This window comes from Candidatus Polarisedimenticolia bacterium (assembly GCA_036001465.1).
In the GTDB taxonomy this organism is placed as follows: Bacteria; Acidobacteriota; Polarisedimenticolia; order Gp22-AA2; family Gp22-AA2; genus Gp22-AA3.
Genome location: DASYUH010000078.1, coordinates 1 through 57,671, shown reverse-complemented (window position 1 = coordinate 57,671; position 57,671 = coordinate 1). Strand labels below are relative to the sequence as shown.

Here is a 57,671-nt window from a genome sequence, read left to right as displayed (position 1 = left end):
AAGTGATCTCCGGATGCGATTCTAGTCGGGAGTCAGGACCATCTCGAGCTGGATCTGCAGCGACGGGACAGGGAGCGACGACGGGAATGGCGGAATCATCGCTTCGTTGACCGCCGCGAGGACCGATCGGTCCATCGCCTCGTAGCCGCTCGGGGTCAGGACTTTCACGTCCGATACCCGCCCGCTACTGGTCAGCGTCAGGCGGATCTGCGTGGTGAACACCCGCCGGCCGCTCTCGGTCGGCGGGTAGATCGGCTTCTTCCAGGCGTTCTCGATGTTTCGGCTCACGAGTGAATAGTAAAACGTCCTCGCGTCGTCGACGGCCGCGCCGGTGCCGCCGAAGCCGCCCGCCACGGCCCCGGTGCCGCCGGGGACACCGGTTTCCCGGGCGGTCGCCGCGGGCTTGTCCGTCGCGGGCGCCTGCGCCGGCGACGAGGCGGTGCCGGTCTCCGCTGCGGCGGACGAATCGGCCGGTTTCGGCTGGGGCGTCTTCTTCGGCGCCGGGGTTTTCTTCGGCTCCGGAGTCTTCTTCGGCTCCGGCTTGGGCTTGCGCGGCTCCGGGAGGGTGATCGCCTTCTCGTCCTTCTTGGGCGCGGACGGGGCCGCGGCCTTCGGGGGCGCCGCGGCCGGCGGCGGAGGGGAGTCGGTTGCCGGCCCGCCCGGCAGCGCGACCAGGTCGACGACATAGACCGGCTTGAGCGCCGGCCGCGGCAGGAGTCGCGGGAGCCCCACGGCCAAGCCGAAGCCAAGGAGGTGCAGCGCCATGGACAGCGTCAGGGTCGTTCTCCAGGGCAGCGAAGGGGGACCGACGTCGGCGGCGTCCAGCCGGGGCCTCATTTCGCCGCCCCCTTCTTCTGGGGCGGCCGGGCCGGCTGGGTCACCATGCCGACCCGATCGGCCCCCGATTTCTTGATCTGGTCCATCACCAGCATCACCCTGCCGTACGGGACGTCCTGATCGGCGCGCAGGAAGACGAAATCGACGCCGGTCCGCTTCATCTCGGTCTTCAGGCGATCGTCGAGCAGGTTCAGGTTCACCGGCCGGTCGTTGAGATACACGGTGTTCTCGCGGTCGACGCTCACGATCAGGCGCTGCTCGGTCGCGTCGGCGCCCGACTCGGTCTTCGGGAGCTTCACGTCGATGCCGCGCGTCATCATCGGCGCCGTGACCATGAAGATGATCAGGAGCACCAGGATGACGTCCACCAGGGGCGTCACGTTGATGTCCGACAGCGCCGGCCCGAAGCGCCCGCGGCCCCGCGCCGGCAGGTTCATGCCCATGGAATGGCTCCGGCTCCGATCAGAGTCGGACCTTGGCCGCCTCGGCGGTGGCCGCGGCGGTTCTCCCGGCTTCGATCTGCGTTTCGGCGATCGAGGCGAAGTGGAGGACGAATCGATCGATGCGACCGCCCAGGCGGCGCGCCCGGGCGAGGAGGACGTTGTAGCCGATCACCGCCGGGATGGCCGCGAACAGCCCCGCCGCGGTCGTCACCAGCGCCTCGGAGATTCCGGGCGCGACCGCCGCCAGGCTGGCTGATCCGGTGATGCCGATCCCCTGGAAGGCGTTCATGATTCCCCACACGGTGCCGAACAGGCCGACGAACGGCGTCACCGTGCCGGTGGTCGCCAGGATGCCGAGATGACTGTCGAGATGATCCGCCTCGGCCGCGGCGGCTTCCTCGAGGCGCCTCCGGACGCGCTCCAGGATCCTGTCGCGGGCCTCGTCCGGCATGCCGGCGCTGCCGCGGAACCGGCTGACATTTTCGGCGATGCCGGAGGTCAGCTCCCTGAAGCCGGCGAGGAAGATCGGCACCAGCGGACTGCGAGCGAAGCGCGTGCTGTGGTCCTTGAGATCGGCCAGGCGGCGACCTTCATCCAGGGCTTGCAGGAACCGGGCCGAGTGCTCCTCGGCGCGCTTGAGGCCACGGTAGCGCTCGAAGATGACCGCCCATGACAGGACGGAGAAACCGAGGAGGATGAGCAGGACGAACTTGACGAGGGCACCCGAATCGGCAATCAGGCGCAGGACATCCCCCCCGTATCCCGCGGACGCGGCCGCCAGGACGGGGGTGGTCAAAATCAGCATCCGGGATCTCCTGATAGGGCTGCGCGATCGCGCAACAGGTTCGAGCGTCGTAAGTTAGCACACGGACCCTTCCTTGACAACCCTGGATCCCTCTGATAGCATGCGTGTCCGATCGAACCCGCGCGCTCTGGCACCCACCACAAGACGAGTTCGATGCTCCGTTGCCTGCACATCACCCACCTCGCGATCGTTCGCGAGCTGACCCTCGACCTCGGGCCGGGACTCAACCTTCTCACGGGGGAGACCGGCGCCGGAAAATCGATTCTGGTGGACGCCCTGTCGCTGGTCCTGGGAGGCCGATCGGGGGCCGAGATGATCCGGTCCGGCGCCGAGCGCGCCTCCGTCGAGGCGGAGTTCGACGTCTCCTCCAACCGCGCCGCGCGCCAGTGTCTCGAGGAGCGCGGCTACCGGGTGGACGACGGCACGGTCGTGGTGCGGCGGGAGGTCCTGGCGCAGGGGAAGGGACGGGCCTTCCTGGGCGGGAGCCTGGCGTCGGTCGCGGATCTCAGGGCCCTGGGCTCGATCCTGGTCGATCTGCACGGCCAGCACCAGCAGCAATCACTCCTGACGCCGGCGAATCACCGCGATCTCCTCGATCGTCACGCCGGGCTGGACCGGGACCTGGACGACATGGCGGCGGTGTCGCGCCGCCTGGAAGCGGCCACCGAGCGGCTGGCAGCGCTCCGCGAGGGAGCGGACCGCCGGGCCGCCCGCGTCGACCTGCTCCGATCCCTGGCCGAGGAGATCGATCGGGCCGCCGTCCAGCCGGGCGAGCGCTCCCGGCTGCGCGCCGAGCGCGACCTCCTGCGCAACGCCGAGGCGATCCTGCGCCACGCGCGCCAGTCGTACGACGCCCTCTACGAGGGGGAGGGGGCGGCGCTGTCGCGGCTGGCGGAGGCGATCCGGGACCTCCGCGACCTGGCGCGGTTCGACCCGGCCCTGCAGGATCACCTGACGCGGGCCGAGTCGGCGCGGGCCGACCTGCAGGACATCGCGATCATGCTGCGCGACTATCCCGCGCGCCTGCAGTTCGAGCCGCACCGACTGCAGGCGATCGACGACCGCATCCAGGCGCTGGAGACGCTGCTGCGCCGCCATGCGCCGGGAGGCGACGAGGACGATTTACTGCGTCTGGCCGGGGAGGCGAAGGCGGAGCTCGGCGAGCTGACGGGCGGCGGGGAGACTCCGGAACAGCTCGAGAGGATCGTGCAGGACCTGCGCGCCGAGGCCCTGCGCCACGCGGCGTCCCTGTCACGGGCCCGCAGCGCCGCGGCGCGCGTCCTCGAGCGCGAGGTCGAGAAAGAGCTCGCGGGACTGGCCATGGCCAGGTCGCGTTTTGCGATCGAGATCGGGCGCCGCCTCGCGCCAGGTTCCCGCCGGCCGGAGGGCGACGAGCAGGTCGCCGTTGACGCGACGGGATACGACGTGGTCGAATTCCGCCTGTCGGCGAACCCCGGCGAGCCACCGGGGCCGCTGTCGGAGGTCGCCTCGGGCGGCGAACTGTCGCGTGTCATGCTGGCCCTCGAAGTGGTCCTGCGTCGCGAGGCCGAGCCGCGGTCCCTGGTCTTCGACGAGGTCGACGCGGGGATCGGCGGGGCGGTGGCGGAGGCGGTCGGGCGGAGGCTCAAGTCCCTGTCGCGACAGCACCAAGTGATCTGCGTCACGCACCTGCCGCAGATTGCCTCGTACGCCGACCGGCACGTGAAGGTCGGCAAGCGCCAGGCGCGGGGCCGCACGGAGGTCGAGGTGGACGTGCTCGACGATCAGGGCAGGGTCGAGGAGCTGGCGCGCATGCTGGCCGGCGAGAAGGTGACTCCGGCGGCGCTGCGGCACGCCGCGGAGATGCGCGCCCGGGGGCACAAGCCGGCCGGGCCGGAGGCGGGGGGATGAAGCTGACGGCGGTGTTCCCGGGCACGTTCGACCCGATCACGAACGGCCATCTCGACATCATTTCGCGCGGCCGCGATCTGTTCGACCGGATCGTCATCGCCATCCTGCGCAATCCGGACAAGGATCCCCTCTTCCCGCTCGAGGAGCGCGTGGACATCCTGCGCTCGGTGGTCGGCCGCTGGTCGAACGTGGAGGTGGTCTCGTTCGACGGCCTGCTGGTCGATTTCGCCCGCTCCCAGGGGGCGCAGGTGATCGTGCGGGGGCTGCGGGCGCTGTCCGATTTCGAATACGAGTTCCAGATGACCCTGATGAACCAGAGGCTCGAGCCGGGGATCCAGACGGTCTTCATGATGCCGTCCGAGGCCTATTCCTACGTGAGCAGCCGCCTGGTGAAGGAGGTGGCCCGTCTCGGGGGGGACGTGACGGGCCTTGTCCCTCCCGAGGTCATTGCCCGGCTCAAGAGGCGTTTCGCGGCCCCCGGGCGGGCGACCGCGCGGAAAGCGAGAGGCTGATGTCCGACTCCACGCGACTGGCGGGACGGCTGGAGGTGGTGAGCGTCTCGCCGACGCTCGCCGTGATGATGGAGGCCCGGGCGCTGAAGGAGCGCGGCGTCGACGTCATCGACTTCGGCCCCGGCGAGCCGGACTTCGATACGCCCGAGAACATCAAGCAGGCGGCGGTCAAGGCGCTCGCGAACAACCAGACGCATTACACCGACACCGCCGGTGTCCTCGAACTGCGCCGGGCCATCGCCGCCCGCTACGGCGACGCCCCGGGCGGCGCCTGGGGACCGGAGGAGGTGATCACGGGCTGCGGCGGCAAGAACGTCCTGTTCCTGACGGCGATGGCGCTTCTGGATCCGGGCGACCGCGTGGCGATCTTCGCGCCGTACTGGGTGTCGTTCCCCGAGCAGGTGAAGCTGTGCGGCGCCGAACCGGTCATCGTCACGACCCGCGAGGACGACGGATTCGTGCCGCGCGCGCGCGACCTCGATGCGCACCGGGGGATCCGGGCGATCATCGTGAACTCCCCGTGCAATCCGAGCGGCGCCGTCATCCCTCCCGACGAGGTGGAGCGCCTGGCGGCCTACGCCGCGAAGTCCGGCTGCTGGCTGATCTCGGACGAGACCTACGACACCTTTCACTACGGCCCCGGCCGTTTCGCCTCCTTCGCCTCGCAGCGCGCCCGGCTGAAGGACCGCCTGATCCTGGTCAACTCGCTCTCCAAGACCTACGCCATGACCGGCTGGCGGGTGGGCTACGCGCTGGGGCCGCGCCCGCTCATCGACGCGCTGCGCAAGATCCAGTCGCACGACGCCACGCACACCTCCTCGATCTCGCAGGCCGCCGCCGTCGAGGCGCTGCGCGGTCCTCAGGACTCGGTCGCCGCCATGCGCGAGGAGTATCTGAGGCGGCGCGACGAGCTGGTCCGATCGCTCAACCGGATCCGGGGGATTGCCTGTATGCTGCCCCCGGGGAGCTTCTATGTCTTCCCCAACGTCACGGGGGCGATGGGCGCCCTCGGCTGCGCCACATCGATCGACTTCGGACGCCGCCTGATGGCCGAGATCGGTGTGGCGACCGTCCCCGGGGAGGCGTTCGGCATGCCCGGCTTCGTGCGCCTGTCCTACGCCCTGAGCCTCGACCGGATCCGCGCCGGCGTGGAGCGCCTGCGCGGCCTTCTCGGCGCGCGGGACGCGTGATGCGACGGATCACCAGGAGGCCGGCCGGCTCCCTGCTCAGGGTCCTGGCCGTCGTGGCGATCGCCGCCTGCGCCGCCTCGGCCCGGGGCGTCGCGCCGGCGCCGTCCCCGACGGCGGGCGAGGCGCTGGTCCTGACCGTCACCATCGACGACGCCATCCACCCGATCACCGCCCGCTTCCTCAAGGAGGCGATCGCGCGCGCCAACCGCGAGGACGCCGCGCTCCTGATCGTCAAGCTCGACACGCCCGGGGGCTGGCTCAACTCGACCGAGGAGATGATCCGGGACATCACCTCGTCGCGGGTGCCGGTGGTGGTGTTCGTCAACGGCAGCAAGGCGGCCTCCGCCGGCTTCTTCATCACCATCGCCGCGGACGTGGCGGTGATGGCGCCCGGGACCCGCATCGGCGCCGCCCATCCGGTGGCGGCCATGGGGGAGATCCCGAAGGACTCGCCGATGATGGCGAAGATCGAGAACGACGCCGCCGCCTACGCGCGGAGCCTCGCGAGCAACCGCGGCCGCAACGAGAAGGTTGCGGAGGAGATTGTGCGCAAAAGCAGCGCCTTCACGGAGCGCGAGGCGCTCAAGCTGCGGCTGATCGACTACGTCTGCCGCGACGAAGGAGAGATTCTCGCGGTGCTCGACGGCAAGACGATCCGGCGGTTCGATGGCCGCACCGAGACCCTGCGGCTCGGCCGCGTGCGGGTGGTGTCGCTGGACATGTCGACGCGGGAGCGCCTGCTCAGCGTCCTGGCGAACCCGACCGTGGCGCTCTTCCTGCTCTTCGCCGGCGTGGTCGGGCTGTACATCGAGTTCACCCATCCCGGGATGATCGCCCCGGGAGTGGTGGGCGGCGTCTGCCTTCTCCTGTTCGCCCTGTCCTCGCAAATCCTGCCGATGAGCTGGGTCGGCGTGGCGCTCGTGGTCCTGGCGATCGCGATGTTCCTGCTGGAGCTGAAGGTGCCCAGCTACGGGACGCTGACCATCGGCGGCATCGTCTGCCTGGTCCTCGGCGCCATGCTGCTGTTCAAGGGGGCACCGTCGGCGCCGGGCATCGGCGTGGCGCGCTGGGCCATCCTGTCGATCGCGGGGACCGCCGGCGTCATCATGGCCATCCTGACGACCCTGGTGGTCCGCGTGTCGCGGCGCAGGCCGACGACCGGGTCCGTGGGCCTGGTGGGGGAGCGTGGAACGGCCCTGACCGACCTCGATCCCGGGGGACGGGTGTTCGTGCACGGGGAGTACTGGAACGCCCGGGCGGCGCGCCCGATCCCGAAGGGGACCGCGGTGCGCGTGACGCGCGTTCAGGACCTGGCGATCGAAGTCGAGGAGATTTCCTGACACCGCGGTAATCCGCGAAGGAGGCCGATGATGGGTGCAGTGGGAGCGGGGTCGGGTGCTCTGTTTTTCGTGTTCGCCTTCGTGTTCTGGATGATTTCGAGCATCAAGATCCTGAACGAGTACGAGCGGGCGGTCATCTTCCGCCTGGGGCGCCTGCTCGGGACCGCCAAGGGGCCCGGGATCGCCTTCGTGTTCTTCCCGATCGACCGGATGGTGCGCATCTCCCTCAGGACCATCGTGCACGACGTGCCGTCGCAGGACGTGATCACGCGCGACAACGTCTCGGTCAAGGTGAACGCGGTGGTCTACTACCGAGTCATCGATCCCAAGAGAGCGGTGGTCGAGGTTGAGCAGTACCATTACGCCACCTCGCAGCTGGCGCAGACGACCCTGCGTTCGGTCCTGGGGCAGTGCGAGCTCGACGACCTGCTGAGCCAGCGCGAGCGATTGAACGCGGAGCTGCAGCAGATCCTCGACCGCCACACCGATCCCTGGGGCATCAAGGTGTCGATGGTAGAAGTGAAGCACGTGGACCTGCCGGTGGAGATGCAGCGCGCCATGGCGAAGCAGGCAGAGGCGGAGCGCGAAAAGCGCGCCAAGATCATCCACGCGGAGGGGGAGTTCCAGGCGTCGGCGCAGCTCGCGAAAGCGGCGGGCGTGATGTCGGAGAACCCGACGACCCTGCAGCTGCGCTACCTCCAGACGCTGACCGAGATCGCCACCGAGAAGAATTCGACCATCATCTTCCCGGTCCCAATCGATCTTTTCGACGCCCTGAAGCGGAAAATCGTCTGATGCGCCCCTCGTGGCGCCGGGCGAAGACCCCGTGAGCACGGACAGGCTTGAAGAGGATCTGAGAATCGCACGCGCCGCCCTGGGGGTGGCCCGCCAGCTCGATCTCACGGTGGTGGCGGACGCCATCGTCCGCGCCGGCATGGAGGCCGTCCAGGCGACAGGGGCCCTGCTCTATCTGTACGACAGCGAGCAGGACACCTTTCATCTGAGGGCGGCACACATTCCGCCCGACGACCCGCGCCGCAAGGGAATCCTGACGCTCGACCTGGCCGACCTTCGCGGCCCCGGCCCGCCGGCCTCGTACATGCCGCGGACGGCGCGCGCCCCCGAGGCCCTGCGCCGCCTCGGCATCGAGCAGGTCCTCTCGATGCCGCTCCCCGGCGGCGGCGCGATACTGGGAATGCTCCTCCTGTCCCGCGAGACGGAGGGCCTGTCGGCGGCCGACCAGGAGCGCATCGGGCGACTCGTGCCCGAGCTGATCCCGGCCCTCCTGAACGCCCTCCTGGTCGAGCGCTACAAGGAGCTGATCATCAAGGACGATCAGACCGAGTCCTACAACCGGCGCTATTTCGATCGCTTCCTGAGCGAGGAGGTGTACCGGGCGCATCGCTACTCGACCCCGCTGTCGCTCATCTTCCTCGACATGGACAATCTCAAGGAGATCAACAACCGCTTCGGCCACTCCATGGGGAGCAAGGCACTCCGGGAGGTGTCGCGGCGGCTGGTCGGCGAGATCCGCGGCAGCGACAAGGTGTTCCGCTACGGCGGCGACGAATTCTGCATCGTGCTTCCGGAGACCGACCTGCAGGGGGCCTGCGAGCTCGCGGAGCGGCTTCGCACATCGCTGCAGGGACGGACCTTCCTGGTCGACGACACGCCCGGAATGACCCTGACCGCCTCGTTCGGCATCGCCGCCTACCCGGACCACGCGCGCACCAGCCTCGGGCTGATCAAATGCGCCGACAAGGCGATGCAGAAGATCAAGCAGGCGGGCAAGAACTCGATCGGGGTCTCCGAGGCCGACGAAGATTCCCCGCAGGCGGCGGGAGGGAAACGTTGACGCGACCGCCCTCCGTCAAGAGGCTCCTGGTCCAGGTGGTGATCGTCGCGGGGCTCATGGTGGGGCTGGCCCGCTGGGCCGGGCGCGGAGCGGGGACGGGCGGAGCGGGTGGGACGCCGCCGGGCGATCCGGCGGTGTCGACCCGGGGCGCCGGGCCAGACAGCATGTCCCTCCCCGGCGACCTGAGCTTCTACAAGACTCTGGGCAGCGGCAAGCCGGCGCCCCCTCCGACCGGTGGGCTCCCCTCCGACAGCCGTAGTAATAATGATGACCAGGGAGGGGCCGCCTCCCGGCAGGGCCGCACCGGGCAGGGGGGGTACGTCGTCCAGGCGCTCGCCACGCGCGACCTGGGCGCGGCTCGGCGGCTCAAGGCCCGTCTCGCGTCGCGCGGGTTCCCGGCGATCGTTCAGGAGGACCGGACGGAGACCGCAGTCGTCTATCGGGTGCGCGCCGCCCGTTACCGTACGCGCGCCGAGGCGGAGGCGGCGGTGCAGATCCTCCGACGGGACTTGCACCTGACGGCGTGGATCCTGGAGGGGGCGGACTGACATGAGCGACAGGCGCCCGCCGGTCGAGGATCGCAGGCTCCTGGGCGACCTCCTGATCGAGGCCGGCATCGCGACCCGGCATGCGATCGCGAGCGGGCTGGAGGAGCAGCGGGTCCGAGGCGGCCGGCTCGGCTACAACCTTTTGAAAATGGGGCTGGCGACGCCGGCCTCCCTGCACCTGTTCCTCGAGGACCATTTCGAGGTCCTCCAGCCCGGGCTCGCCGGCGAGCTTCTCACCCGCCCGCCGGTCGATCGGATTCCCGGAAGGCTCGCGCACTACTACGGCATGGTGCCGGTCGGGGTCGAGGACGGGGTCCTGGCCCTCGGCCTGTCGTCCGCCGACGTCCCCGCGCTGGTCCCTGCCGTGGAGGAGCTCACCGGTCTCCGTGTCGATCCCCTGATCTGCCCCCCGTCGATCATCTCGGAAGTGCTGCGCCGTTTCTATCCCGCGGAGGTCGAGACCGGAGTCTTCTACTATCCGGGCGCCGAGAATCACCTCGTGCTGGCGGATCGCGGCCGGGGCATCCTCCCGGTCCTGCCGGAAGTGTTGCGCGCGAACGCGGTGCCATCCGACAGGCTGCGCGCGATCGCCGCCGAGGCGGTCCGCCGCGGCGCGCGGTCGATCCGGGTCGAGCCGCAGCCGAGGGCCGTCCGCATCGTCTTCAGCGGCCCGCACGTCGACGACGAGGTGGCCGTGCAGGAGCGCGGGAGCTACCCGGGCCTGGCCCGCCTCATCGAGGGGCTGTCTGGAATGGCGGCGCGCGGCCGCGTGATCCCCAAGGTGGGGCGATTCACGCTGCGGATCGAATCCCGGCGCGTGGCGATCTCGGTCTCGGCGCTCCCCGGGCTCGAGGGGGACACCTACACCCTCGATCTGCGGGATGAGCGGATCGCGACCCTGAAGGGGCCGGAGATCCAGGACGATCTTCCGGGACTGGTCCCCCTTCTCGATCGGCTTGACGAAGACGGACGAGGCCTTCTCGTGATGGCGGCCGCGGATTCATTCGGCGCGGGGGCGGCGATCCGCTGCGTGCTCGACATGCTGGGCGGTCGCCGCCCGCGCCGCGTCGGCCTCGGCGACACCGGTGCGATGGCCGGGCTTGAGGCCTTCCCGCTGGCGCGCGCCGGAGAGGAGGTCGCCTTCGCGGACAGTCTCGATCGGGCCCTGCAGGTCTCGCCGGACATCGTGCTGATTCCAGACCTCCTCGAGCCAGGCCGTGCCGCGGCCGCCGCCGAGCAGGCGGTACAGCGCATCGTCCTGGCCACGATCACCCCGGCCAGCGACGCGGCTGCCGCCGTCGAGTCGATTCTCCGCGCGGGGCTCGGCCGGCGGGTGCGCCCGGTGCTCTCAGGGATCCTCGCCATCCGTCTCATGGAGGAGCTCTGCGCGGCGTGCAGGCGTCCCGTGGATCTGGTCGACCTGCTGGCTCCCGCGCCCCCCCACCGCCGACCGCCCCAGGGTCGGTACGGTGCCGCCCAGGGGTGCGCCGCCTGCCGGGGATCGGGACTGCTCCGCCTCCACCCGGTCTTCGAGCTCATGGCGGCGTCCCCGGACGACGGCCTGTTCGAGCGCCAGGCCTCCGCCGCGGCCCTGCGCCGGGAGAGGGTGCGCAGGGGAGCAGAGACGCTCGGTCTGGCCGGCCTGCGAAAGGCGGCGGCCGGTATCGTCGACGTCAGGGAACCGCTCCGTCTTCTGCTTCATGAGAGATAGCCCCGCCGCGATCGGCAAGGCGCCTCACGCCGGTTTTCGTGGCACGCTGTGGGCGTGCGCTTCGGGAGCGGTCCTGGCGCTTGCCTATCCGCTTGCCGACCGGGGCATCCTGGCCCTGGTCGCGCTGATCCCCTTCCTCCTGTCGCTCCAGGCCACGGAAAAGGGAACCGCCCTGCTCCGCGGCTACGCCTGCGGCGGGAGCTTCTTCGCGATTCTGCTGTACTGGATTCCGGCAGTCATGGAGACCTACGGCGGACTGCCGCTTCCGGTAGCCTGGCTCCTGCAGGCGCTCCTGGTCTTCTATCTGGCGACCTTCTTTGCGCTGTTCGCCTGGATCGTCAGCGTCGCCTGGCGGCGATACGGACCCGTGGCCCTGGCCTTCGCGCCCGTGAGCTGGGTGGCGCTGGAAATCGCGCGCGCCCGCCTGCTGACCGGGTTCCCCTGGGGACTCCTGGGCTACACGCAATACCGGAACCCGGCGCTCCTGCAGGCCGCGGTGTGGGGCGGGATCTTTGCGGTCTCGTTCCTGGTCATGGCCGTGAATGCCGGAGGGGCGCTTCTGATCCTCCAGCCGGCCGCGTCCCGGGCGCGGATAGCGGGTGCGATCCTGATCGCCGTGTCGGCCTTGTCCTTCATGGGGGGCAGGCTGGCCCTGGGGCGAGAGGCCGGGCACGAGGCGGACGGAGACGGAGGCGCCATCCCGGTCGCCGCCATCCAGGCCAACGTCGCGCAGGACCACAAATGGGACCCGAAGGCGGCCGCGGGCACTCTGTCCGATCTGGCCCGCCTCAGCCGGCAGGCCGCGTCCTCCGGGGCCCGGCTCATCGTGTGGCCCGAATCGTCGAGCCCGTTCTCCGTGCGCCGCCCGGGTGGCGACCGGGCGTCCGGCCCGGGGGTCGAGACCGACGCCGCCTACGCCGCCTTTCTCGGGGATCTGGCGCGCTCGCTGCACGCCGACCTGATCGTCGGGAGCGTCGACTATCGAGCGGCCGGCGAGACCGTTCGCGCCTACAACAGCGCCCTCGCCGTCGGCGCCGACGGGACCCTGGGCGCGACCTACGACAAGGTCCACCTGGTGCCGTTCGGCGAATACGTGCCGCTCGCCCGGGCGCTCTTCTTCGTCAACCGGATGGTCAGCGGATCGATCGGCGAGTTCGATGCGGGAACGCGTCTGGAGCCCCTGCCGACGTCCGTCGGCCGCGCCGGGACCGTCATCTGCTACGAGGCCATCTTTCCCGAAATCGTCCGGCGGGTGGCCGGCCGCGACGCCGCCTTTCTGGTGAACATCACGAATGACGCCTGGTTCGGCCGCACGGCCGCCCCCTACCAGCATCTGGCCATGGCGGCGGTGCGCGCGGCGGAGAACCGCCGCTACATGGTGCGGGCCGCCAACACCGGGATCAGCGCCCTCATCGATCCGTTCGGGCGCATCCTGGCGAGGACCGGCATCGAGGAGAGCGCGGTGCTTGGCGGGACGATCCGCGCGCGTCACGATCGGACCGTGTACGCTCGCTGCGGCGATCTCTTCGCCTGGGGCTGTGCTATACTGACCGCTCTTCAAGTCGCCGCGCTCCGCGCGGCGTTTCTGCGATCGGGCATCGGCAGCCCCTGAGCGGCCGCAGACCCGGACTGGCTCCTAAGTGGCGAAAGCACCGCGCAGCTTCGAGATCGACGACCTCATCCGCAGGGTGGATGCCCTCAAGGGGCGATTCACGGAACTCAGGGGGCATCTTTGATCTCGACGCCTGCGCCCGCGAGCTCGCGGAGATAGAAAAGAAGGTCGCCGACCCGAAACTCTGGAGCGATCCTTCGGGCGCCCAGGCCGCCCTCAAGTCCCGCACCCGGCTCAACTCCGAAATCGAGGCGTTCCGGCAGCTCGAGAAAAGGCTCGAGGATGCGGAGGTGTGCGCCGAGCTCGCCCGTGAAGGGGAGGACGTCGGCGCGGACCTCAAGCAGGCGGTCGAGGCGCTCCAGGCGGCGCTCGACGAGCGCGAGCTGGAGGTGATGCTGACCGGCGAGCACGATGCGGGGGACGCCATCCTGACGATCCACCCCGGCGCGGGCGGCACGGAGTCGCAGGACTGGGCCGAGATGCTCTACCGGATGTACCTGCGCTGGGCGGAGGGGCGGGGCTACCGCATCGAGGCGCTCGACTACCAGAAGGGGGACGAAGCGGGGATCAAGAGCTCCACTCTGATGATCAGAGGTCGGGATGCCTACGGCTTTCTGCGCGCCGAGAGCGGCGTCCACCGGCTGGTGCGCATTTCTCCTTTCGATTCGTCGGGCAGGCGTCACACCTCGTTCGCCTCGGTCTACGCCTATCCCGATCTCGACGACGAAATCGACGTGGCGATCGAGGAGAAGGACCTGAGGGTCGACACGTACCGTTCCAGCGGAGCGGGAGGCCAGCACGTCAACGTGACCGACTCCGCGGTCCGTGTCACCCACCTGCCGACCGGGATCGTCGTCTCATGCCAGAACGAAAGGTCGCAACACCGGAACCGCGACATGGCCATGAAGGTCCTCAGGGCGCGCCTCTACGACATGGAGCGCCGCAAGCGCGACGAGAAGCGCGCCGTGGAGGAGGGGGCGAAGAAGGACATCGATTTCGGCAGCCAGATCCGCTCCTACGTCCTGCAGCCGTACACCCTGGTCAAGGACCATCGGACCGGGTTTGAGCGCGGCGACGTGCAGCGCGTCCTCGACGGCGACCTGGACCCGTTCATCCGGGCCTTCCTCTTGGGCCGCAGCCGGGGTGCCGGCGCAGCGGCCGGCAGCGCGGCTCGTTGACAGGAGCCCCGGTCGCCGGTATATTTGGCACTCGAGGTCAACGAGTGCTAATGAGCCGACCGAGCGGAAACGCCTGATGGACGTCCGCGCCGAAGAAATCCTCAAGAAGATCATCGTCAACTACATCCTCACCGGGGAGCCGGTGGGATCCAGGACGATCTCCAAGATCATCCAGGAGGGGCTGAGCCCCGCCAGCGTGCGCAACGTCATGTCGGACCTGGAGGAGATGGGGTTTTTGGCCCAGCCGCACACCTCCGCTGGACGGATCCCCACCGACAAGGGGTACCGCTACTACGTGGACACCCTGCTGGAGCCCGCGCGCATCCCGTCCCGCGATCGGGCCCTGATCGACGAGAGCCTGTCCAGAACCGGCGGCGACTTCAGCGAGGCGATGGAGATCATCCCGAAGCTCCTGTCGCGCCTGACCAGCCAGATCGGCTACGTCATCGCCCCCCCGATCAAGGAAGCGGTCCTCAAGCACATCGAGTTCGTGAGGCTGCACGAGCACAAGGTCCTGTGCGTGTTCGTCGATCGTTCGGGGGTGGTCAGCCATCGCCTGATCGAGGTGGAGGAGGACTATCGGCAGGCCGATCTGGAGCGGGCCGGGCATTATCTGGTCGAGGAGTTCGCCGGGCTGACCCTCGGTGACATCCGCACGCGCCTGGTCGGCCTGATGGCCCAGGAGAAGGCCACCTTCGACCAGCTTCTCAAGAACGCCGTCACCCTGGGGACCCGCTACCTCGACGCCGAGCAGGACGACCGCCGGCTGGTCCTGGAGGGGACGACCAACATCATGAAGCACCCGGAGTTCTCGGACATGGAGACCATGCGGCGCCTGTTCGAGACCTTCGAGGAGAAGCACCGCCTCGTCAGCCTCCTGGATCGCTGCATCAGCCAGCCCGGGGTCCGGGTCGTCATCGGCTCGGAGGCGGACGACCCGGCGCTCGGCAACCTGGCCCTGGTCGCCTCCCCCTACAGCCTGGACGAGCGCACCACGGGCCTCCTGGGCGTTCTCGGCCCCACCCGCATGGAATACGAGCGGGCGGTCACCCTGGTGGGCTATATCTCCCGTCTTCTCTCCAGTTTATTGACCAGCCACCCTCACTGACCTATATTCGGGCGGGAGGTTGTATGCCGACGCGCCCGCGCAAGCCGACCAATCTGCCGGAAGCCCGGGGGCCCGGCGGGGACGAGGAGGAGCCCATCGAGATCCTCGAAGTCGTCGGAGTCGATGAGACGACCGGCGCCGTCAAGAAGAACAAGGCGCACCGGCCGGCCGGCTCCGAGCGCAAGGCCATCGAGCCGGACCCGGAGAACGACGCCCAGGCTCGCCTCCTCGACGAGGCCGTCAAGGAGAAGGACCGGCTCTACGATCAGCTGCTGCGCAAGCAGGCCGATTTCGACAACTACCGGAAACGCATGGAGCGCGAGCGCGATGAGAGCGGCGCGGTGGCGGCGCGCGAGGTCCTGAAGCGGCTCCTGCCGGTCCTCGACAACATGGAGCGCGCCCTGAAGACCGCCGAGGCGTCGCGCGACCCGCTGCGCAAGGGGATCGAGCTGGTGCACCAGCAGTTCCTCGACTTGCTCAAGAAGGAGGGCGTGCAGCCGATCGAATCGCTGGGGACAGCGTTCGATCCGCGCCTGCATGAAGCGGTGGAAGTCCTCGACGTGGCGGGATTCGAGCCGGACATGGTCCTGGAGGAGATGCAGAGGGGATACACGCAGAACGACAGGCTGCTGCGACCGGCGCTCGTCAAGGTGTCCTCGGGCAAGGCGCCGAAGGACCACGCGGAGCGCGAGGCGGGGGAGGATTCATGAGCAGGGTGATGGGCATCGACCTGGGCACGACCAACTGCTGCGTCGCGGTCATGGACGGTGGGACGCCCCTGGTGGTCCCCAACAAGGAGGGGGCCCGCACCACCCCGTCGATCGTCGCCTTCACCGAAAAGGGGCAGCGGCTGGTGGGGCAGATCGCCAAGCGTCAGTCGGTCACCAACCCGACCAACACGGTGTACGCGGTCAAGCGCCTGATCGGCCGGAAGTTCAACTCCCCCGAGGTCCAGCAGGCGAAGCGCTTCGCGCCCTACCAGATCGTCGACGCCAAGAACGGCGACGTGCGCATCCGGGTGCGTGACAAGGACTACAGCCCCCCGGAGATCTCCGCCATGATCCTGGAGCGCCTGAAGGAGATGACGGAGGAGCACCTGCAGGCGGAGGTGCACGAGGCCATCATCACCGTGCCGGCCTACTTCGACGACAGCCAGAGGCAGGCGACCAAGGACGCCGGCCGGATCGCGGGCCTGAAGGTGTTGCGCATCATCAACGAGCCGACCGCGGCCTCCCTGGCCTACCGGCTGAACGAGGAGTCCGAGAAGAAGATCGTGGTCTACGACCTGGGAGGCGGGACGTTCGACGTCTCCATCCTGCAGCTCGGCCAGGGCGTGTTCGAGGTGAAGTCGACCTCCGGCGACACCTTCCTGGGCGGGGAGGACTTCGACCAGAGGATCCTCGAGTGGCTCCTCGTCGAGTTCGAGCGGAAGGAGAGCATCTCGCTGCGCGAAGACCGCCTGGCCCTGCAGCGGCTCAAGGAGGCGGCCGAGAAGGCGAAATGCGAGCTCTCGGCCGAGGCGCGCTCGGAGATCAACCTGCCCTTCATCTCCGCCGACGCCAAGGGCCCGAAGCACCTGAACGTGGTCCTGTCGCGCGACAAGTTCAACGAGCTGACCGCGGACCTGGTGGAGCGCACCCGCAAGCCCTGCCTCGAGGCCCTCTCCCTAGCCGGCCTGAAGGCGGCCGACGTGGACGAGGTCCTCCTGGTCGGCGGCATGACCCGCGTCCCCAAGGTCATCGACACGGTCCGCGAGATCTTCGGCAAGGAGCCGTGCCGCGACAAGAACCCCGAGGAGGTCGTCGGCGTAGGGGCCGCCATTCAGGCGGGCATCCTGCAGGGGGAAGTGAAGGACATGGTCCTGCTGGACGTGACGCCTCTGTCCCTGGGGATCGAGACGCGCGGCGGCATGTTCACCAAGCTCATCGAGCGGAACACCACCATCCCGACCCGCAAGACGAAGATCTTCACCACCGTGGCCGACAACCAGTCCAAGGTGGAGGTGAACGTCCTGCAGGGCGAGCGGGAGGTCGCGTCCTTCAACAAGTCGCTCGGCCGCTTCGAGCTGATCGGCTTCCAGCCCGCGCCGAAGGGCGTGCCCCAGATCGAGGTCACGTTCGACATCGACAGCAACGGGATCGTGCACGTCTCGGCGCGCGACATGGCGACGAACAAGGAACAGACCATCGTCGTGACGCCGTCCGGCGGCCTGAGCGAGAAGGAGATCGGCGACATCATCGACGACGCCAAGAAGAACGCCGACGCCGACAGGAAGAAGGCGGAGCTCTTCCGGATCCAGGCTCGGCTGGAGGGACTCCTGGAGTCGAACATGAAGTCGTTCGCCGAGTTCGGCACACTGCTGGACGAGGAGAAGCGCAACACGGTCAAGAAGATCCTCGAAGGGGCGCGCAAGGCGCTCGCCTCCGCCAGCATCTCCGAATGCACCGCCTCGCTCGAGAAGCTCGGGGAGGCCTCCGAGATTCTGACCGAGGTGATCATGTATCATCCTTCCCCCAACGCGCCGGGGGCCGCCGGCGGTTCGGGCGGGCCGGCGCGGACTTCCTGAAGAACCAGGACTGGGCAGGCCGGACGACCATGGGCGGGGCCGGCGGCGCCGCGTCGGGCGTCCGCGGCTGTCTGTTTCGGCGCGCGCCTACGGGTATCGAGACGTGAAGAAAAAACACGACTACTATGACATCCTCGGCATCAAGAAGGACGCCGGCGAGGCGGAGATCAAGAAGGCCTACCGCCAGATGGCGATGAAGCACCATCCCGACCGGAATCCCGGGAACAAGGACGCCGAGGAGAAGTTCAAGGAGGCCGCCGAGGCCTATGCCGTCCTGTCGGATCGCGAGAAGCGCGCCCGGTACGATCGCTTCGGCCACGCGGGGCTCGGTGGCGCCGAGGGATTCAGCGGCTTCAACCCCGAGGTGTTCTCGGACTTCGAGGACATCCTGGGATCGTTCTTCGGCTTCAGCTTCGGAGACCTGTTCGGTGGCGGGCGAGGGCGGGCGCGCGGCGGCGGCCGGCGGCGCGGGGCCGACCTGCGGTTCGACCTGGAGATCGAGTTTCTCGAGGCGGCCGTGGGCGTCGAAAAGGAGGTCCAGGTGCCGCGCCTCGAGCCCTGCGCCGAGTGCCGCGGCAGCGGATCCAAGGGGGGCGAGCGCCTTCCGTGCGGAACCTGCCACGGCCAGGGGCAGATCCTCCATCGCCAGGGGTTCTTCGCGCTGAGCCAGACGTGCGGCGCCTGCGACGGGGCCGGCACCGTGGTGCGCGATCCCTGCCCGGCATGTCGCGGCGAGGGACGGCGCCGGGAAGTGCGCCGCCTCAGCGTCAAGATCCCCGCGGGGGTCGACACCGGCATGCGCCTGCGCGTGACCGGGGAAGGGGAGGGCGGCCTTCAGGGCGGGAGACAGGGGGACCTGTACGTGGTCCTGCAGGTGAAGGAGCACGACGTCTTCCGGCGGGACGGCCCGAACCTCCTGGTGGAGCTGCCCGTCGCCATCCCGCGGGCGGTCCTGGGATGCGAGGCGCAGGTGCCGACTCTCGAGGGCTCCGCGCGCATCACGATTCCCGCCGGCACCCAGCACGGCTCGGTCTTCTGCCTGCGCGGCAAGGGGCTGCCCCGCCCGGACGGCGGCGCGCGCGGCGATCTCTACGCGACCGTCACGTTCAGCATGCCGTCACGGCTCAGCCGCAAGCAGCGCGAGCTGTACGAGAAGCTCCTCGAGGACGAGGAGCCGGCCGACAAGGACATCCTGGGACGCGTCAAGGACATCTTCAGCTGAGACCCGCGATCGGAAAACCGCCCGGCTTCATCCGTGCCCGGCTCGTGGTCGCTCCGGACCACGAGGAGCCGGCGGTCGTCGCCTTCTGGGACAGCGGCTGCCTGGGCGTGCAGGTCCTGGCCGAGGGGCGCGCCCGAAGGCTGACGCTCGACGCCTACTTTTCCGTCGAGGCCGACAAGCGGCGCCTGGACGAAAGGCTCCGGCGCGCCTTCCAACGGGCTGGTCTAGGAGCCGGGACACGCGCACGCCTGAGCCCGGCCCGCGCCCGCCGCTGGGTCGAGAGCTGGCAACGCACCCTCAGGCCGATCACCATCGGTCCCTTTCTCGTGGTGCCCGAGGGCTGCCGGGCGCCGGCGGCCCGGGGCCGGGCGGTCCTGCGCGTGCGCTTCGGGCAGGCGTTTGGCACCGGCGAGCACGCCACCACGCGCCTCTGCCTGCGTCTCCTGAGCGAGCACCTCGTGCGGAACGATCGCGTCGTCGACCTGGGGACCGGGAGCGGAATTCTCGCCATGGCCGCCCTGCGGCTCGGGGCGTCCCGGGTCGTCGCCGCCGACAACGACGACGTGGCCCTCGAGGTGGCCCGGGCCAACCTGGCTGCGAACGGCCTCGCCGGGCAGATCGAGTTGCGCCTCGCCGACGCCTCCCGTGCCTGCCGGCCGGGGCCGTTCGACCTGGCGCTGGTCAACATCGGCGCCTCCACGATCGAGCGCATCCTCCCCCCCCTGGCCCTCGCCCTGGCCCCGGGCGGCCGCGCCATTCTCGCCGGACTCCTGGTGGAGGACGAGAAGCAACTTCTCCAGGCCGCCACCCGCGTCGGCCTGGTCCTCGAGGACAAGCGCCGATCCCGCCCCTGGTCCGCCCTGGTTCTGCGCCGGTGACCATCTTCGGCTCGTCCCGAATGGACGGCGCATCGGAAGAGCCGGAGGCGTAGTTGCATGAGTGAGAGGATGGGCGTATATGGATCACATTCAGTCCCGTACGCGACCCGTTTCCAAGGAGGCGCACCATGCGCAGACTCTTTCCGGCGGCTGTCGCGGTATCTCTCCTGCTGCTTCCGGGCGCCGCGCTGGCGCAGCGAAAGCCTCCCCCGGCGGCTGGTGGAAACCCCTCCCAGGGGGCAACGTACATCTTCTTCGTCGGCGGGGATTTGCTGGGCGGGTTCGATCCGACCTTGGACCCGGTGATCATGGCCGCCGACAACGGGGACCGGCTGGAGATCCGGGGCGAAGGCGACTTCCAGATCTGGCCGAAGGATATCTTTGGCGGCGGGACGTTCGTCCACAAGGACGCCACCGGCAACGAGATCCGTCGAGGGAGCTGGATCGCGGTGGAGTTCCTGAGCTTCAACTCCTACGATGGCCTGGGCGGTCAGCTGCAACTCCGCATCGATCTGATCCCCGCGGGCCAGACAGCCGGGATCCCGGGGAAGATGCAGGTCGATTGCCCCTTGGGGGACCCGCCACCCAGCGCCGTGTTCGAGGCACGGGTCGTGTTCCAGGATTCCGGCCTCAACTTCAACAGGCGCATTCAGGGCGGGACGCTGTTCTTCAAGCTGCATATCGATCCCCCGATATGCGGGGGAATCCGGGGGAACTGCGCGCACTCGCTCTGCAGCGTCGGAGGGCCGCTCTCGCCGACCTGCCAGCCCGAAATTGACCCGACCTGCGTCGCCCGCATCTGCGAGGTCGATCCTTACTGCTGCTCGGCCGGATGGCACCAGGGCTGCGTCGACGCGGTCAAGACCGTGTGCGGCCTGTGCTGCTGCACCAAGGGGATCGCCCCATGCGATTGAGGGCTCCAGGGGGGCCGACCTGGATTCTGCGAATGCTTCACGAACCACGGAGACGAGCTCCGGACATCGATCAAGCCCGCCTCACTCCGCAAGGAGGGTTCATCATGCAGATACGCCTTCGGGCTCTTGCGCTCCTGAGCGCGTTGGCTCTGGGAGCATCCACCGCCTGGGCCACTTGCCCGGACTCCGTTCCCATGTACCACGTCCAGTCTCATTTCTCCTGTGCCGACGCATCCGGCGTGTCGGCGCTGGCCTACCAGATCTCCGACCCGCTGCGTGTGAACACGGGGACGGAGGACATTGCTTGCGAAGCCTTGGGCCCCGCCTGCTTCGGCGACAGCGGCGGCTCCGGGGACGGCAGGGTCACCATCGAGAGCGACTGGGGGAACCCGGGTGTCTCCGGATGTCCCGCTTTTCCTGGTGCGCACAGGGTGGTGATCGTCGTGCAGGCGTCGGATGGTGAGGGGCTCGTCCTGTCGCTGAGCGGAGCCGACCCTTCCCTGGGCTATATCGTCGAGGCGGCCCACCCGTTCGACACCGCGACCAGCGACGTCGCGCCCCTTGTCTGCGGGCGGAACCGCCCCACGTTGATCTCCTCGTCCGGCAATCCGGACGGCACCGTCACGGTCAACCTGCACCTCACGCCCCCGACGGTCTACAGCGACTGCGATCCGGATACGCTCGGCGCCTCTTTGGGCACGACCTGTCCCGATGGCTTCAGGGCGGACCCGTCTGTGGCCAGAATCGTCCTGAACGAGGATTGCGAACTGCCGGTGGACCTGCGCCGGGAGGCGTGGGGCGACGCCGCAGTGCTGCCGGACGCCGGAGGCAACGTGTCCTTGACGTTGCCCCGTGGGCCGGGTTTCCCGTGCGTCTCGATCGGATACACGGCCAACATCGGCGGGGCCGAGAGCGGGGCGGTCGTCGGGTTCCTGCGGCTGGCTGGAGTCGGATGCCCGGATCAGGATCAGGATGGATTCAGCGCCTGCCGGGGTGACTGCAATGACCGGAATCCGGCCATCCATCCCGGCGCCCCGGAGGCGTGCAACGGCATCGACGACAACTGCGACGGGGCGATCGATGAGTCCGCGACCGGTCCCGATGGCGATGGGGACGGGGTACCGGATGGCTGCGACAACTGTCCGAACGTGCCCAACCCCGGTCAGGAGGACGCGGACCTGGACTTCGTCGGCGACGCCTGCGACAACTGCCCGCAGATGCCCAACCAGGATCAGGACGACCTCGACGCGGATGGAGTGGGGACCGTCTGTGACAATTGTCCCACCGACCCCAACCCCGATCAACGGGATACCGATTTCGACGGCGTCGGCGATGTCTGCGACAACTGTCCGCTCTTTCCCAACCCGAATCAGGATCCGTTCGACTGCCACTGCGATCCGTCGGCACCCACGATCAACTTCTCGAGCCCGCTCGGCCGGGGATCGGGGCTGGTGAACTGGGTAACCTGCCCGGAGCTCGACCTGGTGGGGTTCAACCTCGTGATGATCGACCAGCAGGGGAACCGGACCCAGTTGAATCCGGTCCTGATCCCCTGCGAGGAGTGCGTCACCGGGGTCTCGCATGCGTACAGCTCCACCATCCCGAAGCACAAGAGCGGCCGGAACATCTTCCTGGAGATACTGAAGCTGAACGGTGTCGTGGTGGTGGTCGGGCCGGCGGTGAAGGAGTAGACCGGGGGATCCGAGGGCCGGCCCCCGGGCGGGGGCCGGTCGTCCAAGAGGCGAATCCATATCTCTGACCTCTTCGCCGCCATTCTCTGTGCTACTCGCAGGTTCCGACTGAAGCGTGCGCTTAGGCAGGATGGCTTCGAGATCCGTGAGGACCTGGCCCGGTTCCTGCCCTTTCCAGAGTCCGAGACTCTCGGTCGGTGTGGCAGCAACACCCGCGGACCCGCGCGCGCCCCGCTCCCGGGACCGCTGGCGATGGGGCCGCCATTGTCCTTGATATCGTTTCACCCCCTGCCCTATACTGGCGCGGCCCACAAGTGACCGAGTCTCTCTGAGGAGTCCGGGATGGCCTTCACGAAGGCCGAGACGATCTGGATGAACGGCCGTCTGGTCCCATGGGAGCAGGCGACGGTGCACGTCCTGTCACACGTCATCCACTACGGATCCTGCATTTTCGAAGGGATCCGCTGCTACAAGACGCAGCGGGGCCCGGCCGTCTTTCGTCTCCGCGATCACGTCGACCGGCTCTTCGAGGGGTGCGCGATCTACCGGATGGAAGTCCCGTACACGCGCGAGCAGCTGGAGGCGGCGATCCTCGAGACGATTCGCGCCAACCGGCTGGAGGCGTGCTACATCCGCCCGCTGGCCTACCGCGGGTACGAGTCCCTGGGCGTCGATCCGTTCCCGTGCCCCATCGACGTGGCGGTGGCGGCGTACCCGTGGGGCTCCTACCTCGGCAAGGACGCCGCGGAGAAGGGGGTGGACGTCATGGTCTCCTCCTGGCGGCGGCAGGCCCCCGACACGCTCCCCGCCATGGCCAAGGCGAGCGCCAATTACATGAACTCGCAGCTGATCAAGATGGAGGCGCTGGTCAACGGATACGTCGAGGGGATCGCCCTCGACTCCACCGGCTTCGTGAGCGAGGGGAGCGGCGAGAACCTGTTCCTGGTGAAGAAGGGGAGCCTGTACACCCCGCCCCTGACCGCCTCGATCCTGCCCGGCATCACGCGCGCCACCATCCTGCAGCTGGCTCAGGACCTCAAGATCCCGGTGATCGAGCGGAGCATTCCGCGCGAGGCCCTGTACACGGCCGAGGAAGTCTTCTTCGTCGGCACCGCCGCCGAGGTGACGCCGATCCGGTCGGTCGACCGCGTGACGGTCGGGCGCGGCAGGCGGGGGGAGATCACCACGCGCCTGCAGGCGGAATTCAAGGCGATCACCTCCGGCCAGAGCGAAGACCGCCACCGCTGGCTCTCTCCCGTCTCGGATTTCGTTCCCGCGTAACAGCCAGAAAACAAGCCGCTTTCTTGACTTCCGCCCGTCCGGAACCTAGATTCGACCCGTCCGATCGAGGCGGCACTGCGCGCCCGGGGGAGCGGCGGCAAATCGATGCACGTCAATGATCTCCTGAAGATCGCGGCGGAGCGCAAGGCGTCCGACCTGCACCTGAAGGTCGGCAGCCACCCCGTGATCCGTATCAACGGACACCTGACACCCCTCTCCGAGCTGAACCGCCTGTCCCAGGAAGACACCATCGCCATGGCGTTCAGCATCATGAGCGGTCGCCAGAAGCAGAAATTCAAGGATCACTACGAGATCGACCTGGCCTACTCGGTCCCCGGGCTGGGGCGATTCCGCGTCAACGTGTTCCAGCAGCGCGGCACCGTCGGCCTGGTCCTGAGGGTCATCCCGGCGAAGATCCTGAGCATCGAGGACCTGCTCCTGCCCCCCGTCCTGAAGACGATCGCCGACGAGCGCCGCGGGCTCATCCTCGTGACCGGCACCACCGGGTCCGGAAAGTCCACCTGCCTGGCCGCCATGATCGACTACATCAACAACATGCGCACCGAGCACGTCATGACCATCGAGGACCCGATCGAGTTCCTGCACCGGGACAAGAAGAGCCTGGTGAACCAGCGCGAGGTGGAGGTGGACACCAAATCCTTCGCCACCGCGCTGCGCTCGGCCCTGCGGCAGGACCCCGACGTCATCCTGGTCGGCGAGATGCGGGACTACGAGACGATCGAGACCGCCCTGACCGCGGCCGAGACGGGCCACCTGGTGTTCTCGACGCTGCACACCCTCGACGCCACCGAGACGGTGAACCGGGTGATCTCGGTCTTCCCGCCGCACCAGCAGAAACAGATCCGCCTGCAGCTGGCCAGCGTGCTGAAGGCGGTCATCTCGATGCGCCTCCTGCCGCGCGCCGACGGCAACGGCCGCGTGCCGGCGGCGGAAGTCCTGCGCATCACCAACTTCGTGCGGGACTGCATCGAGAACAAGGACAAGACCAAGCTGATCCACGAGGCGATCGCCCAGGGGACCTCGCAGTACGGCATGCAGACCTTCGATCAATCCATCTACGGCCTGTTCAAGAAGGACCTGATCACCATGGAGGAGGCGCTGCGCCGCGCCAGCAACCCGGACGAGTTCAAGCTGAAGCTGCAGGGGATCGAGTCGACCGCCGACGTGGCGCAGCGGGAGATGGAGAGCACCCTGAAGACCGGGTTCGAGAACGCGCAGGGCGGCGCCGCGTCCGGCCCGGGCGCCTCGGTCTTCGATCTGTCACGCGCCCACGGCGCGGGCGGCGCCCGCAAGAAATAGGCCCCCGTGCGGGCCGCCTGCGATCCTCCGCCTGTCTCCGAGTTCGTGGTCTTCCCGCGCTCCCGCCGCGCCGCCGTCCGGCTTGATATAATGACGCGCTTTCGGGGGGGACAGATGACCCGTCCGGACACAGGCGCCGCACGGATTCGCGAGAAGTTCCTGCGCTTCTTCGAGGAGCGCGGGCACCAGCGCGTCCCCTCCTCCTCTCTGATTCCCGCCCAGGACCCGACCCTTCTGTTCACGAACGCCGGGATGAACCAGTTCAAGGACGTGTTCCTCGGGCGCGAGGAGAGACCCTACAGGCGCGCCGCCACGTCGCAGAAATGCATGCGGGTCTCCGGCAAGCACAATGATCTCGATCAGGTCGGCCGCACGCCGCGCCACCACACGTTCTTCGAGATGCTCGGGAATTTCTCCTTCGGGGACTACTTCAAGAAGGAGGCGATCGCGTTCGCCTGGGAGTTGATGGAGGGCGTGTTCGCCCTGCCGAAGGATCGCCTCTGGGTCACTATTTTCAAGGGCGACGACGAATCGTTCGAGGCCTGGCACAAGGGGATCGGCCTGCCGCCCGGGAGAATCGTCCGCCTGGGGGAGAAGGATAACTTCTGGTCGATGGGGGACACGGGGCCGTGCGGTCCGTGCTCCGAGATCCATTACGACCGGGGGGAGACGTTCGGATGCGGCGAGCCCGGCTGCGCTCCGGGCTGCGAGCGCGAGGGCTGCGAGCGCTACATGGAGCTCTGGAACCTGGTCTTCATGCAATACGACAGACAGCCGGGAGGGGAGCTCAAGCCGCTGGCCAAGACGGGGGTCGACACCGGCATGGGGCTCGAGCGTCTCGCCTCGGTCCTGCAGGGCGCGGCGAGCAACTACGAGACCGATCTGTTCGCGCCGATCATGGACGCCGCCGCGCGGCTGGCCGAGCACCGTGGCGCGCACCGGCCCGACCCGGGGAACGAGAACGACCGGGTGGCGCTCCGGGTGATCGCGGACCATGTGCGCGCCATGGTGTTCCTGATGGCGGACGGCGCCGTCCCGGGGAACGACGGCCGGGGATACGTCCTCAGGCGCATCATGCGGCGCGCCATCCGGTTCGGGCGAACCCTGGGGATCGAAACGCCCTTCCTGTGCGACCTGGCGGGCACGGTCATCGAGGTCATGGAGAGCGCCTACCCGGATCTTGTAGCGCACGGCGGGACGATCGCCCGGGCGGCGCGCCGCGAAGAGGAGCGTTTTGGCGAGACGCTCGCCGTCGGCCTGACGAAGGTGGAAGCGCTGGCGAAGACCCTGAAGGCGGACGGGAGGAACCTCATTCCCGGCGCCGAGGCGTTCCGCCTCTACGACACCTTCGGGCTGCCGCTCGACCTGATCAAGGACGTGGCCCACGGCTGGCACCTGGGGGTGGACGAGGCCGGCTTCGAGGAGGCGATGGAGGAGCAGCGCGAGCGCTCGCGCCGGGGCATGAAGGAGACCGTCTCCGCCGTGCCGGAGGTCGTGTCCCGCCTGCCGTCCCGGTCGATCGATTTCGTCGGCCACGAGACGACGGTCCTCGAAGCGTCGCGCGTCCTCGCCCTCGTGCGGGGCGGGCACCTCCAGGACGAGCTGCGCGCGGGGGAGGAGGGCCAGGTCCTGCTCGATCGCACCCCCTTCTATGCGGAGGGGGGCGGGCAGGTGGGGGACACCGGGTTCCTGACGGCGTCGGGCGGGGTGGCGCAGGTGCGCGACACGCAGGCGCCCCTTCCCGGCCTCAACCTGCACGACGTGGTGGTGAAGGAGGGCCGGCTGCGCACAGGGGAGGCGGTGCGCGCCGAGGTCGACCGCGGCCGCCGCGAGGCCGTGATGCGCAGCCACGACTCCACGCACCTGCTGCACGCGGCGCTGCGCGACGTGGTCGGACTGCACGTCAAGCAGGCCGGCTCGCTGGTCAACCCCGACCGCTTCCGTTTCGATTTCAGCCACTACGCGGCGCTCTCGGACGAGATCCTGGCGCAGGTCGAGGACGAGGTGAACGACGTCATCCGGCAGGACCTGCCCATCCGGACCTCCATCATGCCCCTGGACGAGGCCCTGCGGCGCGGGGCGCTGGCGTTCTTCGGGGACAAGTACGGCGCCACGGTGCGCGTCGTCGAAGTCCCCGGGTTCAGCCTCGAGCTGTGCGGCGGCACGCATGCCCAGAGCACCGGATCGATCGGGCTCCTCAAGGTGATCCAGGAGCGCGGCATCGCCGCCGGCGTCCGCCGCATCGAGGCGCTTGCGGGAGAGCAGGCCCTGCGCCAGGCGCGCGAGGACCAGGTCCTCGTGGGGCGCGTGCAGGCGACTCTCAACGTGGAGCGGCAGCGCCTGCACGAGACGCTCCAGCACCTGCTGGAGCAGAACCGCGCGCTGCAGCGGGAAGTGGATCAGATCAAAGTCACCCTGGCCGCCGGCGGCCCCGCGGCGGCCGCGGACGAGACGGCCGACGTCGCCGGCGTGAAGGTGCTGGTGCGCGGCCCGCAGGAGGGGCTCGACAAGGACGCCGTCCGGGCGCTGGTCGACCGCAGCCGCCAGCGGCTTCCTTCGGGGGTCATCGTGCAGTGGGCGGTGCGCGACGACCGGGTGACCGTGACCGCCTCGGTCAGCCGCGACCTGATCCCGCCCCTGCATGCCGGCGAGATCGTGAAGGAGCTTGCCCTCCTGTTCGACGGCCGGGGGGGCGGCAAGCCGGACATGGCGGAGGCCGGCGGCAAGAGCCCCGCCGACCTGAAGGGGACGCGCGGACGGACGCTGGAGGCGGTCGAGCGGGTCATCCGCCGCGTCGGGGCGGCGCGGTGACGCGCGCCGCGTGCTTCGTCATGGCGACCGCGGGGCTCCTGGCGCAGGCCGCCTCCGCGGACGAGATGTACTACCGCAAGGACGCCAGCGGCGCGCTCGTCCTGACCAACGTCCCGAGCAGCACCGACCTGCGCGCCTACCGCGGCCACGGCCCGCTGCGGGTGACCAGCTCGGGTGAGGAGTACCGCGAGCTGATCGCCCGCACGGCGCTGAGCCACGGCATCCATCCCGACCTGGTGTTCGCCGTCGCGGCGGTCGAGTCCAACTTCGACTCGCGGGCGGTCTCGGAGAAAGGGGCGCAGGGGCTCATGCAGCTGATGCCGGACACCGCCGCGCGCTTCGGCGTCGCCGACGCCTTCAATCCCGCCCAGAACGTCCTCGGCGGCGTGCGCTACATGCGCTACCTTCTCGATCTGTTCAAGGGGGACTCGCGGCTGGCCCTGGCCGCGTACAACGCCGGCGAGAACGTCGTCCTGTCGCGGGGCGGCGTGCCGCCCTATCCGGAGACCCGCCGCTACGTCAGCAAGGTACTTCAGCTGTTCGGGGGAAAGAAGCCGATCATCTCGCGGGAGCCGCCGCGTCCGCCGGCGAGCCGTCCCACAGCCGCGCCGATCAAGACCTATACCGACGCCGCCGGAGTCGTCCACATGACCGACTCGGAGCCGCCGAAGAGCACGCCCTCGCCGACGGCGCCGCCCCCCGACGCCACTCCTTGAGTGCCGATCGCGAGGGCGTGGTCGACCTGGTCCGCCGGGTGCCCAAGGCGGAAATCCATCTGCACCTGGAAGGATCGGTCGACCTGGAGACGCTGCTCGAGATCCTGCGCTCGCGCGGCGAGCACGCCGGGCCGGAAACGCGGGCGCGTCTGGCGCCCCTCTATGCTCACCGCGATTTCCCGGGCTTCCTTCAGAACTTCCGCCTGGTCTGCCAGGAAATCCGCCGCCCCGAGGACCTCGGTCTCGTCGCCACGGGCCTGTCACGACGCCTGCAGGGGGAAGGGGTCCGGTACGCGGAGGTCTTCTGCTCTCCCGCCGTCTTCAAGCGGCTGCACGGCCTCCCGGCGCTCGAGGTCATGGACGCGGTGAGCGCCGCGGCGCGCCGGCGGGAGAAGGACGGCGGGCCCCGCCTGCGTTTTCTGCTCGACGGCGTGCGCCAGTTCGGCGTCGAGGGGATGGAGGAGAACGTCGAGTGGGCGATCGCCTGCCGCGCCCATGACGTCATCGGCATTGGCATGGGCGGCGACGAGTCGTCGGCCCCGACGGGGGCGTTCGCCGGGCCGTACCGCGAAGCCCGGCGCCGCGGGCTGCGCACCACTGTGCACGCGGGGGAGTTCGGCGGCCCGCGATCGGTCTGGGAGGCGATCGAGATCCTGGAGGTGGAGCGGATCGGCCACGGAGTGCGCGCCGTCGAGGACCCCGAGCTCCTCCGCGTGCTCGCCCGCCTCGGGGTCCCGCTGGAATGCTGCCCGACGAGCAACGTGCGCACCGGCGTCGCACCGGGATGGGAGCGGCACCCGATCGCCGACCTTGTGCGCGCGGGGGCGTGCGTGACGGTCAGCAGCGACGATCCGGCGATGTTCTCCACCACGCTCGTGGGGGAATGGGAGGCGCTGCAGGCGCGCCTGGGGCTCGAGGCGGAGGAGGTCCTCGCGATCGGGGTGCGCACCGCTCGCTCGACCTTCCTGCCGGAAGCGGAGAAGGAGGTCCTGGCGGCCGCGATGCTCGAGGCCGCGGCCGGCGGCCCGGGGGCGCCGCCGTGACCGCCTCCATGGAGCGGGCCAGCCCGCGCGCACCTCGCTCCGCCCTGGTCGTCGTCGGCCTTCTCGCCGTCTACGTGCTGTCTCTGCAGGCCCTGCTCCGGCCCGGGGGCGGCCTGCGCGGCCGCTACTTCATCCGCGGCGAGGGGGGCGTCGAGATCGCCGTCCACGAGCGCATCGACGCCGATCTGAATTTTCCCGTCCCGCAGCGTCTCGACTCCGCCTACATCTTCCACTGGGACATGCGCAGGCACGGGTTCCCGGCCACGATGCCGCCCTACAGCATTCACTGGACCGGCCTCCTGCTCGTGCCGCAGCCGGGAACGTACGGCTTCTCGGTGGACGTCCAAGGGGAGGCCGCCCTGCAGATCGACGGGTCGCCGCTCGAGCTGCAGCCGGACACCCTGACGGAGAGGTCCCTCTCCGCCGGCTGGCACCCGGTCGCCTTCGACTACGCTCTCGGCCAGGGAGACGCCAGGGTGGTCCTCTCCTGGCGGCCACCGGGGCAATCGGTGCAGCCGATCCCGTCCCGTTTCTTCGCCCCCGATCCCGCGGCGGTCACGGCCGCGTCCACGCGGCGCGGGCTGGGCTGGGGACTGCTGGCGGCGGGCGCGGCGCTGGCGCTCGCCGGCGTGATCCTGGGCCGGCGGGAGCGGGGGGCGGTAGCGGGCCTTCTCGCCTCTCTGCGGAGCGAGCGGGTCACGCTGGCCCTCGGCGCGATCATCGTCCTGGCGGCGCTCCTGCGTTTCCATGACCACGCGCTGGTGCCGTTTCACCACGAGACGGCCGACGAGTACCAGCACGCCTGGGAGGGCTGGTCCCTCCTCCACCAGGGTGTGCCGGCCGCCTGGAGCATGTTCCCGGACCGGTACCCGATGAGCGACACGGTCGATTTCCGCTGGTTCGGCGACCGCTACGTCGTGGTCAGGCCGTATTTCGACCACCCGCCGCTGTTCTCCCTGATCGTCGGCCTCGTGACGTCGCTCAGGCAGAGCGCCACCTACCCCATTCCCTGGGATTTCCTCTCCGGGACGTTGCCACTGATGCGCGTCGTGCCGATCCTCCTGAGCCTCGCCGGGATCGTCCTCCTGTACCGCCTGGCGCGCTCCTACGGGGTGTCGGAGAGGGCCGCGCTCCTCGGGACCCTGGTGTACGCCACCCTGCCGCTCATCGTGCTGGCGCACCGTCTGGTGAAAGCGGAGAGCCTGCTGGCGATCCTCTTCATGGGGGCGATCCTGGCGGCCCACCGCCACCGGCTGAGCGGCCGGATGGGAGACGCCGTCGTCGCGGGCGTCCTGGGGGGATTGTCGATCTGGACCAAGGCGACCGGCGTGGCGGTCGTGGGGGTCGTCCTCGTCCTCCTCCTCTCGGCCCGGCGGTTCCGCGGCGCCCTTCTGGCGCTCGGACTGGCGGCGGGTTTCCTGGCGCTGTATCTCGTGTACGCCTGGACGCAGGACTTCGGCATCTTCCTCAAGGTGATCCAGGCCCAGTCGACGAGCAAGTGGGTCGGCCTGGAGTCGCTCCAGGATCTGCTGACGGGGAAGATCGTCACGAAGTACTTCGGGCGCGGCTGGTACCTGTGGCTGCTTCTGTGCGCGGGGCTGGCCGCCTTCCGCAGGGAGCGCGCCATCCTGATGCCGCTGGCGCTCTACGGCACCCTGATCGCGCTGACCGCCGACCATCGTGTCATCTACGGCTGGTACCGGATCCCGCTCTATCCGTTCCTGTGCGTGGCCGCCGGAACGGCGCTGGAGAGGATGATCAGCCGGGGGGATCTGTACCGGGTGTTTCCGTTCGCCATCACCGCGGTGGCGACCGGGGCGCTGTACGCCTGGTCCGGGGAGCCGCTCCTCATCCAGAGCAAGCCGGCCGTGGCCCTCTTCGCCCTGATCGCCCTGCTGCCGTTCCTCGTCCGGTTGGCCTTCGAGTCGGCCCTCACCGAGAGGATCGCGCGCCTGGCGACCTGGGTCCTCCTGGCGGCGTTCCTCTTGACCAGCTTGATCATCGACGACGGCCTGCTCGAGATCTACTCCGCGACGCGCGGCCTGCGCTGAGCCCGCCGGCCGGGCCGGGGGCGGACGCGATCGCCAGGCGCCTGAGCCCCGCCGCGATGAGGGCGTCGACGAGGGCCTCGCTGCGCGCCTCGCAGTACACGCGCAGGATCGGCTCGGTGCCCGAGGCCCGGAACAGGATCCAGCCGGCTTCCCCCAGCAGGAGCTTGACGCCGTCGAGCGGGTCGACGCGCTCGACCGGAATCCCCGCCAGGCGCGCGGGCGGGTCGTCCCGGATGCCCCGCACCCCCTCCTGCGCCGTCTCCACCCGCAGCGGCAGGTCGACCCGGCGATAGGCGAAGCGGCCGTACTCCTTCTCGACCCGGGCGACGGCCCGCGTCAGGCGGCGCTCCGAGACGGCGAGCATCTCGAGCAGGACCAGGCCGATCAGGATGCCGTCGCGCTCGGGAAGAAAGTTCTTCACGCCGATGCCGCCGCTCTCCTCGCCGCCGATCAGGACATCCTCCTGCCGCATCAGGGCGGCGATGTGCTTGAACCCGACCGGCAGGTCGTAGAACGGCAGGTTGAACCGCCGGGCGATGCGCTCCGCGACCAGGGTGTTGGCGAACGTGCGGGCGATTCCGCCGGTCCATTTCCGGTTCTCGATCAGGTGCAGCGCCACGAGGGAGAAAATCTGGAACGGGGACAGGACGCGGCCGGTCTCGTCGCACACGCCGATGCGGTCGCCGTCGCCATCGGTGGCGATCCCGATGTGGGCGCGCCCCCGCACGACCGCCTGGCGCAGCGGCCCGAGGTTTTCGGGACGCGGCTCGGGCGGCGTGCCGCCGAACAGCGGATCGGGCAGGGCGCGGACCGTCTCGATCCGGGCCCGTCCCCCTTTGAGAAATCCTTCGAGGATGCGGCCGCCGCTCCCGTGCATGCTGTCCACCACGACGCGCAGCGGGGCGCGGCGGATCACGCCGCGATCGACCACGGCCCCGAGGCGCGGCAGGTAGGCGGGCAGGAACGACTGGCGCGACGCGGGAGGCTGTGCGGTGCGCGGCGGGGTCCGCCCCAGAAGCGCCTCGACGCGCGCCGTCAGCTCGGGAGGCGCGCTGCCCCCGAACGCCGCCTTGAGCTTGAAGCCGTTCCAGGCCGCCGGGTTGTGGCTGGCGGTGATGCAGACGCCGAGCGGCGCGCCCGAGGCGACCACCTGGCACGAGACCATCGGCGTGGTGACCGGCCCGTCCGGCAGGAGGGTCGGGACGCCGTTCCCTTCCAGGACCGAGGCGGCGGCCTCGGCGAAGCGCGGGCCCAGGAAGCGCACGTCGTGGCCCACCGGCACCGGCTTCCCCGAGCCGTCCGTCTGCCGGATGACGGCGGCAACGGCCTGCGCCACGGCGCGCACGTTGTCGAACGTGAATTCGTCGGCGATGATGCCGCGCCAGCCGTCGGTCCCGAAGCGAATCACCAGAATCATCCCGTTGACCGTCCCGCTCGGCCTGTGTTAGTTTGCTCAGGTCCGCCTGGATCGACGGCCGGCTCGGGCATCAGCGGGGCGCGGCCTCGCGGCATTCTACACTCGGACTCCCCGGCTACCGACGCGATGATCAACCTTCCGACCTGGATCACGATCATCCGGATCTTCCTGACGCCCGTGCTGGTCGTCGTGCTGATGACGCGCGTCACCGCCTTCGAGCCGATCGGCCTCGACTGGCAGATGATCGGCGTCATCGTCTTCCTCCTGGCGTCGTTCACCGACTATCTCGACGGGTGGCTGGCGCGACGGCGCAACGAGGTGACCACCCTCGGCATCCTGCTCGACCCGATCGCCGACAAGCTGCTCACCTCCGCGGCCTTCATTTCGCTGGTGCAGATCGGCGTGACGCCCGCCTGGATGGTCTGGATCATCATCGGGCGCGAGTTCGCCGTCGACGGTTTGCGCATGATCGCGTCCAGCCAGGGGGTCACCATCGGCGCCACCATCTGGGGAAAATACAAGACCGGGTCCCAGGTCGTGGCGATCGTCCTGCTCATCTTCGGGAACAAGTACCTCGGGAAGTGGGACCTGGCCGGCGACGTGGCGATCTGGGTGGTGGTGGCCCTGGCGACCCTTTCGGCCGCCGACTACTTCATGCAGTTCTCGCGGCGCCTGGGGGTCATCGGAGGCCACGTCTCATCCGGGGGAGGGCACCCTGGCTAGGAAGCGACGCGCCCCCCAAGGGCGTCTCGGCCGCCTCCGCCAGCATTTTCTGACCGGGCTGGTGATCGTCCTGCCCCTGCTCGTCACCATCTGGATGCTGCGCATCCTGTTCAACCTCGTGCACGGTGTCTCGACCCCGTTCATCCTCAGGATCCTGAGCCTGATGCACGCCCCCCTCGTCGACGATCCGGCGTTCTCCGGCTACATCGCCCCCCTGATCGGTGTCGTGGCCACGCTGCTCCTGATCGTCCTGGTCGGCCTCAGCGCCGCCAATTTCCTCGGGCAGCGCATCGTGAGGGAGTTCGATCGGCTGATGCTGCGCATCCCGCTGATCAAGGCGATCTACGGAGCGGCCCGGCAGCTCCTCGACGCCCTCGGCAGCAAGAACAGCAATTTCCAGAGGGTCGTCATGATCGAGTATCCGAGGACGGGCGTGTACACGATCGGCTTTCTCGCCAAGCAGGACACGACGCTCGTCGCCTCGAAGAAGGACGGAGCGATCGAGGGACACTCGCTGGTGTTCCTGCCGACGACGCCGAATCCGACCTCCGGGTGGCTGGCCGCGGTACCCGACAAGGACGTGATCCCCCTGGATATGTCGATTGAAGACGGGATCAAGACGATCGTCAGCGGCGGCCTCGTGGTGCCCCCCGCCTGGGAGCGGCGCTAAGGCGGGCGGCGGGCCGGCGGGAGTCCGATGTTCTACTGGTTCGTGAAGGCCATCTTCTTCCCGTTCGCGCACTTCTACCTCGGCATGACGCGCGACGGCCTCGAGCACCTGCCGCGCCGCGGGCCGGCGATCGTGGTGTCGAACCACGCCTCCTACGTCGACGCGATCCTCCTCGGCACCGCCTCGCCCCGGCCGATTCATTTCCTCGTCCTGCAATGGATGTACGATCTGATCCTGATACGCTGGTTCTACTGGGGCATGGGGACGATTGCGGTGAGCGGCGAGGGCCGGGACTCCAAGGGAATCAAGAGGGCGCTGCGCCTTCTGGCATCGGGGCGCGTCCTGGGAGTGTTCCCCGAGGGATCGCGGAGCTCCGATGGGACGCTGAGCGAGCCGCGCCTCGGGGCGGCCATGATCGCGGCCCTCTCGGGCGCACCGGTGGTGCCGGCCTGGATCGACGGCGCGCGCGACTCGCTGCCGGTGGGCGACTTCTTCCCGAAGCCGGCGCGCATCCACGTGCGTTTCGGCAGGCCGCTCCGTTTCGAGAAGGGGCGCGACGGGGGTGGCCGGGACGCCCTCGGGGTCTTTTCGCGGCAGATGCTCGAAGCCATCCGATGCCTCGAGCCTTCCGCATGAGCGCGCCGGGCGCCGAGCTGATCGCGGTCGGCTCGGAGCTCCTCGAGCCCTGGCGCACCGACACCAACGGCTCCTACCTGGCGCGCGTCCTGGGCGAGCGCGGCATCGCGGTGCGCTTCCGCACCGTGGTGGGCGACACGGTGGACGACCTGGAAGGCGCCTTCCGCGTCGCCCTCGACCGATCCGATCTCATCGTCGCGACGGGAGGATTGGGGCCGACCATCGACGATCTGACGCGCGAGGCGGTCGCGCAGCTCCTCGGCCTGCCACTCGTCCAGGACGAGGCCATCCTCCGGCGGATCGAGGAGCGCTTCCGCCGCCACGGCCTGCCGATGCCGCCTCAGAACCGTCGCCAAGCGATGGTGCCGCAGGGGGCCGAAGTCCTGCCGAACCGGCTGGGGACCGCGCCGGGGTTGTGGATCGCCCGCGGGGCGGCGCGCATCGTTCTCCTGCCGGGAGTGCCCGAAGAGATGCGGCAGATCACGGAGGAGTCGGTCCTGCCGCGCCTGCAGGGATCGGGCGAGCGCTTCGCCCACCGTATCATCAAGATCGCCGGGCTGGCCGAGTCGGAGGTCGATCGCCGCCTGGACGAGGTGGCGCGGGCCGCCGCCCCGGTCGCCTGGACCATCCTGGCGTCGCCGGCGCAGGTCGAGATCCACCTGCGCGAGCGTGTGCCCGCAGGAGGGCGGCCGAAGGGAATCGAACGGATCGATCGCGCCATCGCCGCGGTCCTCGGGGCGCACCTCGCCGCGCGGGACGACGACACGATCGAGGACGTCACCGGACGCCTCCTCGCAAGCCGAGACGCCACCCTCGCAACGGCCGAGTCGCTCACCGGCGGCGGCATCGCCGAGCGGGTGACCCGGATCCCCGGGGCTTCCCGCTATTTTCGCGGCGGAGTCGTCGCCTACGTCGACGAGGCCAAGGGGGCGGTCCTCGGCGTGGATCCGGAGACCCTGCGGGAGCGCGGAGCGGTCAGCCGGGAGACCGCGCTGGAGATGGCGCGCGGGGCGCGGCGACTGTTCGGATCGACCTGGGCGCTGTCGGCCACGGGATACGCGGGTCCGGATGGAGGCGGGCCCGATCGCCCGGTGGGCACCACGATCCTGGGCCTGGTCGGCCCCGGCGTCGAGACGGTCCGCGAGCTGAATTTTCCAGGATCCCGCGACGTCATCCGCGAGCGCTCCTGCCGTTCGGCGCTCGACATGCTGCGTCGCGCCCTTCTGGAGGCGGGGCCGTGAGGCTGTTCGTCGCGGTGGAGCTTCCGCTCTCCCTCCGTCAGCGGCTCGGCGCGGTGCAGGACGCGATGCGGTCGGCGCCTCTGGAGGTGCGCTGGGTGCGTCCGGAGGGGATTCACCTGACCCTGAAATTCCTGGGGGAGACCGAGGACGCTCGCCTGGCGGTGATCGCGGCGGCGCTCGGGGGGGCGGGGCGCGACCTCGCCCCCTTCCGGCTGATGGCCGGAGGGGCCGTCCCGTTCCCGGATCGCGGCACGCCGCGACTGATCTGGACCGAGATCGAAGGCGACCTGGAATCGGTGCGGCGCCTCGCGGCGGCGATCGACCGGGCGATGGCGTCGCTCGGTTTTCCGCCGGAGGGACGCGAGTTCAAGGCGCACCTGACGCTGGGACGCGTGCGCGGCCGATCGCGCGGCGACTGGCGCGCGACCCTCCAGAAGACAGGGGAGCTGGCGCGGGGCGAGTTCGAGGTGCGGGAATACGTGCTGTTCCAGAGCCTGCTGTCGCCGGGCGGGTCGGTCTACACGCCGCTGCAGCGGTTCCCCTTGGAGGCCCGAGCGGCATGATCCTCCTCGTCCTGGTCCTGGCCTTCGCCCTGGGGAGCGTCCCCTTCTCGCACCTGATCGCCAGGCTGCGCGGCGTCGACCTTCGATCGGTCGGCAGCGGCAACATCGGCGCGACGAACCTGGCCCGGGCGCTCGGGTACGGGGCCGGAGCTCTCGGTCTCATCCTGGACGCGGTCAAAGGAGCGGCGGCCGTGATCGTGGCCCGCAGCCTGCTGGGGGACGCAGCGACTCCGGCGATCCAGGCGCTGGCCGCGCTCCTGTCGGTGGCCGGCCACGCGTTCACCCCCTGGCTCGGATTCCGCGGAGGCAAGGGCGTGGCGACCGGAGCGGGGGCGTTCGCAGCCCTCGCCCCCGCGGCGATCCTGTGGGCGCTCCTGGTCTTCGTGGTCGCCGTCTCGGTCGGCCGCATGGTCTCGCTCGCCTCGGTCCTCGCGGCCGTCGCTCTCCCTGTCTCGGCCCACTTCACAGGCGCGCCGCGCCCGGTGACCGCCGCGGCCGGCGCCGTCGCGGCCCTGGTCATCGTGCGGCATCGGGACAATCTGGCGCGGCTCGTCCGGGGGACCGAGAGCCGGCTGGGCATGGGGGGAGGAGCGTGAAGGCCGCCGCCGTCCTGGGAGCGGGCTCGTGGGGAACGGCCTTGGCGCTCCACCTGGCGCGGACCGGTACTTCTACGCGCCTGTGGGCCCGGGACGGGGCCGCCGCGGATCGGCTGCAGAGGGAGCGCCAGAACGGAGAGTACCTGCCAGGGCACCATTTCCCCGAGGGGCTCAGGGTGACCGGCCGTCTCGACGAGGCGCTGGCCGGGGCGGGGCTCGTGATCTTCGTGGTGCCGGCGCAGTGGAGCCGGCCGGTCTACCTGGACGCCGCGCCCCACCTGGAGGCGGCGGCCGACCTGGTGATCGCCTCGAAGGGGATCGAGCAGCAGAGCCTGCTCCTGCTTTCGGACGTGCTGGGCCAGGCGGCCGGCGAGGCGGCGGGCCGGCGGGCCGCGGTCCTTTCCGGGCCGAGCTTCGCCGCGGAGGTCGCGCGCGGCGACCCGACCGCCGTCGTCCTCGCCGGGACGGACCCGCGGGCGGCGGAGCGGGTGCAGGCCGTCCTGTCCCAGGCCAACCTGAGGGTCTACAGGAACGCCGACCGCGTGGGTGTCGAGCTGGCCGGCGCCCTGAAAAACGTGGTCGCCATCGCCACCGGCATCTCCGAAGGCCAGGGATTCGGGTCGAACACGCGCGCCGCCCTGATCACCCGCGGCATGGCCGAAATGTCCCGCCTGGGGACGCGCCTGGGAGGGCGGCCCGAGACGTTCGCCGGTCTCGCCGGCGCGGGGGACCTGATCCTGACCTGCACCGGCACGCTGAGCCGCAATCGTTCCGTGGGGCTCGAGGTCGGGCGGGGGCGCCGGCTGGAGGACGTCCTGGCCGGCATGCGCATGGTGGCCGAGGGGGTCGCGACGACGCGCGCGGCGGTGGCGCTCGCGCGGCGCGCTGGCGTCGACATGCCGATTGCCGAGCAGGTGCACGCCGTCCTCTTCGAGGGCCGGGACGCGCGTGACGCCGTGACCGGACTCCTGGCGCGGCCGCTCAAGGAGGAAGCGTGATCGATCTGCACAATCACCTGCTCCCCGGGATCGACGACGGGGCGAAGAAGGTCGAGGAGACGCTGGAATTCCTCCGGATCGCGCGGCGGGACGGGGTCCGCGTGGTCGTCGCCACGCCGCACATGAAGCCGGGGGTCTACGACAACGAGCGCGACACGATTCTGCAGAGAGTGGCCATGGTGCGCGAGGCCGCCCGGGGGGACGAGGCACAAGGCGTGGAGCTCCTGCCCGGCGCCGAGGTGTACTTCACCGCCGATCTGGCCGCCCGCGCCAGGGCCGGCGCCCTGATGACCGTGGGGGATCGCGGCCGATACCTGCTTCTGGAGCTGCCGTACCAGCAGAGTCCGATGCACGTCGACGACACCATCTTCCAGCTGCGTCTCCTGCGCATCACCCCCCTGATGGCGCATCCCGAACGCGTGGCCTATTATCTCGAGGACATCGACCGGGTTGCCGCCTCCGTCCGTCTCGGAGCGCTCACGCAGGTGACCGCGTGCTCTCTCACCGGAAAGTTCGGCGACAAGGCGCGCGTCTTCGCGCTCGCCATGCTGGGGCGCAACCTGGTTCATGTCCTCGCCACCGACAGCCACGACGTGCGTTACCGCCCTCCCGTCCTGTCGGAGGGCTTCCGGGCGGCCGCCGCCGTCCTCGGCGAGACCCGCGCGCGCCGCCTGGTGCAGGACATCCCCCAGGCCATCCTCGACGGCCAGGACGTCGAAGTCGAGGAGGCGGTGGCGCCGCCGCGGCGCGGCATGATGGCCCGCCTGGGATCTCTCTTCGCCCGGCGGCGCCCCTAGGAGTGTGTCCGAGTATCGGGCCGGGTCGCGTTCCGGAGGCCGTGGGGCCGAATACTCGGGCACACTCCTAAGGCATCCAGGGCATCCGCGGTTTACAAAAGTCATTGAATTTGATAGGATTACACGCTCTTGTCCGGTGCAAATCGGCGCGCACCGGCGCTTGCGGGCGGGGAGCCTCTTGAATTCAATCCGTGGTGTTCCGGGCCGATCGGCCGCGATCCTCGCGGCCCTCCTCCTGCTCTGCGCGGCGATCCCTTCGTTCGCGCGGCCGCGGACGGCGAGGCAGGACGAAGCGCAGCGCCAGCTCCGTCTCTCCCGCATCCAGGTCGAGCAGGGGAAGACGCAGGAGGCGCTGGAGTCGGTCAAAACGGCGATCAAGCTCGATCCCGGGTACGCGGACGCCCACTACTATCTCGGCTTCATCCGCTACCAGCTGAGCGAATACCAGCCGGCCGCGAAATCGTTCAAGAAGGCGATCAAGCTGAACCCATACTTCACCGACGCCCACAATCACCTGGGCCTGGTCTACCGGGAGCTGCAGGAGTACGACAAGGCGCTCGACGAGTTCCACATCGCGCTCAACGACAAGTCGTACCGCTCGCAGGAGAAGATCCACTTCAACATCGGCCACCTCTATCTCGCCCGCAAGATGTACCCGGAGGCGATCGCCAGTTTCCAGAAGGCGGTCCAGCTGAGCCCGGCCTACCTGCGCGGCATCCTGGGGCTCGGCACCGCGTACGCCCGCTCCGGGCAGAAAGGGCTGGCGGAGAAGGAGCTGCAGAAGGTCGTCGCCCTCGACCCCGACTCTCCCGAAGCCGCGGAGGCCCGCCAGCTGCTCGGCCTGAAGGTGAAGCAGGCAGGCTCATGACCGCGTCGGAGTCGCCGCAAGCCGCCGGACACCTCGAGCGCCTGCGACAGGGGCTGCGCCGCACGCGGGAAGGGATCCTGGGAAAAATCGGCGCGCTGATCCGGGGAGAGGCGCCGGCGCGCGACTGGACGGGTGACCTGGAAGCGGCGCTGATCCAGGCCGACCTCGGGCCGAGGGCCGCGAGCCGGATCGTGGCCGCGGTGACCGCCGCCTCGTCGGCCAGGGTCCCGCCCTCGTGGGAGGGCGTGCGGGACGCGGCGCGCCGCGTGCTGCGCGAGATCCTGGCGGCCGGGCCACCGCTCCCCGAGCCGGCGCGGCCGCCTCGCGTGATCCTGGTGGTCGGAGTGAACGGCGGCGGCAAGACGACGACCGCCGCGAAGCTGGCGCGACGGCTGCGCGCCGAGGGAAAGAGCGTCGTGCTGTGCGCGGCCGACACGTTTCGCGCCGGCGCCGGAGAGCAGCTTCGCGTGTGGGCCGAACGGGTCGGCGCCGGATTCGTGGGGCACCGGCCGGGGGCGGATCCGTCGGCCGTGATCTTCGATGCGGCGGCCGCCGCCGTGGCGCGCGGCGCCGACGCGCTGATCGTCGACACCGCGGGGAGGCTCCACACCCAGGACCCGCTGATGCGCGAGCTGGAGAAGATCGTGCGGGTCGTGGGACGGCGCGTCGAGGGGGCGCCGCACGAGGTGCTCCTGGTCCTGGACGCGACCACCGGCCAGAACGGCGTGAACCAGGCGCGGCAGTTCATGGACGCGGCGCGGGTCAACGGTCTCGTCCTGACCAAGGTCGACGGCACCGCCAAGGGGGGCGTGGCCGTGCGCATCGTGCAGGAGCTCGGCATTCCGCTGCGCTACGTGGGCGTAGGGGAAGGGCCGGACGACCTGGTCGACTTCGATCCGGACGAGTTCCTGGAAGGGCTGCTGCCCTCCGCCGCATAGGGAGGGACGTCCCCGGCGGAGGTGTGTTGATGAAAAGGACGTTGGGGCGCCCGCGGACCGCACGGGACGACAGGCGGTATCTCCGGATGGCCCTGGGCCTCGCGGCCAGGGGCGAGGGCCAGACGGCCCCCAACCCGATGGTCGGGGCGATCCTGGTCCGCGGCGGTCGCGTGGTCGGCGAGGGGTATCACACCCGGGCCGGCGCGCCGCACGCCGAGGCGGTGGCCCTGGCGCAGGCCGGGTCGCGGGCGCGCGGCGCGACGCTGTACGTGAACCTGGAGCCGTGCTGCCACTTCGGGCGCACGCCGCCGTGCGTGGACTCGATCCTGGCCGCGGGCGTCGGGCGGGTGGTGGCGAGCCTCGAGGATCCCGACCCGCGGGTCCGGGGGAAGGGGTTCAGGGCGCTGCGCGCGGCCGGCACGAGGGTCCTGGTGGGCCCGCTGGCGCGCGAGGCGCGGAGGCTGAACGAGAGCTTCCTGAGGCGCGTCGTCGCCGGCCGGCCGTTCGTGACACTCAAGGCCGGGATGAGCCTCGACGGACGGATCGCCACCCGGACCGGCGAGTCGAAGTGGATCACGTCGCCGGCGGCGCGGGCCGCGGCGCGGGAGCTGCGGGCGGAGCACGAAGCGGTCCTGGTCGGCGTGAACACGGTGCTTCGCGACGATCCCCGCCTGTCGGCGCGGGGGGCGCGGCGGCCCGGCAACGGCTCGGGGCCGCGCGTCGGTGACGGGGGCGGCCAGCCGGTGCGCGTGGTCCTCGACACCCGTTTGCGGACGCCGCCGGGAGCGCGGATCCTGGCCGACGGCGCGGGGCCGGTGATCGTCGTCACGCTGCGGGGCGCGCCGCGGGCGCGGCGCCGCAAGCTCGAAGCGGCCGGGGCGCTCGTCGTCGAGGTGGGCGGCCGCGACGGCCACGTCAGTCTGGAGAAGGCGCTCCGGGAGCTGGGGCGCCGCGGCATCAGCAGCGTGCTCGTCGAGGGGGGATCGGAGGTCCTCGGCTCGGTCCTGGACGACCGGATCGGCGACCGGCTCGTGCTGTTCGTGGCGGGACGGGTCCTGGGCGGGCGCGGGGCGCTGCCGGCCTTCGGAGGGCGGGGCTCGGCGCGCCTGCGTGATGCGCCGCGGCTGCGCGAGGTCAGGGTGCGAACTCTCGGCCGCGATCTGAGGATCGACGGCCGGCTGGTGTTCCCGCGCGGGCGGGGCTGAGGAGACATGTTCACGGGGCTGGTGGAATCGACCGGAAGGGTCCAGGGGATCGAGCGGCACGGGGACGAGGCGCGCCTGCGCGTCGAGGCGTCGTTCTCCCCCGATCTGCATCGAGACGAGAGCGTCGCCGTAGACGGCGTCTGCCTGACCATCGTCCGGCGGACCGGCCGGTGGTTCGAGGCGATCGTCTCCCCCGAGACGCTGGCGCGCACCACGCTCGGCCTGAAGACCGCCGGCGACCGGGTGAATCTGGAGCGCGCGCTCCGCCTCGGCGATCGACTCGGCGGGCACCTGGTGCAGGGGCACGTGGACGGCGTGGGGATCGTGGAGTCGGTCCGTCCGGAAGGCGGCGGATCGAGGGTCGGCATCGGGTTTCCGGCGGCCCTCGCGGAGTGCATCGTCCTGAAGGGCTCGATCGCCGTGGACGGGGTGAGCCTGACGGTCGCGTCCCGCGGACGGCTCTCCTTCGAGGTCGCCCTGATCCCGGAGACGCTGGCCGTCACGCGCCTCGGCGAGTATGCCGCCGGCACGCCGGTCAATCTGGAAGTGGACATGATGGGACGATATGTGGTCGAGTATCTGAAGGGACGGCAGCCCGCGGGCCGGCCGCATCCCGCCGTGACCCGGGAGCACCTCGTCCGGCACGGATTCATGCGAGAGGACCAGGCGCCATGAGCAGGGGCGGGAACGGCAGGGGCGGTAACGGCAAGACCGGCCCGCATTTCGCGGCGATCGAGGACGCCATCCGCGAGTTCGCGGCGGGGCGCTTCCTGATCGTCGTCGACGACGAGGACCGCGAAAACGAAGGGGACCTGACGATTGCGGCCGAGAAGGTCACGCCGGAGGGGATCAACTTCATGGCCCGCTACGGGCGCGGCCTGATCTGCATGCCGATGACCGAAGAACGGCTCGAGGAGCTGGACATTCCTCTGATGGTGAAGGACAACACCTCCCCCTACAACACGGCCTTCTGCGTCTCCATCGAGGCGAAGCGGAACGTCTCGACCGGGATCTCGGCGGCCGACCGGTCGCACACCGTGAAGGTGGCGATCGATCCGCGCACGCGGCCGGGCGACTTGACGCGCCCCGGGCACATGTTCCCCCTGAGGGCGCACCGGGGCGGGGTGCTCAAACGCGCGGGACAGACGGAATCCGCGGTCGACCTGGCGCGCCTCGCCGGGCTGTACCCGGCGGGCGTCATCTGCGAGATCATGAACGACGACGGCACGATGTCCCGCCTTCCCGACCTGGTGGAGTTCTCGAAGCGTCACGGCATCCTGATGATCACCGTGGCCGACCTGATCGCCTACCGGATGCGCAACGAGAGCCTGGTGCACCGCGTGGCGCAACCGGTCCTGCCGACCATGGACGGCGAATTCCGCCTCGTGGCGTACCGCAGCAGCATCGAAAAGAAGACGCACCTGGCGCTGGTGCTGGGGGACATCCAGCCGGAGGACAAGGTCCTGGTCCGGGTCCATTCGGAGTGCATCACGGGGGATGTGTTCGGCTCGCTGCGCTGCGACTGCGGGGCGCAGCTCCGGAGGGCCATGGAGATCATCGCCCGGGCAGGCCAGGGCGTGATCATCTACCTGCGGCAGGAGGGGCGCGGCATCGGCCTGATCAACAAGCTGCGCGCCTACGAGCTGCAGGACCGGGGCCGGGACACCGTGGAGGCCAACCACAAGCTCGGGTTCAAGGCCGACCACCGCGACTACGGCATCGGCGCCCAGATGCTGCGCGACCTGGGATGCCACAGGATCCGCGTCCTGACCAACAACCCCGGCAAGTTCAGCGCGCTGCGGGGCTACGGGCTGGAGATCGTGGAGCGTGTCCCACTGGAAGTCGCGCCGAACGAGAACTCCCGCCGATACTTGAAGACCAAGAAGGAGAAGATGGGCCACCTGTTGTCGCTCGTCTGAGCGGCCGGGTCCCGCGCCAACGTCCATGTTTGACGCCCTCGCTGAACGACTGCAGACCACCTTCCGCAAGCTCCGCGGCCACGGTCACCTGACCGAGAGCGAGATCCGGGAGGGCGTGCGGGAGATCCGCACGGCGCTCCTGGAGGCGGACGTCGACCTCGAGGTCGTCCGGGAGTTCGGCGAAGCCGTGCGTCGGCGCGCGACCAGCGAGGAGATCCTGAAGAGCCTGACGCCGGGCCAGCAGGTGATCAAGATCGTGCGCGACGAGATGGTCGCCATCCTGGGGGAGGGAAGCGACGCGACCCTCGCGCGGTCGGCGCGGCCCCCCTCGGTCTTCATGATGGTCGGTCTGCAGGGCTCGGGAAAGACCACGACCAGCGCCAAGCTCTCGCGGTTCCTCAAGGGCCAGGGCAAGACACCGCTCCTGGTTCCCGCCGACGTGCGTCGTCCCGCCGCGGTCGAGCAGCTCCGCGTCCTGGGCCAGCAGATCGGCGTGGCAGTCGCCGACGCCCCGCCCGGCGCGAACGCGGTCGAGGTCTGCCGGGCGGCGCTCAAGGAATCGCGGCTGGTGGGCCGCGAGCCGCTCATCGTCGACACGGCCGGGCGGCTGCACATCGACGAGGAGCTGATGGCGGAGCTCGAGGCCCTCAAGGCCGAGCTCGCGCCGGCCGAGATCCTGTACGTCGCCGACGCCATGACCGGCCAGGACGCCGTGCGCTCGGCGGGCGCCTTCCATGCCCGCCTGGGGCTGACCGGCGTCATCCTCTCGAAGGCGGACGGCGACTCGCGGGGCGGCGCCGCCCTGTCGATCCGCAAGGTCCTGGGCGTGCCAATCAAGTTCCTCGGCGTCGGAGAGCACACGGACAACCTGGAAACGTTCCACCCCGATCGCATGGCGTCGCGCATCCTGGGGATGGGGGACGTGCTGACGCTCATCGAGAAGGCGGAGGCGGTGGCCACGCGGGAGGAAGCCGGGGCCCTGTCGCGGCGCCTGAAGTCGAGCGAGCTGACGCTTCAGGACCTGGCCGAGCAGCTCGACAAGGTGAAGAAGCTCGGCTCGCTGCGGCAGATCGTGGAGATGCTGCCCGGGGCCGGGATGCTCAAGGACATGCCGCTCGATGAGAAGGAGATCCTGCGCACGCGCGCGATCATCTCGTCCATGACCCCCGGCGAGAGGCAGCGGCCCGAAATCATCGACGGCGGGAGGCGGCTGAGGATCGCCCGCGGATCGGGCACGTCGGTCGCGGACGTCAACCGGCTCTTGAAGCAGTTCAAGCAGATGCGCAAGATGATGAAGACCATGGCGCGCGGCGGCCCGGCCATGCGCTCCGGGATGTTCGGTGCCGCGCGAGGCTTTCGACGCTAAAGGGAGGTGACGGAGTGCTGGTCATTCGATTGTGCAGGGCGGGATCCAAGAACAAGCCATTCTTCCGCGTCGTGGTGTCCGAGTCGGCGCGCACGCCGCGCTCGAGAATCACCGAGCAGATCGGCTACTACGACCCGAAGAGGAAGCCGGAGGTGGTGAAGATCGACGTCGCCAAGGCGGACACCTGGATGAAGAAGGGGGCCCATGCCTCCGACACGGTGCGCCGGCTCCTCGAGAGGGCGCGCGAAGCGCCGGCCTCCTGATGGACGATCGATCGGGAGAGCGGGCGGCCGGCCCCGACATCAAGGTCTGGGTGGAGGCAATCGGGCGCGACCTCGTGGACCACCCCGAGGCGGTCGCGGTGTCCACGTTCGAGGAGGACGGCGTGACCGTGTTCGAGCTCACCGTCGACCGGTCGGAGCTGGGGCGGGTCATCGGCCGCCAGGGGCGCACCGCGGAAGCGATTCGGACCTTGCTGGAGGCGGCGGGGGCCCGGCACGGGGCGTATTACGACTTTGAAATCGTCGACTGAAGACCCGGCGCCTCTCCGTCCGGGAAACGAGACCGGGGTCCTGGTGGCGACCGGCCTCAGGCTGCGCGGCGCCCTGGGGAGCCTGACGGCCCGCCTGGTGCCGGGCGGCATCGACCAGCTCGAGGGCCGGGACTGGGTCCTTGTCGGACGGGGCGGCGGGGACCAGAAAAGACTCCGCGTCGAGAAACATTCGAGTTACGGGGACCGGCTCGTGCTGAAGTTCCTCGGAGTCGACTCGGCAGAGGCCGCCGCCGCGTTCGTCGGGCAGGATATCTTGATACCCTGCAACGGGTTGGTTGATCTCCCGGAGGGCAGCTACTATATTTTTCAACTGGTCGGCCTGACCGTCCGAACGCGCGCCGGGCGCACGATTGGCAGGGTGCGCGACGTCGTGCCGACGGGCGGAACCCCGCTCCTGGCGATCGAGCCGGACGCAGGGGAAGGGGCGGGGACGCACGAGCCGATTCTCATGCCGGCCGCGCGCTCGATTTGCACGGCCATTGACCCGGCATCCGGGTGGATCACCATCGATCCCCCCGAGGGCCTGCTGGAACTGTATGGACTTTGACATCATCACGGCGTTCCCGGGCATGTTCGCCGGCCCGCTGTCGCAGAGCATCGTCAAGCGCGCCTCGGACAGGGGCCTGATCGAGGTCCGCCTGCACGATCTGCGCGAGTACGCCACGGACCGGCATCGCAGGATCGACGACGTGCCGTACGGAGGAGGGGGAGGCATGGTGCTCATGCCGGGCCCGCTGTTCAGGGCCGTGGAGGCGATCAGGGAGAATCACCCGGCGTCCCCCTCGCGCACCATCCTGCTCTGTCCCCAGGGCACGCGCTACGACCAGGCGCAGGCGCAGCGGCTCTCGGAGTTCCGACGTCTGATCCTGATCTGCGGCCACTACGAAGGGGTGGACGAGCGCGTGCGCGAGCACCTGGTGGACGAGTCGATCTCGATCGGCGATTACGTTCTCACGGGCGGCGAGATTCCGGCCATGGTCCTCGTGGACAGCCTGACGCGCCTTCAGCCGGGGGCGCTGGGCGACGAGGAGGCCGCGGCGCGCGACTCGTTCTGCCAGGACGGATTCGATTATCCCCATTACACGCGGCCGGCGGATTTTCGCGGGCTCCAGGTCCCCGAGGTCCTGCTCTCGGGGCACCACGAGAACATCGCTGCGTGGCGCAAGAACCGGGCGCTCGTCGCCACGGCCCGGAAGCGACCCGATCTCCTGAAAGCCCGGACCCCTCGCAAGGCCGGGGCGACCCAGGAACACTGAGCCAACGAGCGCACGGAGGCAGCCGTCATGGATTTCGTCAGACTGATCGAGCAGAACGAAATGAAGGAGAACCCCCCGGTCTTCCGGGTGGGCGACGCGGTCAAGGTCCACGTCAAGGTGAAGGAAGGCGACAAGGACCGGATTCAGGTGTTCCAGGGCATGGTGATCGCCATGAAGGGCGGCGGTCCGGGCAGCATGTTCACGGTGCGCAAGATCTCCGACGGCATCGGTGTGGAGCGCATCTTCCCGCTGCACTCGCCGATCATCGGCAAGATCGAAGTCGTGCGGCGCGGCCGGGTCCGCCGGGCCAAGCTGTACTACCTGAAGGGCCGCAAGGGAAAGGCGGCGCGCATCGAAGAGGAGACGCAGGGCTAGGAGATGCAGGGACGCCCTGCCGGTTGGCGCCACGAGCGTCGGCTGTACGCCGACGGGTTCCGGTCCGTGGCGGGTGTCGACGAGGTCGGGCGCGGGTGCCTGGCCGGTCCGGTGGTGGCGGGGGCGGTGGTCCTCGACCGGCGGAGGTGGGTGCGCGGGCTCCGCGATTCGAAGCTCCTGCCGGCCCCGGAGCGCGGGCGCCTCGCGCGGCTGATCGCCGGACGCGCGGTCGCGTTCGCCCTGGGCGTGGTGGATCCGGATGAGATCGACCGGACCGACATCCTGCGGGCCACGCTTCTCGCGATGCAGAGGGCGGTGGGGGCTCTCAGCGTGCGGCCGGACTACGTGCTGGTGGACGCTCTGACGATTCCGGGAATCGGAATTCCGCAGGGAGGCCTGGTGCACGGGGATCGGATCTCGGCCTCGATCGCGGCGGCCTCGATCGTCGCGAAGTTCTATCGCGACGAGATGATGCAGTCGTTCCACTCCCTGTACCCCGCCTACGGTTTCGACCGGCACAAGGGCTACGGCACGCCCGACCATTACGACGCGCTGCGCCGCTTCGGCCCGACGCCGCTGCACCGCTCCACCTTCCGCGGCGTGCGTGCCGGGGCTCCCGCCGGCCTGCCGTTTCCCGCGGCCGCGGAGCGGGTGAGCTGATGGCCTTCGACCGCGCCAAGGCGCTCGCCAACGCAGAGAAATCGGTCAAGGCCGGCAAGATCCCCGAAGCCATCGCCGAGTACAGGAAGCTCGCCGAGGACAACAGCCGCGACATGGGGGTGATCAACAAGCTGGGCGACCTGTGCGTCCGCGCGGGAAAGAACCAGGACGCCATCCGCTACTTCCTGCGCATCGCCGAGTACTACGCCGCCGATGGCTTCTTCCTCAAGGCGATCGCGATGTACAAGAAGATCAGCAAGCTCGATCCGGCGAACATCGACTGCCTGCAGAAGCTGGCGGGGCTGTACCAGCAGCAGGGCCTGACCATCGAAGCGAAGGCCCAGTACCTCGCGGTGGCGGACCGCCATGTCAAGAGCGGGCAGGTCAAGAAGGCGCTCGAAGTCTTCCCCAGGATCCTGGAGATCGAGCCGGACAACATCAAGGTCCGCATGTCCTACGCCGACATGCTGGTGCGCTCGGGAAGCGTGCCGGAGGCGGGCCGGGAGTTCCGCGTGGTCGCACAGGAGCTGGCGAAGAAGGGGATGCTCGACGAGGCGATCAAGGTGGCGCAGAAGGGGACCAAGCTGGTCCCGGGCGACGCCGACATGATGAGTCTCGTCCTGTCGCTCACAAAGGAAGCGGAGAGGAGCCCCGGTGAACTCCTGGCCACCGTCGTCCAGGTCGCCAAGGCGAACGGCGACAATCCGAGATCGCTCGCGCTCCTGGGGGAGGCATACCTGGCGGCCGGCAAGACAGCGGACGCGGAGAAGGTCTTCCAGAAGCTGCGGGGAATGAAGGACGCGCCGCCCGAGGTCGCCGCGGCGGTGGCGCGCTTCTACATCTCGAAGGACGACGCGGACTCGGCGCTCGACTGGGTGTCCCGGGCGGCCGAGGGATATCTCGCCGCTTCGAAGGCGACCGACGGAACGGGCCTGCTGGACGAATACCTGCGCGCGTTTCCCAACCACCCGGGCGGCCTGGAGAAGAAGGCCGCCATCGCCGAGGGGGCGGGGGACAAGCCGGCCCGCTTCGAGGCGCTCCTCGGGCTCGCGGAGGTGCGGCTGCACGCGGGCGACGCCGGCGGGGCCGCCGGCTTCATCACGCAGATGCAGGGCGTCGATCCGCAGCATCCGAAGTGCGCCGAGCTGCTCGAGCGCGTGACTCACCTCAAGGGCGGCGTGGCGAAAGCCGCGCCGGCCAGGGGGGCTGCGCCCGCTCGACCGGCGCCCGCGGCGGTGCAGGACATCCAGGAAGGGGCCCTCGTGCTCGACGAGTCCACCCCCATCGAGGTCGAGGAGGAGGACGAGGCGGAGGCCGAGGAGGAGACCTCCGGCGCCGACGCGCTCGGAGACGTGGAGGACGAGGTCGGCCCCCACAGCAGGATCCAGGACATGGCGGCCGAGCCGGACGAGGAGGGGATCGAGGCCGAGGACGAGGACTTCATCAGCGAGCACTTCACCGAAGCGGAGGTGTTCGTCAAGTACGGACTGCTCGAGAAGGCCAAGGAGCAGCTCCTCAAGATTCTCGCCAAGTACGAGAGGCACATCCCGTCGCACACCAAGCTGAAGGAGATCTACTACGAGGAAGGCGACAAGGAGAAGGCGGTCTCCGAATGCCTGACCCTCGCGAACATCCTGAAGACCAAGAACCGGGCGGAGGAGGCCCAGGATCAGCTCAACGAGGCGATCCGCATCGACCCGAACAATCCGCGCCTGCGCCAGCTCACGGTTCAGCCCGCGTCCCCCTCCGCGCCGGCGGGAGAGGACAAGGGCCCGCCGCCTGCGGCCAAGGCGCCCGCGGCGAAGCGCGCGCCGGAGAGGGCCGCCGCCGCGCCACCGGCGAAGCCGGCACGGCCCGACATGCCCGCTCCGAAGGCGGTCCGGCCCGCCCCCGCGCCCGCCCCCGAGCTCGAGATCGAGGAGATGGACACGGTCGGCGATCTGGAGATCGAACCGACCGCCCAGCCGGAAGCTCCCGAGGCGGTCGTCGAAGCGGAGCCCGACGATTCCGGGCTCGAGCTCGAAATCGAGATGCCGGACGAGCCCGCCCCGACGAAACCGGCCGTCACTCCTCCCGCACCGCGTCCCGCCCCCGCGTCCCGCACGGCCGCGGCGCCGGCGCCCGCGAAGGTCGAGGAGGAGACGCCGGAGGACATGGCGGGGGGCATGTCCCTGGGAGATCTCGGCGACGAGTTCACGATCGAGGTCGAGGACGTGGGCTCGCCCGCCCCGGTTCCCGCCGGCTCGGACCAGACGGCCGCCGTCGCGGCGATCGGCAGCCGCGATCCCGATGCCGAGAAGCTGGGGGAGGTTGATTTCTACATCGACCAGGGACTCCTGGAAGAGGCGCGCGCCGTCCTGTTCCAGCTCCAGAAGCAGCACCCCGGAAGCCAGGAGGTGGCGCAGCGCTTCGAGCGCGCCAACCGCCCCGTGATCGAGATCCCGCCGCCCGCCGCGCGGGCTCCGGAGCCGGGCGGACTCGACCTGGACGTGGAGCGCGCCTTCGGCGCCCAGACCATGGTCATTCAGGCGCCGCGGGTGGCTCCTCCGGCGGAGGTGCCGCGCGCCGCCAGGGCGAAACCGGTGTTCCGCGTCGAGAAGCAGCAGGAGATGGCCGACGGCGATTTCTTCGATCTGGCCGGCGAGCTCGATCGCAGCCTGGCGGAGGCGCAAGTGGCGGTGGACACGCAGGACCAGGAATCGCTCGAGGGGCCGGGGCACAGCATCGACGAGATCTTCCGCGCCTTCAAGAAAGGCGTCGAGCAGCAGGTCGATTCGCAGGACTACGAAACGCATTACAACCTGGGGATCGCCTACAAGGAAATGGGGCTGGTGGACGAGGCGATCGGAGAGTTCCAGTACGCCGCGCGCGATCCGGGAAGGATGGTCGAGTGCTGCGGTATTCTCGGCCTCTGCTTCCGTGAGAAGGGCATGCCGCAGCTGGCGCTGAAGTGGTACCAGAAGGGGCTGGACACGCCGAGCCTGGGGGAGCACGAAGCGATCGGCCTGCGCTACGACATCGCCGAGGTGCACCGGGAACAGGGCGAGTACAAGAAGGCCATGCATACCTTTTCCGAGGTGTACGGCATGGACTCGACGTACCGCGACGTCGCCGCAAAAATCAAGGAATTGAAGAAGCTCCTGGGCTGACCGCGGGAGGATCGAGTGCGACCTGCCCGTCCTCGCGCGGCGCGTCCCGTCCGGGTCACCGGCGTCGAGCCGGGCGCCCTGCGCGCCGGGTATTACAGCGATTCCTATTTCCTGCAGGCGGCGTGCATCCTGAGACTGAGCGCCGGCGCGGGGGAGCGGTTCGCGGGAAGGCCCCTGGCCCTCCGCGGCCCGGCGGATGGGATCGCGCGGCACGTGCCGGGGAATGCGGTCGTCGAGATGCAGTACTTCGCGCGCCGCGCCCCGCGTTTCCTCGCCGCCGGCATCGGTCCGGCGCTCGGGATTCTGCGGGACGGCCTGCCGGCGCCGCGCCGCGGACCGTCCGCGACTTGGTCGCGCCCCGCCGCGCGCGCGCTTCCCGAAGGGAGCCTGGCGCGCCCCCGCCAGCCGGTCCTCGTGGTGCGCGGCCGGTACCGCGATTTCGCCCATCTCGAGACGCCCATGCTGGGCGTTCTGGCGCGCTGCAGCCGGGTCGCCACGAATGTCTATGAGGCGCTGGTCGCGGCCCGGGGGAAGCCGATCCTCTTCTTTCCTGCCCGCTTCGATCTGCCGCAATGCCAGCCCCTGGACGGCTATGCCTACGGCGTGGCCCTCCAGGCGTACGCCAGGTCGACGGGACGCGTGGTGCCGGCGCACGTCTCGACCGACGCCCAGGGGATGCTCTGGGGACAGCGCGGCGGCGGCACCATGCCGCACGCGTTCGTGCTGTGCTTCCTGGGGGACACGGCCGAGGCGACCCTGGCGCTCTGCCGGCACATGCCGACCCGGATCCTGCGCGTCGCCCTGGTCGACACGACGAACGATTGCGCGGGGGAGGCGGTGCGCACGGCGCGTGGCCTGTTCGCGGAGCGCCTGCGCCTGCTGCGTGCCGGGCGCCGCGCCGAGGCGGCGCGCCACGTGCTGCACGCGGTGCGCATCGACACCGCGCAGGATCTGAAGGACCGGAGAGTGCCGTCCTCCTCCGATCCGCGACGGGAGCGCGGCGTGACGCCCGTGCTCGCGCGCATCGTGCGCCGGGCCCTCGACGACGCGCCCGCCGGCCTGGGTCTCGCGGGTCGGTGGCGTCGCGAGGCGGAGCGCTACTTCCGGGGCGTGCGCATCGTGGCGACCGGGGGCTTCACGCGCGAGAAGATCCGGTACTTCGAGAGCGAGCGGGCCCCTGTCGACGTCTACGGCATCGGCTCCGCCCTGCTGCGCGGCGACGCGAACGAGTACACGGCCGACGTGGTGCGCGTGCGTGTCGGCGGACGCTTCGTCGTCGCCAGCAAGACCGGACGGCGTCCGGGCGACTTTCGGGGTCTCCTCCCGGCGAGGCTGGGGTGAGGCGGCGGGGAACCGGACGGCCGCCGGCGATCGTCGTGCTCCGCCGCCTCCGTGCCGTGAAGGGCCTGAAGGTCGTCAAGCGCCTGTCCTCTTCGGGGCCGGGATTCCTGACACTCGATCGCTTCCTCGTGCGCAACCTCTATCGCGACGGCCGGATCTCCCCGCCGTATCGGTCCGAGGTCCTGCATCGCCGGGGTCTCGACGCCGTGGCGATCCTGCCGTTCTTCTTCGCGGGTCGTCCACGCAGGATGATGGTGATCTGCAAGACCGGCTTCCGCCCCGGCCTGTTCACGCGATCGAGTCTGCCGCTGCCGGTGCGCGACCGCCGGCCCTACCTGTCGATGATCGAAGCGGTCGCGGGGAGCCTGGAGCCCGGAGATCGGGGGGAGGCCGGAGTCTCCGCCCGTGCCCGCGCCGAGCTTCTGGAGGAGACAGGCCTGAGACCGATCGCAGGAAGGACGATCCGGCTGGGAGGGGGATTCTTCCCGTCGCATGGCCAATCGACCGAAAAAATACATCTGAGAGCCTTCCGCGTCGATCCGCGGCGGCAAATGGCCGAGGCAGGGGACGGATCGGTGAATGAGGCGGATTCCGGGACGATAGCCATCGAAGCCGGGCGGATCCTCGACATGTGCCGCCGGGGACTCATCGAAGACCCGAAGCTGGAGATCGGCGTCTCGCGCCTCCTGCGGCTCCAGGGGCGGATCGCCACACGTAAACCCTGAATGGCAGGCCCGATCCTCCGGTTCTGTCCTCCGGCGGACAGCAACTGACCACTTTTGACACAGCCAACGTCAGGGACCTGGCGGCATGTCCACTCTCCTGACGCAATTCAAATCGATGCAAACAAGAGAGATCGTCGAAGCGACGCGGAGCCGCGTCAAAACGCCGTTGTGGAAATGGAAGAGAAGCCCCTGATCACTTTGATCATGGCGAATCGATTCCTCGCCCAAGTGCAACCAGAGCGGCACTTACGCATTCCGACGGAGCCCAGCTCCCGGTTTCCTGATGTATCGGCATGAAGTTTGCTATCTGAATTGGTGCGATTCGGGATGCTCGGACAATATCTATAAGGAAAATAAATGCCCGTATCACTCATGCGCTCCGGCAGCCGGTGTTTGGACCCCAATTTCCCCACGCTTTGTGATTCCTTCCCCCCGTCGTACGCAGATGGCAGAGAGCTCGGCAATACCGGCTGCCGGGGCGCTCGAGAAGGCGATCCCATCGGGAGGGAACGTCCTCTGGATTTCGTGACCGCGCCCCTCGACAGACGGGGTACGGAGAGGAGCTTTCGATGCTGAAGAGTGTGAGGCCGGCACGGCCCGCCTCCGATTCCGATCCGTTCGACGCGCTGGTGGGCGCCGGCGGCGGGGCGATTCTCTGGGCGGGCCAGGGAAGCATGCACGCGCGGGAGGGAGACCTGTTCGGCGCGCTGCAGAGCTTCGAGCGTGCCCTCGAATGCGACATCGACTGTGTCGAGGCCTGGACCGGGCTTTCCGAAGTCTTCGAGAGGATGCAGGATCGCCGGCGCGCGGCGGCCTGCCTGGAAGTCGCCCGGCGCATCCGCACCGCTTCCGCACGCGAACACACCGCCTGATCGTCCGACCGATTCCTCTCCCGTTCCTTGACAGGGCCGGGGGCGTTTGCTAGCATCACCCTCCCGTCACGTCCCAACGAACAGGAACCACAGGCCTTACCCTCGACATGGCCGAGCCGAAAGCCTACAGAAACTTCATCGACGGCGAGTGGGTCGAAGCGGCGACCCGCGAAACGTTCGAGGACCGGAACCCCGCCGACAAGAGCGAGGTGATCGGCACCTTCCAGAGCTCGGCCCAGGCGGACGTGGACGCGGCCGTCGAATCGGCCCGCAAGTCCTCCCGCCGCTGGCGCCAGGTGCCGGCCCCCAAACGCGCCGAGTACCTGTTCCGGATGGGCGAGATCCTGCTGCGGCGCAAGGAAGAGTACGCCCGGGAGATGACGCGCGAAATGGGAAAGCCCCTGCGCGAGGCGCGCGGGGACGTCCAGGAAGCGATCGACGTCTGCTATCACATTGCGGGCGAGGGACGGCGGCTGCACGGCTACACCACGCCGTCCGAGCTGCCGAACAAGTCCTGTCATGCGGTGCGCGCGCCGGTGGGCGTGTGCGGGCTGATCACGCCCTGGAATTTCCCCATCGCGATTCCATCCTGGAAGCTCATCCCCGCCCTGGTCTGCGGCAATACGGTCGTGATCAAGCCGGCCAGCGAGGCCCCGCTCTCCGCGTACCATCTGGTCAAGGTCTGCCAGGAGCTGGGGATCCCGAGAGGTGTGGTCAACTTCGTGACCGGAGGGGGAGAGGGGGTCGGCGCGCCGCTGTCGCGTCATCCCGGAGTGGCGCTCATCTCCTTCACCGGGTCGTCCGAGACGGGACGGCAGGTGAACCTGGCGTGCGCCGACACGTTCAAGCGCGTGGCCCTCGAGATGGGCGGCAAGAACGCCATGATCGTCCTCGAGGACGCGCGGCTGGACCTGGCCGTCGAGGGGGCCGTCTGGGGCTCCTTCGCGACGGCCGGCCAGCGCTGCACCGCGACCAGCCGGGTCATCGTCCACAAGAAGATCCTGAAGGAATTCGTCGACCGGCTGGTGGAGCGGGCCGCGGCCCTCAAGATCGGGGACGGCCTGGACGAGTCGGTCGACGTCGGGCCGGTGATCAATGAGTCGCAGCTGAAGAAGGTGATGGACTACGTCCAGGTGGGCCGGGACGAGGGGGCCGACCCGGTCCTGGGCGGGGTGCGCCTGACCAAGAACGAGTACGGCCGGGGGTATTTCTTCCCGCCGACCATTTTCACCGGCGTCACCCGCGGCATGCGCATCGCGAAGGAGGAGATTTTCGGGCCGGTCGTGTGTGTGCTGGCGGCCGACGGGCTCGACGACGCTCTGGAGATCGCCAACGACACGCTGTACGGGCTGTCCTCCTCGATCTACACGCAGGACGTGAACAAGGCGTTCACGGCGGTGCGCGACCTCGAGACCGGGATCGCCTACGTCAATTCCTCCACCATCGGCGCCGAGACGCACCTGCCGTTCGGCGGCATGCGCCGGAGCGGCAACGGCCACCGCGAGGGGGCGGCGCACACCGCGATCGAGATTTTCTCCGAGTGGAAGACGGTGTATGTGGACTACTCCGGCAAGCTTCAGAAGGCCCAGATCGACAACAATTGAGGGCCGTCCCTTCTGGCGGGACGGGACGCAGCGAGGCTTCAGGATGCAGGTCGGCGTTCCGACGGAGATCAAGGACCACGAGTACCGCGTCAGCCTGGTTCCCGCCGGCGTCCACGCGCTGGTGCAGGCCGGCCACCAGGTCCTGGTCCAGGACGGCGCGGGCCTGGGAAGCGGCATCGACAACGCGGCCTACCAGGCGGCCGGGGCGGTGATCGTCACGGACGCGGCCGCCGTCTACCGTCGCGCCGACCTCGTCCTCAAGGTGAAGGAGCCTCTGGAGGAGGAAATTCCGGCCTTGCGCCGGGGACAGATCCTGTTCACCTACCTCCACCTCGCGCCGCAGGCGCGCCTGACGCGCGCCCTGGTGGACTCCGGCGTCACCGCCATCGCCTACGAGACGATCACCGACGGCAACGGCCACCTGCCGCTGCTGACGCCGATGAGCGAGGTCGCGGGCCGCATGTCGATCCAGGTCGGCGCGTTCTATCTTCAGAAGACGCTCGGTGGCCGGGGCATCCTGCTGGGGGGCGTGCCGGGCGTTCCGCCCGGGGACGTCGTCATTCTCGGGGGCGGCACGGTCGGCATCAACGCGGCGATGATGGCGCTCGGCCTCGGGGCGCGGGTGACTATCGTCGATCGGTCCCTGCCGCGCCTCCGCGACCTGGACCAGATCTTTCACGGCCAGGTGGTGACGATCTACTCCACCGGCGCCTACATCGCCGAATCGGTGCGGCGCGCGGATCTGCTGATCGGCGCGGTCCTCGTCCCCGGGGACGCCGCCCCGCGCCTGGTCACACGCGACATGGTCGGCACGATGAAGAAAGGGGCGGTGATCGTGGACGTCGCCGTGGACCAGGGAGGGTGCATCGAGACCACCCGGCCGACCACGCACTCCTCGCCGACCTACGAGGTGGACGGGGTCATCCATTACTGCGTCGCCAACATGCCGGGTGCCGTGCCGCGCACCTCGACCTTCGCCCTCACCAACGCGACACTCGCCTATGTCCTGCGAATCGCCAACCGCGGCTTCCAGGACGCGGTGGCGGTCGACCCCAGCCTGCGCGCCGGCGTCAACCTCCTCGACGGGAAGGTGACGCACGAGGCGGTGGCCCGCTCGCAGGGCCTGCCGTACGTGGCCCTCGAGAGCCTTCTCTAGCCGGCACTCCTCCCGGCGTTCATTCGGATCGCATTTCACGGGCGCGCGATCCGGCCGCTGATCCGCTTGTTGGCGCGACCACCCGCCGCTCGTTGCGATACCAGACCCCGAGGTCCTTCTTCCCGAGCCTCCACAGGATGCCGAGCGGCGCCTTGCCGCGGCAGGACGCCAGCTCGCCGTGCTCTCCCTGGTAGTGATGGAAGTGGCACACGCAGATGCGATTGTCGAGCCCGTCGCCGCCAAGCTGGGAGCGGTAGACGACGTGGTGGTCGTCGAGGTTCTTGCGCGAGGTGCAGCCGGGGGCGGTGCATCGCCATCCGGCGCGGGAATAGACCGGGTCGCCAGGACGCTTCGGTGCGCCGGCCGGGGCGCGGGCGACGCGGTGCGGCGGGTCCCAGGTGAGGACGAAGTCCTCGAGGAGCGCCAGGAGGCCGACCCAGGCCGGCACGCGGCGGGAGCGGACGGAAAACGTCCGGGCTGCCACCATGGACGGCGCGGCGTGAGGATCCGGCCACGGTTCG

55 protein-coding genes (1 of these 55 running past the window's edge) are annotated in these 57,671 nt (G+C 69.6%); 49 read left to right on the top strand and 6 right to left on the bottom strand.

Translation table 11 applies throughout. From position 1 onward, the window contains the following. The 4 genes in view from tolB to VGV60_14615 are tightly spaced (at most 19 nt apart) and all read right to left on the bottom strand, a layout consistent with a single transcriptional unit that may run on beyond the window. Positions 1–2, bottom strand: a 2-nt sliver of a protein-coding gene (tolB, locus tag VGV60_14630) for a Tol-Pal system beta propeller repeat protein TolB (GenBank protein ID HEV8702507.1). 1,333 nt of this gene lie to the left of the window's left edge; just 2 of its 1,335 coding nucleotides fall inside the window; the start codon is cut by the window's left edge — 2 of its three bases fall inside, at positions 1–2; its stop codon lies beyond the left edge, outside the window. A gap of 19 nt (positions 3–21) precedes the next feature. After that, positions 22–837: a TonB family protein gene (locus VGV60_14625; GenBank protein HEV8702506.1), complete on the bottom strand. Its 816-nt coding sequence runs from the start codon at positions 835–837 to the stop codon at positions 22–24. Beyond that, the gene (locus VGV60_14620; GenBank protein ID HEV8702505.1) at positions 834–1,280 is read right to left on the bottom strand and encodes a biopolymer transporter ExbD; all 447 of its coding nucleotides are present in this window, start codon (positions 1,278–1,280) and stop codon (positions 834–836) included. The genes VGV60_14625 and VGV60_14620 overlap by 4 nt, the downstream gene beginning before the upstream one ends. Positions 1,281–1,299: 19 nt before the next feature. Then, entirely contained in the window at positions 1,300–2,085 is a 786-nt protein-coding gene (locus tag VGV60_14615; GenBank protein ID HEV8702504.1) for a MotA/TolQ/ExbB proton channel family protein, read from the bottom strand. 153 nt (positions 2,086–2,238) lie between these two features. On the opposite strand from VGV60_14615, the gene recN reads away from it, so the two are divergent. The 23 genes from recN to VGV60_14500 all read left to right on the top strand — a co-directional run bounded on the left by recN (position 2,239) and on the right by VGV60_14500 (position 31,522). Beyond that, positions 2,239–3,975: a DNA repair protein RecN gene (gene recN / locus VGV60_14610; protein ID HEV8702503.1), complete on the top strand. Its 1,737-nt coding sequence runs from the start codon at positions 2,239–2,241 to the stop codon at positions 3,973–3,975. Beyond that, the gene (gene coaD / locus VGV60_14605; protein ID HEV8702502.1) at positions 3,972–4,487 is read left to right on the top strand and encodes a pantetheine-phosphate adenylyltransferase; all 516 of its coding nucleotides are present in this window, start codon (positions 3,972–3,974) and stop codon (positions 4,485–4,487) included. Before recN ends, coaD begins: the two co-directional genes overlap by 4 nt. After that, positions 4,487–5,677 (top strand): pyridoxal phosphate-dependent aminotransferase, encoded by a 1,191-nt coding sequence (locus tag VGV60_14600; protein ID HEV8702501.1) that lies wholly within the window; start codon positions 4,487–4,489, stop codon positions 5,675–5,677. Before coaD ends, VGV60_14600 begins: the two co-directional genes overlap by 1 nt. Next, positions 5,677–7,017: a nodulation protein NfeD gene (locus tag VGV60_14595; protein HEV8702500.1), complete on the top strand. Its 1,341-nt coding sequence runs from the start codon at positions 5,677–5,679 to the stop codon at positions 7,015–7,017. Before VGV60_14600 ends, VGV60_14595 begins: the two co-directional genes overlap by 1 nt. Before the next feature lie 30 nt (positions 7,018–7,047). Then, positions 7,048–7,812: a slipin family protein gene (locus VGV60_14590; protein HEV8702499.1), complete on the top strand. Its 765-nt coding sequence runs from the start codon at positions 7,048–7,050 to the stop codon at positions 7,810–7,812. 31 nt (positions 7,813–7,843) lie between these two features. Beyond that, a complete protein-coding gene (locus tag VGV60_14585) occupies positions 7,844–8,872 on the top strand; it encodes a sensor domain-containing diguanylate cyclase (protein ID HEV8702498.1) in 1,029 nt (342 codons plus the stop codon). After that, positions 8,869–9,420, top strand: a complete 552-nt coding sequence (locus tag VGV60_14580; GenBank protein HEV8702497.1) for an SPOR domain-containing protein — start codon at positions 8,869–8,871, stop codon at positions 9,418–9,420. The genes VGV60_14585 and VGV60_14580 overlap by 4 nt, the downstream gene beginning before the upstream one ends. Position 9,421: 1 nt before the next feature. Further along, positions 9,422–11,131, top strand: a complete 1,710-nt coding sequence (locus tag VGV60_14575; protein HEV8702496.1) for a hypothetical protein — start codon at positions 9,422–9,424, stop codon at positions 11,129–11,131. Continuing rightward, entirely contained in the window at positions 11,121–12,743 is a 1,623-nt protein-coding gene (gene lnt / locus VGV60_14570) for an apolipoprotein N-acyltransferase (GenBank protein HEV8702495.1), read from the top strand. The genes VGV60_14575 and lnt overlap by 11 nt, the downstream gene beginning before the upstream one ends. A gap of 55 nt (positions 12,744–12,798) precedes the next feature. After that, a protein-coding gene (gene prfB / locus VGV60_14565) for a peptide chain release factor 2 (GenBank protein HEV8702494.1) occupies positions 12,799–13,921 on the top strand; the annotation gives its coding sequence in 2 pieces (ribosomal slippage) (positions 12,799–12,852 and positions 12,854–13,921; 1,122 coding nt in all). Positions 13,922–13,997: 76 nt separating this feature from the next. Beyond that, positions 13,998–15,029 (top strand): heat-inducible transcriptional repressor HrcA, encoded by a 1,032-nt coding sequence (hrcA, locus tag VGV60_14560; protein HEV8702493.1) that lies wholly within the window; start codon positions 13,998–14,000, stop codon positions 15,027–15,029. Positions 15,030–15,052: 23 nt separating this feature from the next. Then, positions 15,053–15,739 carry a nucleotide exchange factor GrpE gene (gene grpE / locus VGV60_14555; GenBank protein HEV8702492.1) on the top strand — a complete coding sequence of 229 codons (687 nt, stop codon included), beginning with the start codon at positions 15,053–15,055 and terminating at the stop codon, positions 15,737–15,739. Then, entirely contained in the window at positions 15,736–17,595 is a 1,860-nt protein-coding gene (gene dnaK / locus VGV60_14550; protein ID HEV8702491.1) for a molecular chaperone DnaK, read from the top strand. The genes grpE and dnaK overlap by 4 nt, the downstream gene beginning before the upstream one ends. A gap of 103 nt (positions 17,596–17,698) precedes the next feature. Further along, complete coding sequence (gene dnaJ / locus VGV60_14545; protein ID HEV8702490.1) at positions 17,699–18,817, top strand: molecular chaperone DnaJ; 1,119 nt, start codon at positions 17,699–17,701, stop codon at positions 18,815–18,817. A 44-nt stretch (positions 18,818–18,861) separates the two neighbouring features. Beyond that, positions 18,862–19,695 carry a 50S ribosomal protein L11 methyltransferase gene (locus VGV60_14540; protein HEV8702489.1) on the top strand — a complete coding sequence of 278 codons (834 nt, stop codon included), beginning with the start codon at positions 18,862–18,864 and terminating at the stop codon, positions 19,693–19,695. 128 nt (positions 19,696–19,823) lie between these two features. Further along, complete coding sequence (locus VGV60_14535; protein ID HEV8702488.1) at positions 19,824–20,609, top strand: hypothetical protein; 786 nt, start codon at positions 19,824–19,826, stop codon at positions 20,607–20,609. Between the two features lie 104 nt (positions 20,610–20,713). Next, positions 20,714–22,300 (top strand): MopE-related protein, encoded by a 1,587-nt coding sequence (locus VGV60_14530; GenBank protein ID HEV8702487.1) that lies wholly within the window; start codon positions 20,714–20,716, stop codon positions 22,298–22,300. A 342-nt stretch (positions 22,301–22,642) separates the two neighbouring features. Further along, positions 22,643–23,581 (top strand): branched-chain amino acid transaminase, encoded by a 939-nt coding sequence (locus tag VGV60_14525; GenBank protein ID HEV8702486.1) that lies wholly within the window; start codon positions 22,643–22,645, stop codon positions 23,579–23,581. A 105-nt stretch (positions 23,582–23,686) separates the two neighbouring features. Continuing rightward, entirely contained in the window at positions 23,687–24,901 is a 1,215-nt protein-coding gene (locus VGV60_14520) for a type IV pilus twitching motility protein PilT (protein HEV8702485.1), read from the top strand. A 114-nt stretch (positions 24,902–25,015) separates the two neighbouring features. After that, on the top strand, positions 25,016–27,712 hold the full coding sequence (gene alaS, locus VGV60_14515; protein HEV8702484.1) for an alanine--tRNA ligase: 2,697 nt from the start codon (positions 25,016–25,018) through the stop codon (positions 27,710–27,712). Further along, entirely contained in the window at positions 27,709–28,428 is a 720-nt protein-coding gene (locus tag VGV60_14510; GenBank protein HEV8702483.1) for a lytic transglycosylase domain-containing protein, read from the top strand. The genes alaS and VGV60_14510 overlap by 4 nt, the downstream gene beginning before the upstream one ends. Further along, positions 28,425–29,471, top strand: coding sequence for an adenosine deaminase (add, locus tag VGV60_14505; GenBank protein HEV8702482.1), 1,047 nt, complete (start codon positions 28,425–28,427; stop codon positions 29,469–29,471). Before VGV60_14510 ends, add begins: the two co-directional genes overlap by 4 nt. Further along, entirely contained in the window at positions 29,468–31,522 is a 2,055-nt protein-coding gene (locus tag VGV60_14500; protein ID HEV8702481.1) for a glycosyltransferase family 39 protein, read from the top strand. The genes add and VGV60_14500 overlap by 4 nt, the downstream gene beginning before the upstream one ends. Here VGV60_14500 and VGV60_14495 read toward each other — a convergent pair. Beyond that, positions 31,470–32,939, bottom strand: coding sequence for a phosphoglucomutase/phosphomannomutase family protein (locus VGV60_14495; protein ID HEV8702480.1), 1,470 nt, complete (start codon positions 32,937–32,939; stop codon positions 31,470–31,472). The genes VGV60_14500 and VGV60_14495 overlap by 53 nt on opposite strands. Positions 32,940–33,065: 126 nt before the next feature. Here VGV60_14495 and pgsA point away from each other — a divergent pair, with 126 nt between their 5' ends. From pgsA to ald, 26 genes are all read left to right on the top strand, one after another. Continuing rightward, a complete protein-coding gene (gene pgsA, locus VGV60_14490) occupies positions 33,066–33,662 on the top strand; it encodes a CDP-diacylglycerol--glycerol-3-phosphate 3-phosphatidyltransferase (protein ID HEV8702479.1) in 597 nt (198 codons plus the stop codon). Positions 33,663–33,723: 61 nt separating this feature from the next. Then, positions 33,724–34,332, top strand: a complete 609-nt coding sequence (locus VGV60_14485) for a DUF502 domain-containing protein (GenBank protein ID HEV8702478.1) — start codon at positions 33,724–33,726, stop codon at positions 34,330–34,332. Between the two features lie 27 nt (positions 34,333–34,359). After that, positions 34,360–34,968 (top strand): lysophospholipid acyltransferase family protein, encoded by a 609-nt coding sequence (locus VGV60_14480; protein ID HEV8702477.1) that lies wholly within the window; start codon positions 34,360–34,362, stop codon positions 34,966–34,968. Beyond that, positions 34,965–36,209: a competence/damage-inducible protein A gene (locus VGV60_14475; GenBank protein ID HEV8702476.1), complete on the top strand. Its 1,245-nt coding sequence runs from the start codon at positions 34,965–34,967 to the stop codon at positions 36,207–36,209. The genes VGV60_14480 and VGV60_14475 overlap by 4 nt, the downstream gene beginning before the upstream one ends. Further along, entirely contained in the window at positions 36,206–36,772 is a 567-nt protein-coding gene (gene thpR / locus VGV60_14470) for an RNA 2',3'-cyclic phosphodiesterase (GenBank protein HEV8702475.1), read from the top strand. The genes VGV60_14475 and thpR overlap by 4 nt, the downstream gene beginning before the upstream one ends. Then, entirely contained in the window at positions 36,769–37,368 is a 600-nt protein-coding gene (gene plsY / locus VGV60_14465) for a glycerol-3-phosphate 1-O-acyltransferase PlsY (protein ID HEV8702474.1), read from the top strand. The genes thpR and plsY overlap by 4 nt, the downstream gene beginning before the upstream one ends. Further along, positions 37,365–38,366 carry an NAD(P)H-dependent glycerol-3-phosphate dehydrogenase gene (locus VGV60_14460; protein ID HEV8702473.1) on the top strand — a complete coding sequence of 334 codons (1,002 nt, stop codon included), beginning with the start codon at positions 37,365–37,367 and terminating at the stop codon, positions 38,364–38,366. Before plsY ends, VGV60_14460 begins: the two co-directional genes overlap by 4 nt. Then, complete coding sequence (locus VGV60_14455) at positions 38,363–39,163, top strand: CpsB/CapC family capsule biosynthesis tyrosine phosphatase (GenBank protein ID HEV8702472.1); 801 nt, start codon at positions 38,363–38,365, stop codon at positions 39,161–39,163. Before VGV60_14460 ends, VGV60_14455 begins: the two co-directional genes overlap by 4 nt. A 178-nt stretch (positions 39,164–39,341) precedes the next feature. Then, positions 39,342–40,031 carry a tetratricopeptide repeat protein gene (locus tag VGV60_14450; GenBank protein HEV8702471.1) on the top strand — a complete coding sequence of 230 codons (690 nt, stop codon included), beginning with the start codon at positions 39,342–39,344 and terminating at the stop codon, positions 40,029–40,031. Next, positions 40,028–40,969: a signal recognition particle-docking protein FtsY gene (gene ftsY / locus VGV60_14445; GenBank protein HEV8702470.1), complete on the top strand. Its 942-nt coding sequence runs from the start codon at positions 40,028–40,030 to the stop codon at positions 40,967–40,969. Before VGV60_14450 ends, ftsY begins: the two co-directional genes overlap by 4 nt. Positions 40,970–40,998: 29 nt before the next feature. Continuing rightward, positions 40,999–42,174, top strand: coding sequence for a bifunctional diaminohydroxyphosphoribosylaminopyrimidine deaminase/5-amino-6-(5-phosphoribosylamino)uracil reductase RibD (gene ribD, locus VGV60_14440; GenBank protein ID HEV8702469.1), 1,176 nt, complete (start codon positions 40,999–41,001; stop codon positions 42,172–42,174). A 6-nt stretch (positions 42,175–42,180) separates the two neighbouring features. Beyond that, positions 42,181–42,849: a riboflavin synthase gene (locus VGV60_14435; protein ID HEV8702468.1), complete on the top strand. Its 669-nt coding sequence runs from the start codon at positions 42,181–42,183 to the stop codon at positions 42,847–42,849. Further along, positions 42,846–44,093: a bifunctional 3,4-dihydroxy-2-butanone-4-phosphate synthase/GTP cyclohydrolase II gene (locus tag VGV60_14430; protein HEV8702467.1), complete on the top strand. Its 1,248-nt coding sequence runs from the start codon at positions 42,846–42,848 to the stop codon at positions 44,091–44,093. The genes VGV60_14435 and VGV60_14430 overlap by 4 nt, the downstream gene beginning before the upstream one ends. A 25-nt stretch (positions 44,094–44,118) precedes the next feature. Beyond that, entirely contained in the window at positions 44,119–45,459 is a 1,341-nt protein-coding gene (gene ffh, locus VGV60_14425) for a signal recognition particle protein (protein ID HEV8702466.1), read from the top strand. Positions 45,460–45,473: 14 nt separating this feature from the next. Next, positions 45,474–45,722: a 30S ribosomal protein S16 gene (rpsP, locus tag VGV60_14420; protein ID HEV8702465.1), complete on the top strand. Its 249-nt coding sequence runs from the start codon at positions 45,474–45,476 to the stop codon at positions 45,720–45,722. Positions 45,723–45,760: 38 nt separating this feature from the next. Beyond that, complete coding sequence (locus VGV60_14415) at positions 45,761–45,991, top strand: KH domain-containing protein (protein ID HEV8702464.1); 231 nt, start codon at positions 45,761–45,763, stop codon at positions 45,989–45,991. Beyond that, entirely contained in the window at positions 45,975–46,559 is a 585-nt protein-coding gene (gene rimM, locus VGV60_14410) for a ribosome maturation factor RimM (GenBank protein ID HEV8702463.1), read from the top strand. The genes VGV60_14415 and rimM overlap by 17 nt, the downstream gene beginning before the upstream one ends. Continuing rightward, a complete protein-coding gene (gene trmD / locus VGV60_14405; GenBank protein HEV8702462.1) occupies positions 46,549–47,268 on the top strand; it encodes a tRNA (guanosine(37)-N1)-methyltransferase TrmD in 720 nt (239 codons plus the stop codon). Before rimM ends, trmD begins: the two co-directional genes overlap by 11 nt. Before the next feature lie 27 nt (positions 47,269–47,295). Beyond that, positions 47,296–47,643, top strand: a complete 348-nt coding sequence (gene rplS, locus VGV60_14400; GenBank protein HEV8702461.1) for a 50S ribosomal protein L19 — start codon at positions 47,296–47,298, stop codon at positions 47,641–47,643. 3 nt (positions 47,644–47,646) lie between these two features. Continuing rightward, positions 47,647–48,303: a ribonuclease HII gene (locus VGV60_14395; protein HEV8702460.1), complete on the top strand. Its 657-nt coding sequence runs from the start codon at positions 47,647–47,649 to the stop codon at positions 48,301–48,303. Then, complete coding sequence (locus tag VGV60_14390; protein HEV8702459.1) at positions 48,303–51,452, top strand: tetratricopeptide repeat protein; 3,150 nt, start codon at positions 48,303–48,305, stop codon at positions 51,450–51,452. Before VGV60_14395 ends, VGV60_14390 begins: the two co-directional genes overlap by 1 nt. 15 nt (positions 51,453–51,467) lie before the next feature. Beyond that, positions 51,468–52,793, top strand: a complete 1,326-nt coding sequence (locus VGV60_14385) for a nicotinate phosphoribosyltransferase (GenBank protein HEV8702458.1) — start codon at positions 51,468–51,470, stop codon at positions 52,791–52,793. Continuing rightward, positions 52,790–53,518, top strand: coding sequence for a hypothetical protein (locus VGV60_14380; GenBank protein HEV8702457.1), 729 nt, complete (start codon positions 52,790–52,792; stop codon positions 53,516–53,518). The genes VGV60_14385 and VGV60_14380 overlap by 4 nt, the downstream gene beginning before the upstream one ends. Positions 53,519–54,087: 569 nt before the next feature. Beyond that, entirely contained in the window at positions 54,088–54,390 is a 303-nt protein-coding gene (locus tag VGV60_14375; GenBank protein ID HEV8702456.1) for a hypothetical protein, read from the top strand. Between the two features lie 107 nt (positions 54,391–54,497). Then, entirely contained in the window at positions 54,498–55,994 is a 1,497-nt protein-coding gene (locus VGV60_14370; GenBank protein HEV8702455.1) for an aldehyde dehydrogenase family protein, read from the top strand. A gap of 43 nt (positions 55,995–56,037) precedes the next feature. Continuing rightward, complete coding sequence (gene ald / locus VGV60_14365) at positions 56,038–57,150, top strand: alanine dehydrogenase (protein HEV8702454.1); 1,113 nt, start codon at positions 56,038–56,040, stop codon at positions 57,148–57,150. A 19-nt stretch (positions 57,151–57,169) separates the two neighbouring features. Here the strand turns inward: ald and VGV60_14360 are convergent. Beyond that, positions 57,170–57,671: HNH endonuclease signature motif containing protein (locus tag VGV60_14360; protein ID HEV8702453.1), on the bottom strand; the 502-nt coding region annotated here is incomplete at its 5' end.

Excerpts from the sequence above, each read along its gene's own strand:
- VGV60_14625 (HEV8702506.1), bottom strand. The coding sequence starts at position 837 with ATGAGGCCCCGGCTGGACGCCGCCGACGTCGGTCCCCCTTCGCTGCCC.
- VGV60_14620 (HEV8702505.1), bottom strand. The coding sequence starts at position 1,280 with ATGGGCATGAACCTGCCGGCGCGGGGCCGCGGGCGCTTCGGGCCGGCG.
- VGV60_14615 (HEV8702504.1), bottom strand. The coding sequence starts at position 2,085 with ATGCTGATTTTGACCACCCCCGTCCTGGCGGCCGCGTCCGCGGGATAC.
- recN (HEV8702503.1), top strand. The coding sequence starts at position 2,239 with ATGCTCCGTTGCCTGCACATCACCCACCTCGCGATCGTTCGCGAGCTG.
- coaD (HEV8702502.1), top strand. The coding sequence starts at position 3,972 with ATGAAGCTGACGGCGGTGTTCCCGGGCACGTTCGACCCGATCACGAAC.
- VGV60_14600 (HEV8702501.1), top strand. The coding sequence starts at position 4,487 with ATGTCCGACTCCACGCGACTGGCGGGACGGCTGGAGGTGGTGAGCGTC.
- VGV60_14595 (HEV8702500.1), top strand. The coding sequence starts at position 5,677 with ATGCGACGGATCACCAGGAGGCCGGCCGGCTCCCTGCTCAGGGTCCTG.
- VGV60_14590 (HEV8702499.1), top strand. The coding sequence starts at position 7,048 with ATGGGTGCAGTGGGAGCGGGGTCGGGTGCTCTGTTTTTCGTGTTCGCC.
- VGV60_14575 (HEV8702496.1), top strand. The coding sequence starts at position 9,422 with ATGAGCGACAGGCGCCCGCCGGTCGAGGATCGCAGGCTCCTGGGCGAC.
- lnt (HEV8702495.1), top strand. The coding sequence starts at position 11,121 with ATGAGAGATAGCCCCGCCGCGATCGGCAAGGCGCCTCACGCCGGTTTT.
- hrcA (HEV8702493.1), top strand. The coding sequence starts at position 13,998 with ATGGACGTCCGCGCCGAAGAAATCCTCAAGAAGATCATCGTCAACTAC.
- grpE (HEV8702492.1), top strand. The coding sequence starts at position 15,053 with ATGCCGACGCGCCCGCGCAAGCCGACCAATCTGCCGGAAGCCCGGGGG.
- dnaK (HEV8702491.1), top strand. The coding sequence starts at position 15,736 with ATGAGCAGGGTGATGGGCATCGACCTGGGCACGACCAACTGCTGCGTC.
- VGV60_14535 (HEV8702488.1), top strand. The coding sequence starts at position 19,824 with ATGCGCAGACTCTTTCCGGCGGCTGTCGCGGTATCTCTCCTGCTGCTT.
- VGV60_14530 (HEV8702487.1), top strand. The coding sequence starts at position 20,714 with ATGCAGATACGCCTTCGGGCTCTTGCGCTCCTGAGCGCGTTGGCTCTG.
- VGV60_14525 (HEV8702486.1), top strand. The coding sequence starts at position 22,643 with ATGGCCTTCACGAAGGCCGAGACGATCTGGATGAACGGCCGTCTGGTC.
- VGV60_14520 (HEV8702485.1), top strand. The coding sequence starts at position 23,687 with ATGCACGTCAATGATCTCCTGAAGATCGCGGCGGAGCGCAAGGCGTCC.
- alaS (HEV8702484.1), top strand. The coding sequence starts at position 25,016 with ATGACCCGTCCGGACACAGGCGCCGCACGGATTCGCGAGAAGTTCCTG.
- VGV60_14495 (HEV8702480.1), bottom strand. The coding sequence starts at position 32,939 with ATGATTCTGGTGATTCGCTTCGGGACCGACGGCTGGCGCGGCATCATC.
- pgsA (HEV8702479.1), top strand. The coding sequence starts at position 33,066 with ATGATCAACCTTCCGACCTGGATCACGATCATCCGGATCTTCCTGACG.
- VGV60_14480 (HEV8702477.1), top strand. The coding sequence starts at position 34,360 with ATGTTCTACTGGTTCGTGAAGGCCATCTTCTTCCCGTTCGCGCACTTC.
- VGV60_14475 (HEV8702476.1), top strand. The coding sequence starts at position 34,965 with ATGAGCGCGCCGGGCGCCGAGCTGATCGCGGTCGGCTCGGAGCTCCTC.
- plsY (HEV8702474.1), top strand. The coding sequence starts at position 36,769 with ATGATCCTCCTCGTCCTGGTCCTGGCCTTCGCCCTGGGGAGCGTCCCC.
- ftsY (HEV8702470.1), top strand. The coding sequence starts at position 40,028 with ATGACCGCGTCGGAGTCGCCGCAAGCCGCCGGACACCTCGAGCGCCTG.
- ribD (HEV8702469.1), top strand. The coding sequence starts at position 40,999 with ATGAAAAGGACGTTGGGGCGCCCGCGGACCGCACGGGACGACAGGCGG.
- VGV60_14435 (HEV8702468.1), top strand. The coding sequence starts at position 42,181 with ATGTTCACGGGGCTGGTGGAATCGACCGGAAGGGTCCAGGGGATCGAG.
- VGV60_14430 (HEV8702467.1), top strand. The coding sequence starts at position 42,846 with ATGAGCAGGGGCGGGAACGGCAGGGGCGGTAACGGCAAGACCGGCCCG.
- ffh (HEV8702466.1), top strand. The coding sequence starts at position 44,119 with ATGTTTGACGCCCTCGCTGAACGACTGCAGACCACCTTCCGCAAGCTC.
- trmD (HEV8702462.1), top strand. The coding sequence starts at position 46,549 with ATGGACTTTGACATCATCACGGCGTTCCCGGGCATGTTCGCCGGCCCG.
- rplS (HEV8702461.1), top strand. The coding sequence starts at position 47,296 with ATGGATTTCGTCAGACTGATCGAGCAGAACGAAATGAAGGAGAACCCC.
- VGV60_14395 (HEV8702460.1), top strand. The coding sequence starts at position 47,647 with ATGCAGGGACGCCCTGCCGGTTGGCGCCACGAGCGTCGGCTGTACGCC.
- VGV60_14390 (HEV8702459.1), top strand. The coding sequence starts at position 48,303 with ATGGCCTTCGACCGCGCCAAGGCGCTCGCCAACGCAGAGAAATCGGTC.
- VGV60_14375 (HEV8702456.1), top strand. The coding sequence starts at position 54,088 with ATGCTGAAGAGTGTGAGGCCGGCACGGCCCGCCTCCGATTCCGATCCG.
- VGV60_14370 (HEV8702455.1), top strand. The coding sequence starts at position 54,498 with ATGGCCGAGCCGAAAGCCTACAGAAACTTCATCGACGGCGAGTGGGTC.
- ald (HEV8702454.1), top strand. The coding sequence starts at position 56,038 with ATGCAGGTCGGCGTTCCGACGGAGATCAAGGACCACGAGTACCGCGTC.